The following is a 57,671-nucleotide window of genomic DNA, read 5'->3' on the forward strand; positions in this document are numbered from 1 at the left end:
TGATAGATTCTTGTGGGGACATTCCTCTTCACGATAGAAGAATGTTCGCTCTTAAGGCATTTTATTACACCATGAAATACGATGCCACAATCCATAAAGTTCTCTCGGAACTATTCGCTTCTGAAAAATATGAACACATGACATTTGAAAAATTCTCCAGTCCTCAAACTAGCTATGAAATCCTCGACGACGTGAACGAAAAATTTGTAAAGCTCAGTAAATACACAAAACAAGCCACTGCAATAACACTGGGAGCCATTGTTGTTGCAAGTGAACCAGATTTGGTTATTGGATTTAATGACTCACTTCCGCTCTCCATGGTCAACTTAAAAGCCTCTGGAGGAAGAATATGCGACCTTACAGGGTCAACGCTTGTTTTGAGAAAACTTACAAACGACATGGCGAGGAAACTCAGAGAAAGTACATTCACCACAATCGCATTTGAAGAAATCGAGGATGAAGAATACGCAAAAGATACGCTCAAAGGAAAAGAACTAATTAGATTTTCTTACACAATCGATATCACTGAAGTTGATAAAATACCGATTGCACAGATGGTTGGAAATATGATGTTGAAAAAAATTGTAAAACCGTGGAATGTCTTCCAACTACTCCTAAGCTTCATGCCAAAGAACACATTAATCGCTGAGCAAGATGATGGATTCTTCAAATTTGAAATATGTACAAACAATGCATTGGAAATCCTTGAAAGACTTCTAATTATGACCGAAAAGATGGGAACCAAGATACTAAATATCTATACGAACGCGGAAATTGATAGTTTGTTCACAAAAATTTGTGGTGAAAGGGCTATTAACATTTTCACTTTCTGAAATTAAAAGCCATTAGTTCAATGAGACGGTTTTCAAAATAACCCCCTTAGTCAGGCTTGCGAGCACGCTCGCAAGCTTTTTTGTTAATTCATACAACCTACCTAATTCTCCTTTTTCTTCCGCTCTTTTGAAATCTTCCATGGATGCTTTTCTTTCGTATAGTATCTGTCCAAAAACCCTTTTAACTTCCGCATGAATATCAAAAAACATCGAGTAGGAATACATTATCGCTTCATATATCAGTTGTTCATCTGAAACCGGCAGTATCAAAGGCTTTGCATCCCTTATCATCTGTCGGAACTCCTCTTTATATTTTGAACTATTTAGCAAGAAAGTCATATAACGATCGTACGTGCTATGCGCATTTCTAAGAAATTTTCTGATTTTCGGATCGAAGATATATTGGATAAGTTCTGGAACCGTTCCAGGTCTGACATGGTATGGTTGCATTAAATCTTCGAGATAATGAAGAGCGTACGCAAGAAACCTGTAGCCCCAATACTCATCTCCCTTTTTAAAAGCTTCACGTGACATCCTGACAAAGTGCAAGAAAGATTTATCACCCTCAAAGTATTCAAAGAATGAAACCTTCAGATATGCATGCCTATTCGCTTGTGTATCTCCGATTAAGTTTCTTAAAATCTCTGATTGTTCAACAAAATCCATACCGTTATCTGGGAAGCAAGCATATACAAGAAATACAGCCCATACAGGAAGTCTACCATCTTGAACAAGTTGATTTGGCGAAAAGCTTATTCCACTTTTTCTTACCAAATCTTCGTCAATATTTATCCTTGCCTTATCCGTCAGGATAAGATCTTCTGTCACATACCTTTGTCCATTGTAAGCTCGTTTCTCCAAATAAGTGTATTGCCTTATCTCAACAAGCCTTTGATAATCAAATTCCGGAATAGATGTAACAACCAAAAACGTGAAAACATCGTGACCTCCCCATGCTAAAATTATGCAAGAGGATACCAGGAGCACCATTACAATCGTAATCAATATTATATAACTCTTCATCAAAAACACCTTCCTTAACTTCTTGTATCATGATTATACCATCAGAAATGTCAGAAAATGCCAACCTGGGTGTTATAATACATGTGTATACTTAAAAACAATCATTAAAATACACCGAGGTGATTGCCGTGAAAATTCTTCATACATCCGATTTGCATCTAAGAACGGACACACCTGAAAGATGGGAAGCACTTGAACTCATAGTGAACAAAGCAAAGGAGAATTCAGTTGATGTTTTGGTAATCTGCGGAGACTTATTTGATAGCAAGGAAGACGCCATGAAAAGTTACGAAAAGCTAAGAAAAATATTCTCGCAAGCATCTTTTCAAACTTTAATTCTTCCCGGCAACCATGATGAAAAATTCTACGAAGACGGGCTTTATCTTGGAAACAACGTCACTATTATCTCGAGTGAAAACAATGTCTTTGAATTTGGTGATGTGAAAATAATCGCCATTCCATTTAAGAAGGAATACTCATCTTCTAAGGAAACAATTAAGATAATTCACGAAGCTAACACATATACATCTCACACCAAGCCAAACATCCTACTTTTCCATGGAGAGCTGATAGCACCATTCTATGAACCTGACGACTTTGGTGAAAGAGGTCGTTACATGCCTATAGATTTGAATATCTTCAAATCACTTAATTTTCAGTATATTCTGGCAGGGCATTTTCACACAAAACTCAGCATATTGAAAGCCTCTGATAAATTCTTTGTTTATTCCGGTTCACCCGTATCTATCACAAAAAAAGAAAGGGGCAAAAGAAAAGTTAATCTACTGGAAGTAGGCAAAGAGCCAAAAGAATTAGAGATCGAATCATTCTATTACGAAGAATTCGAAATCAGACTAAGCATATTTGATGACCACAATCCCATCAACAAATTCACAGAAGAACTAAAAAGCTTCAACATCCCACCAAACTGCTCACCCATCTTTAAAATAACCGGTCACTTCGATGGTGCGAAACACGCTCTTAGCGAATCAGAATTAAACTACAAACTACAAACGCTTGCGAAAAACTTCAACACAAAATCTGAAGTCGAATTTTTAGCAAAGGACCTGGGAAGACTTAGCAACAACCCGATATTCGAAAAAATACTCGAGAAGGTTCGAAAAATAAACGATGAAGAACTCAACGAAGAAGACAAAAGACAACTCATCGAGATATTCATTAACGCTATGATATGAAAATAAACTCCTACCGGGAGGGGAACTATTGTGAGAATAAAAGAATTCCACATTAGGAAATACGGGCCTATAATGCTTTCAAAATCATTCCAGCTGGGTAATTTCACAATATTCTACGGAAAAAACGAAAGTGGAAAGACGTTAACAATAGAGGCCATTCTGAAAATACTTGTCGGTAAAAAAGAGGCAAAGGAAAAATATTACGAAAACATTGACCGAGTAAAAGAATTTCCCGCTGGTTATCTCATCTTGGAAGATGGTGAGAGGTCAGTTCGTGTAGAAAATGGAGAATTTTTAAGACAGTTCAATTTATCCCACGAAGAACTGAAGAACACAATCATCATTCGAAACAGCGATTTGAGTATCGAAACCCCTCAAAAAAGCAAAGAATCAGACATATACAGCATAGTCACTGAGAAACTGGTAGGTTCAAGGATATCAGAAATTCAGTCCATTAGAGCAAGAATTTTGGAAAACAGTATCATCACAGAAAGCGGAATATTTAAAGACCAAAAAGACGCAAGGTACAAACAGCGCTACGAAAAAGCAAGGGCTGTAATCCAAGAAATAAATGCACTATTACCTTCTCTTGAAAGTGCCGATTACTTCGAAATAGAAGAAAAAATAACAAAAATACAATCGGAAATCGAACTATTGAAGAAAAAACTAAACACTTTGGAAATTGTGAAACAAGAAAACCTTTGCAACGAACTACTAGAAGATATCCATAAACTCGAGTCGGTGGTAGAAAAGCTAAAAGAATACGAACCTTACACAAGCGAAAAATTGCAAAAACTAATCGAACTCGAAAACGAAATCAAAAACCATGAGGCAAGGGTAGAAGAACTAACAAAAAGAGCGGAACAAACAAAAGAATCTCTCACAAAAATTACAAGCGAGCTATCGGATATACAAAAGAACATTCCAAGGATACGAGAACAATCCGAAATTGCAGCAAAAATAAAGGAAAAAATTTTGATTTACGAATCACAAGATTCAAGGTTTGAACAGTTAAAACGCAACAAAACTCTCTGGCTCATTTTAACTATCTTTATGCTCATCGCTGGAACATTTTCTCTTGTCTTCGCACCAGGGGCTGTCCTCAAAAGCGCGCTTTCTTCCCTTTTCTATGGAATTTCTATCTTCATGCTGTTAAAAACTTTCGAAGCAGTTAAATTAATCAACAACGTGGAACAAACTCTGAGAGAAATTCTAAAAGATGCAACCGAACTTTTCAGAATGCCATTCAATGATGTTACTGAAGTTAAAGCCAGATGCCTGGAAGCTGAATCACAGTACAAAGAAATCCTCCAAAGAGAAAGCCAACTCAGAACAAGTCAAATCGAAATTGAAAATAGCAAAAGTAGTTTACACACCGAACTCGAAAGTCAGCAAAACGCACTTTCAAAAGCTCAAAGAGAGAGGGAGGAACTATTAAATCTATTATCTGTAAAATCACCTGATGAATTAAGACAAAAACTTGACGAAAAATCAAAACTCGAAGGACAGTACCAAGCACTAAAATCCCAAATCCTCACGAAATTGAAAACCTTCGCTGTTAAGTTTAACGAACTTCCAAACGACTTACCAGAACTGTTCGATACGGACGCAATTCGAAACTTAGAAAACCTAAAAGATATTATACACAATTATCTGAAGGAGCTCAGTATCAGCAAATCAAAAGAAACCAAAGAAACAAGAGAACCTGTCGAATTAGTCGAATCAGAGGAAGCGATAAAAAGTAAAATTGACCAACTCCAAAAAGAACTGGAAATCCTAAAAAACAATCAAAGACAACAGCAAGAGAATATGAAATTTATCCTCATTAAAGTCCAAGAATCAAAGCTAATAGACAGTCTATTCGACGAAATACCAGACGTTGTATACAAATCACACCTTGAAAAACTTAAATCACAACTTGAGAAGTTAATTACCTGCATGGATAAACGAAAGAAAATCGAACTAACCGCTCTTAAGATACTCCAAGAAACCGAGGAGGAAGAAAAGAAAAACATATCCGACATCTTCAAACAAAGCAACCTAATAAAGCTCTTCACAGAGATTACTGATGGACGTTACGTAGATGTCGCATACGAAAGTAACCAAGGTAGCGGCAAAATAAAAGTCAAAGATATATCCGGAATCGAATTTACACCCGAACAACTCTCAGCAGGCACTTACGACCAACTTTACTTTTCTATTAGACTCGCACTTGCAGAACATCTCTTTGGAAAAAACAGCGGTGAAAAAGCCTTCTTTATCCTCGATGACCCGTTCGTAAAATACGACAGAAACCGTCTTGAAAAACAAATCAAAAAGCTTGTGGACTTATCAAATCAAGGCTGGCAGTTTCTGTATTTCACGGCAAAAGACGAAGTTATTGAAATAGGTGAAAAAATCGGTATCGATATTATCAAACTTGAGGAATTTATATAGGAAAGGTGACACCAAAAAAAGTAAATGATAGAATTTAAAACGGCGAGCTCGAAATATACAAAAACACGGGAGTCAACTATGTAAAATTAAATTTTGAGTAGAAGACGAAAATGTATGATCGATGTTGAATTTCTCGCGCTTTTTCATCATAGCAAATATCGTCCTTAGCAATTTGTGCGCTACACTCATCATCGCTTTTTTGTATACTAACCCTTGCGCTCGTTTTCTTTGAAAATATGCTTTAAAATATTCGTTGTGTCTCACTACATTCACACTCATCAGCCAAATTATTCGTCTCAGGTGTGCATTGCCCCTTTTGGATATACGGCTTTCTCCTTTGTGTTTGCCTGATTCATCTACGCTTGGGTCAAGCCCACAATAGGCAATTAGTTTTTTGTAAGTGCTAAATCTTGAAATATCGCCAACTTCGGCAAGAAAATACAGTGCGCTATTTTCACCAATTCCGTCAATGGACGTGAGTATTTCAACATCTTGATTAAGCGAAGCACATTTGCAATATTCTTTGAGCATCTCATCAAACTCATTAAGTTGCTGTTGTAAAAATCGAAGTTCCTTGATAGTTTGAATAAGAATCTTCTCTTTCACTGGCCAATACTGAGCGATGGAGTTGTTAGCAAGCTCTTTAAGAGTTTCTGGGGTAAGTTTTAACTTTCTACCGATTGTTTTTGAAAAGAAAACACGTAGAGAATCAATGGAGGCTTTTTGGATAGCTTTAGCAGAAGGGAAAGAAGAAAGCAAATCCAAGATAGCATCATTGTAGATGTTGGTCACTTTTTCAAGTTCAGGGAAGAGGAGAGAAAGAAGCTTTTCGATGTCGTTTTTGACTCTTGAGATTTGATGAGTGATGCTTTCCTTTTTCCTTGCAATATCCCGAAAATCTGAGTTGAGGAAAGAAGAAGTAGGAAGAATGTGATGGGTATAGAAGATGGTAAGAGCAATAGAGCGAGCATCGATTTTGTCAGTTTTAGTTTTCCTAAGCCCAACGGGAAGAGATTTGTTAACAAGCAAAGGATTAAGAACGACACAAGAGAAATCATTGAGAGAGAGGAAAGAAAGAAGGTTAAGATGGTAACAGCCAGTAGACTCCATAGCGATAAGGACAGAAGACTTAGGGAAAACGGAGAGCTTTTGAACAAAGGAGGAAAACCCTTGTTTGGACATATCGAAAGCAGATTCGAAGATGATAGAATTAGGATTTTGGATAGCACAGGCGTTGAACTTATGCTTGGAGATGTCAATACCGACAAAGATGGAGAAGTTTTGAGACATACTAAAACCTCCTTTCGATTGAATAGGTTAAAAGGCGAGGGCAGGGGCCTGCTGAACCAAACCTCCAGTGTGACGAGGGTTAAAAACCCAACCAACTTATCATGGTTAAAGGCAGGCGACAGACTCCCGTAATGGCTTGAAAGCCAAGGGACACTAAGTCGTCCTGCCCTGCCTATTTTTTGACTAAAATATTTATACCATACTTTTACGTAGGAGGAGATATCGTGGCAATTTTAGTAGCCGGAGGCGCAGGATACATAGGTTCACATGTCTGCAAAATGCTAAAAGAGAAGGGATACGATGTAATCATACTGGACAACCTTTCTCATGGACATCGTAGCTTTGCAAAATATGGCGAATTCATACTAGGTGACATCGCAGATGAAAGTTTGCTTGATTTGGTATTCACTAACTACAACATAGAAGCTGTAATGCACTTTTGCGCTTACATCGAGGTAGGAGAATCAGTCAAAGACCCGAACAAATATTATAAAAACAACGTTTCAAACACTATTACATTACTGAACGCTATGCTCAAACACAACGTAAAATACTTTGTATTCTCATCAACTGCTGCAGTATATGGCATGCCAGAGCGTATCCCCATAAAAGAAGACGACCCAAAAGCACCAATTAACCCCTACGGTAGAAGCAAGTACATGGTTGAACAAATACTCGAAGACTACGACCAAGCATACGGTTTGAAAAGCATTCGCTTCAGATATTTCAACGCAGCGGGCGCTGATGAGTCTTTGGAAATTGGAGAAGCGCACGAACCAGAAACACATCTAATCCCTTTAATACTCGATGCTGCTTGCGGAGTGAGAGAAAGCATCAAGATATTCGGAACAGATTACGAGACAAAAGATGGCACTTGCATAAGAGATTTCATCCACGTTAACGACTTAGCAGACGCGCATATAAAGGGTTTAGAATACCTTATGAGCGAAAACAAAACCGATTACTTCAACCTTGGCAATGGCTCAGGATACTCCGTTAGGGAAGTCATAGAAAAAGTCAAAGAAATCACAAAGATTGATTTTAAAGTCGAAGAAACTGGCAGAAGGCCAGGTGACCCAGCATATTTAATCGCCGATAACGAAAAAGCAAGAAAAATACTCAATTGGGAACCAAAATACGACCTCGAGGCTATTATAAAAACCGCTTGGAACTGGCATAGAAAATTGAGAAAAGATTTTTGCAAAAACAAGTAACATAACAAAAAGGCTTCGGTTTTTACCGAAGCCTTTTTTCTTCCTGTCTTTTGTTGGATTATCTTCTGTATCCTCTTGCCCGTGCTGGTCTTTTGGCTGTCCTAAATGCTTGCCCTTTTGGTCCTTTCAAACTTGCCGTATCGATAACTTTTCCATCTACCGTAACCTTTTCAGCCACTATGAACTTCCCTGTCTGCGTTGTTGCTAACTTTCCAACTATTTCTATCGACTGTCCTGCTTTAAGTTCTACTGATTTGAATATTGGTCCTGCGTGGACATCGTACACCACATCTCCAACTTGCACTTTGAGGGTAAAGCCGTTGTTTACATCCCATGTGTACTCCTTGACCGTCCCTTTGAATGTTTGCGTCTCACCGAGTGTTGTTCCTTCTGGTAAGTTTCTGTAGAGCCTTGTTTGCACGCTTTGCTGAACCTGCGTTTGTTGAGTAGTTGCTGACTGATATCTAGCTGGACCAAATGCAAAAATACTACCTACCAAAAGCACACCTGCCGTTAAAACTACCAAGAACTTTTTCATACCTATCAACCTCCTTTTAAGTTTGTAGTTTTCTTTTTCGTTTTTCGTCCTTTCTTACAAAGGACAATGCAATTGTACTCAGCAAACCTTAGAATGTCCTTGTAGTTTCCTGAAAGTTTGCTTAGAAAATAAAAAAAGCAAGCCGATTCTCTCGGCTTGCTTTGGATGGTCTATTTTATCTTGGCGCTTAAAATACTAAACACTATCTTTGATTAGCCTTAAGCATATCCTCAAACTTTTGTTTCAAACCTTTAGGTTCCCATCGTTGTTGAGTTGGAACCTAAGCCCCACGTTTGGATTATCCGGGTCTATACTCAAAACAATGAACGGAAGGTTGTTGATTATCAAACTTACATCCTCGTTTGTTAATTGCCCATCTTTAAGTCTTTGCATAAAGCTCGTATAAGCCTATTTAAAAAATGACTTCACAAGGACCGATCTTCATTCTATTGTACCTTTACAGTTACCCAACAAGCAGAACGATAAGGTCATTCACATTTGTCCCTGTTGGTCCTGTGAGCAGTAAATCTCCTGCGATTTTGAGCGCGTTATATGAATCGTTGTTTTCCAAAAAGTTTTCTGGAGAAAGACCTACTTTCCTTATTTTTTGAGCTGTTTGTCCATCAACAATCCCACCTGCAGCATCAGTTGGTCCATCTGTTCCATCCGTTCCGAAACTGCAAAGTACGACGTTTTCAAGCCCTTCTACTGCAAGTGCAAAAGATAAAGCCAGTTCTTGATTTCTCCCGCCTTTTCCATTTCCTCTTACTTTCACAACAGTTTCTCCACCGAGTATTATCGCTGCTGGTTTTTTCACCGGTCTGTCGTAGTTTTTTATCTCCTTTGCTATGGAAGCCAGAAATCTTCCTGCTTCTTTTGCCTCGCAATCGAGTGTAGTTGTAAGAATAAGGGGGGTATATCCAAGTTCACTTGCAACTTTTTCAGCGCTTTCACAGGCAACCTTTACACTGCCGATTACGAACGTTTCAACATTTGATAATTCTTTTGGAGTTTCCTGCTCCAACGCTTTTAGGATTTTATCACTCACCGTTATGTTATACTTTCTCAGCACCTCAATCGCTTGCTGAGATGTTGTTGCATCCGGATACGCAGGACCAGACGCAATGCTATCAAGCCTGTCACCCAAAACATCAGATAGCACAAGAGAAATGATTTTTGCTGGGTAGACATGCTGAGCAAACCTTCCACCTTTTACTTTCGACAGATGCTTTCTAACAGTGTTTATCTCCACTATATTTGCACCACTTTTTAAAAGTTGTTCGTTCAGCTGCTGGATTTCTTCAAGGGTAATTCCTTCCATCGGCAGTTCGAATAAAGCAGACCCCCCACCAGAAATAAGGAAGAGAACCATATCACTTTCCTTGAGGTTGTTCGTCAATTCAAAAACTCTTTTGGTTGCTATCAATGTGTTTTCATCCGGAATGGGATGCCCTGCCTCGTAAATTTCAAAATTCTCAATACTTCCCTCGGAATGGTTGTATTTTGTTACAACTACTCCATGAATAACCTTGTCGCTAATTCTTTCTCTAAGCATTTCATTAGTTGCCTTTGCCATACGCCATGCAGCTTTTCCAATGGCGACATCGTACAAGTTACCTTTTAAATCTTGAAATTTGGAAATGTTTTTCTCCAACCAAAACTTGACTGTGCTGTCTGGAAGAATTTCTTGTTTAACTTTCTCAATTATTCTCTTTATATCCTCTCTTAAGTTTCTGTCTCCCAAATATAGCACTCCCCTAACTTTAAATTACGAAAAGGCTTATAACCCAGACAGTAACTGCCGCTGTAAAACCTTCGAGTAAGGTACCCAACGTCTGCAATTTGTACCCAGTTTTGACATCCATTTTTGAGAATTGCGTCACTACCCAGAAGTAACTATCGTTAGCATGGGATACAACCATAGAACCTGCTCCGATTGCTACTACCGTTAGTGCCTTTGCCAAAGGTGAAACAAATCCGAGAGAATCCATGAGTGGTGCAAGAAGTGATGATGTAGTGATTATCGCAACAGTTGACGAACCTTGCGCTGTCTTAATTGCAGCGGCAATTATGAACGGCAACCACATTCCCAAATTTGCAGCTGCCAGAGATTGACCAATCACGTTCGCTATGCCAGAGTTTTGTAAAACCTTGCCAAATGCACCTCCAGCGGCAGTGATAAGGATTATAACACCTGATTGTGTAACAGCTTGTCCTACCCATCCACTCATAGAGAGCATATCCTTAACCAGCTTTTTGGGCAAACTGAGCGCTATCAGTACACCAATGATTAAAGCCGTAACCGGGTGCCCGATAAAGCCTATGAATTCTTTTAAAGCTCCTTCACCAAAAGGTTTTGTTGGAAAATCCGAAACCGATTTCAAAAGTATGAGAACTATTGGAACGACAATAGGTAAGAATGCTTTGGAAGAGCTCGGGGCTTCTTTCATTTTCTGCTCAATTTCTTCTTCAGTAAGTTCAGGCTCAGGATCTATATGAACCCTGGCAGCAAACTTTACTGCAAACAACCAACCAACGATTATGGCTGGAATCGAGACAATTAGCCCCATGAGAATCGTTAATCCAAGGTCTGCCCCTAACGCACCCGCCGCCGCAACTGGTCCGGGTGTGGGTGGAACCATAGTATGTGTCGCATATAATCCTAAACTAAGAGCAATTGCCGTTGCAGCTAAGCTAAGATTGGCTCTTTTTGTTAATGCTTTGTTGAGCGGGCTGATTATAACAAATCCCGAATCACAAAACACAGGTATTGAGACGATGTATCCGATAATACTCATAGCAAGTGGGACGTTTTTCTTTCCAGTTACTCTTAAGACGGACTCCGCCATGGTGAAAGCTCCTCCAGACTTTTCAAGAAAAACGCCGATAATAGTTCCAGCAACAATAACAATACCTATGGAACTAACAGTCCCTCCAAAACCATCGGTTATCGACTTTACCACATCAGCAAGTCTCATCTTGGAAAGTAGGCCATATAAAAACGCAGCAAATATAAGTGCCAAAAAAGGATGGAGTTTCCACCTAACCGTGGAGTAAACGATAAAAACTATCGAAAGCAACAACAGGACAACCAGCCACACTCCCATACTACTTCCCCCCTTGCAAAGAGTTCAAGTTTATTATACCACCGCTGTGCGAAGGAATGAAAAAATTGACATTTAGAAATAGATTTTGCTCACCAACTGTGATAAAATAATGTGTAAGACAACATAAAAAGCTACGGAAGACAAGGAGGAATGACGTTGAAGGTTTTCTCGATCGATACATCTACACCACGGGTTGTTGCCTGTTATTTTGATGAAGAAAAAAAGATAATGATTGAGCTCGATACAAAAGCCAAGCATGGTATTCAAGTGTCTCAGGTAGTTGAAAAGATGAAAGAAGTGGATTTTGCCAATTTAGATGTTATTGGAATAGGAATTGGACCTGGAGGGTTAACAGGGCTCCGGGTTGGTATATCTTTTTGCCTTGGTTTGGGAATTAAAAAAAAGTTCGTTCAGATAAGCTCGCTGAAGCTTATCGCAATGAATGCCTTAATGTTCAACGGATACATCGGAGTTGTCAGAAAAGCAAGGGAAGGTTATCTTTACGCCGGGTTATATCATTCCGAAAATGGCAAATTGCAAACAATTGTTGAACCATTTATAGAATCTATAGATGTGGTAAGAGAAAAGTTCAAAGAAGTTGTATCAAATAAACCAGCACTGATACTTGGAGATGGGGCTGAGAATTTTAAGGATATCGGCATCGTGCTTGAAGAACCAAAGTACTCGGAATTCAATTTACCAAGTGCAAGAAACCTATATCTCTTGACTATTGAAGAAATAAACTCAAACAATTTTGTCGATGCCCTGCACATAGAGCCGCTTTATTTGCAAAAAAGTATTGCTGAGTTGAATTTTGAGAAAAAGCAAAGGCAACTACAACAAATGCAGGAAAAATGAGAGGTGGTTCAATGGCTCATCGTCCAGAAACAAATTCAACCGATGCTCTCTTCCCTAATCTTAAGGATATGAAATTAACCCCCATGATGAAGCAATATCTTGATATAAAAAAGAAATACCAAGATTCGATTTTGCTCTTCCGCCTTGGGGATTTTTATGAAGCATTCTTCGATGATGCACTTGTTGTGTCAAAGGTGCTGAACATTGTGCTTACAAAACGTCAGGAAGCCCCTATGGCAGGTATACCCTACCATGCACTGGATAATTATCTGAAAAAGCTCGTAGATGGTGGCTACAAGGTAGCAATTTGCGAGCAGATGGAAGACCCTGCAACTGCAAAGGGTATCGTTAAGCGGGAAGTGACAAGAGTAATAACCCCGGGAACGCTTATCGAAGACGAACTTTTGACAACGAGTAATAATTACATGGCATCTGTTTACGAAACAAAAGCAGGAGAATTGTACACTGTTCTCACCGATACTTCGACAGGAGATGTGATAGTAAAGAAATTTGATAACCTTGAAGAATTTTATGATTTTGTTGAAACACATGAAATCTCCCAAATCATCTGCCCTGAAAGTTTGTATCCCAAACTGAAAGATAGAATCAAAATCTTCATTGACAGGCTGGATGATTGGTATTACACAGGAACAATCGATGCTATCAAAGAAGCGTACGGATTGGCAACAATAGAACATTTCGAACTTGGTGAAGCACATTACCCACTGGGGGCAACAATCAAATACCTCAACTACACACTTAACAAACAAGCAAAGCTGAAAGCACCAAGAGTGCTTGATGAATCAATTTACATGGTGCTTGACTCTTCTACCATCGAGAACCTGTCACTCATTCCAGGTGAACGTGGAAAAAACCTCTTCGATGTTTTGAATAAAACTAAAACCCCCATGGGAGCAAGACTCCTAAAGTGGATAATTCTCCATCCGCTCAAAGATAGAAAAGCTATAGAGAAAAGACACGATATGGTAAGTGCATTCTTTGAAGATACTTTGCTTACAAACGAAATCAGAGAATACCTCGATGGCGTGTATGACTTGGAGAGAATAATCAACAGACTCCAGTACGATAGTGCAAAGCCAAAGGATTTAATCAGTTTGAAGAACACACTAGAAGTTATCGAGCCTTTGCGGGAAGCTTTGGAAAGTAATGAAAACCTGATAAGCCTCGTTGAAGAACTACCAGATTTAAGCGTGGTTAAAGAAAAAATTCAAAACACGTTAAATGATGAAATAGAGGGAGACTTAGGAGAAGGGAAAATCATCCGAGAAGGTGTATCCAAAGAACTTGATGAATACAGAGAACTTCTTTATCATTCGAACGAAAAACTCAAAGAATTCGAAGAAACAGAGCGAATAAGAACGGGTATTCAAAAGTTGAAGGTAGGGTTTAACAACGTCTTTGGGTATTACATCGAAATTCCGAAGGGTCAAACGAAAAATGCTCCGGAAGATTACACACGACTTCAAACACTCGTCAACGCAGAACGTTACACAAACCCAAAACTAAAAGAGTTTGAACAAAAGATATTGGCAGCGAAAGAACGTGTGGAAGAACTTGAAAAGTTGATATTTGCAAACCTCTGCGACGAACTAAAAACATACACGGAGGCATTGAGAAAAACATCTGAAACACTCGCTTGGATTGATATATACACATCGTTCGCCTACATAGCCAGACTCTATGGATACATCCGGCCTGTTCTTTCAAACGGAGAGTTTGAAATACTACAAGGTAGACATCCTGTCGTTGAAAGGTTCGTTAACGAATTCGTTCCAAACGATACTTACATGGATGAAAACTTGAGAATGTACATACTCACTGGTCCAAACATGAGTGGTAAGAGTACGTATATAAGGCAAATTGGACTAATTGCGTTGATGTCGCAGATTGGCTCGTTTGTTCCCGCAAATTTTGCAAAGATTCCAGTATTTGACAGGATATTCACTCGTATGGGAGCAAGAGACGATATATCCACTGGAAAGAGCACGTTTTTAACTGAGATGAGTGAAGTTGCGCTTATCCTCAACAAAGCAACTGAAAATAGCCTTGTTTTGCTTGACGAGGTTGGAAGGGGAACGAGCACATTTGATGGAATAAGCATTGCGTGGGCTATAAGCGAGTATATATATAATGAAGTGAAATGCAAAACAGTGTTTGCCACACACTTCACAGAACTGACTGAGTTGGCCGATATGTACCCAGGAATTAAAAATTTAACTATCGAGGTCAGAGAAACTCCAGATGGTGTTATCTTCCTTCACAAAGTTGTGGAAGGAGTTGCTGATAGAAGTTACGGAATAGAAGTCGCTGCTATTGCCGGCTTACCACAGAGCATTGTTGAAAGGGCTAAAGAAATTCTGAATATAATCGTTGAAAAGAGCGATATAGAAAAGAAAGTGGGCATTTTGAAGGAAGGACAGATGAAGAAAATAAAATCGACGAAAAAAACTGTCCCAGAGGGACAGTTGAGAATGTTTTGATTAAATTAGCAGAGCAAAGGGGGATGGGGATAGTGCTTTATGCTTTGTAGAATACCCGCTTTGGGTATTCTTCTTTTTTTCTTATGCTGTTAAACGAACTAACTGGCACCAAATAACCAACTATTCTCATGTATTCGTCTGATTTGTTTTTCCCACACGTTGGGCATTTGGAACCATAGAACGCATGCCCTTCTTCACATACGCTTATCTTTTGATTAAACGCGAAATAAACCACTCCCATCTTTGCAACCAAATTCACCATACGCCATGCTTCTTCTTCACTTCTGAACGGTGAGTCGATGTTTATATGCAATATAGCCCCACCTGAGACTTTTTTATCGAGTATTCCTGAATATTTTATCCTGTTGAGCATGTCTGTATCAGTTGTAAGAGGTAACCATTGGTTTGAGTAGAGAACATAGTCTGTATCGTAAATAAGTCTGTCTTTTCGTGCCAAAGTAACTGCTGCCTTTTCGGCTGGAACCTGTTCTATATTGAACGTAAATCCATACTTTTCAAACGCTTTATCGTTGAGCTCTCTGATTTCGTCGAGCAACTGAATTGCGAACTCTTCCCCTTCTTTAGTGTATTTCACTCCATCTATATCGACTGTGGTTAAACCCATTATCTCCAAAGCTTCATACAATCCGTTTATACCAACCGTTCCGTACTGTCTGTTCAAATCCATCAAACCCAAATTGTAAAGTGGGAGAACACCTTGCTGAATTCTTTCCTGGATAATATTTCTTATCGTTGCAAGCACTTTTTGAACTAATATAACTTTCTCTTGAAGTTTTCGCATAAACTCCTCTTTCGATTTGGTTTCCAATGCAATTCTTGGCAGGTTAATTGTAACCACCTTGAACGAACCTATGTTCAAATCAGAGCCACCAATAGAATTGACCATTCCCGCTAATTTATCAGGTCCCATCTTGAACTTTAACTCCCTTGTCGAACTTGTTAGCCTACAGCACGAGGCAACTGCATCGATACTATCAGAGACGTACCAGTTCGTATCTTGCCATTTCATATTGACTTTGTTTATGAACCGTGCGCTATCCTCATCGACAAACTTTCCATCTTTGTAGAGCAAAGACGCTGTTAATACAGGGAAGGTAAACATCTGCTTTTCCCTTTCTTTAGATATCCACAACCAGTATTCTTTTTGCAGGGAGATTATATCTTCCACATATTCCGTAATAGCCGAACCATCAGGGTATGTCTCACCTTCGAATATCGTTCTGATGTAATTCCTATCAAGGTATGTGAAGTTTGTATAAGGTGATTGGGTGCCTCTAATAGGTTGGTTAATGGAGTATGTGAATATCTGGAAGTGCTGGTGCAGATATTCCTGAGCCTTATCTTTTGGTATTACTCCGCTTTCTAAATCTTTTCTGTAAAAGTAAGCAAGCCAGACAAAGAAGTCAGGCAAACCAACCGCACCTGATTGCTGGTTGGAAGCAAACATGACAAACTGAATCACATGCTGGATGTATGAAGAAAGGTGCTTCGCAGGGACTGATTTTATACTGTCAATGAAGAACAATCCCTTTTCCACAATTGGTCTTAGTGAGTAAGCATAACAATATGGTTCGAATGCAGCATGGTGAGCATCATGCAGGTATATGTCTCCATACATTTGGTATTTGAGGAATTTTTTTGCGTCCTCTTGCCCAAAGAGTGATTTCATACGTTCATAGATGTAGTAAATGGAATACAATTTTGACCATGGCTTCACAACCTCGTTGAAGTATGTGTACACATTCGTGCTCCTTACATTCGCGTTCGCATCTATTGTGGAATTCAAAATCCCATTATTGAAGAAATGTTCAGTAAACTTCACCACATCCAGTTGCCAGCTGAGACCTTCCAATTCCAAAAACTCTTCAGGCACATTTGAAATTTCATCAACAAAGTCATCTGAAAAGCTGAAAGCTTTTAGCATGTCTTTCAAAAGTTGCATAACTCTTCCCCCTTCTTCTCTTGTTTGTTGATTTTCAAAGTCTCAAAAATTTGCTTAAGCTCCTCTTTGGTTAAGTAAAGTTGATTTGCTGAGGCAGGAAATCCGTCGCGATGATATTTTTGTAGATAACGTCCAAGAACATACTCGTCAAAGTAGTCCAAAGGCACATCAAGTTCTAATAAATCTTTAGGAGTCCTCCAAGAGAAAATAAGCACAACTACTTTTTCTTGGAAAAATTCCTTGACAATTTTTGCAAGCATGTAGGCATACTTTCTGTTCCTCGGAGAAAGGGGCTCTCCACCAAGCAAAACGAGAGCAACTTTGTCATACACATTCAAAAGGGTATCAAGCTTAGCTACCACGTGCTTCACCAAATGAGAAAAATCAACAGCAAATTTTTCATCAAAGTCCCACGTCTCTGGATTGTGACATCCAAAACACTTTGGATATGCGTCGCATCCTTGGAAGTAAACACTCACGGAAGGCAGGCTCGGATGGTCTCCTTGCATCATACGAACAACACGCAAAAGCGGTTTCCCTAATACAGATGATTGCAAAGGTTCTAAAACAACACTCTCGGATTGCATAATCTCCATACACATCCCCCAAAGTCTAAGTTGGCGTTAGATAGAAGTAATAAAAAGCCGAAAGGAAGTCGATAAAACGAAGATAAAATACACTATGTTGTATTATTTTTACCACACCACACAATATATAGTATCATACCCCACCACTTGCTGTCAAGAAAAAAGGGTGGGAATTTCCAAAATCCCACCCAAGATATTGTATTTATTGGCTTTTGACAACTATTCATTGGTGTTGATGTGACGTTTCACAATCCGAGGTAGGCTTTCTTTACTTGTTCGTTCTTTAGAAGTTCCTTTGCAGGTCCTTCGAGAACGATGTTCCCTGTTTCCAAGACGTATCCGTAGTGCGATATGTTCAATGCACCAACGGCATTTTGTTCCACAAGTAGAATAGTCATACCTTCGGAATTGAGTTTTTTGATAATCTCAAAAACCTCTTCAACGAGTATTGGAGCAAGACCAAGCGATGGTTCGTCCATCATGAGAACTTTGGGTCTACTCATGAGAGCTCTGGAAATTGCAAGCATTTGTTGCTCGCCACCGGAAAGTGTTCCACCAAGCTGATTTTTCCTTTCAGCTAATCTTGGAAAGAGTGTAAATATCCATTCAAGATCTTGTTTGATTCCATCCTTGTCTTTTCTATTGAAAGCACCCATCATCAAGTTTTCCATAACCGTTAAATTAGGGAATATCCTTCTTCCTTCCGGGACAAGACAAACCCCCATCCTGTTGATTTGGTGTGGAGGCAGGTTTTGAATATCCTTTCCATTGAACACTATTCTTCCCCTTTTTGGTTTTACCAAGCCAGCTATTGTGGAAAGTGTAGTTGTCTTTCCTGCACCGTTGGCACCAATAAGAGTAACTATCTGACCTTGCTCTACTTTAAAAGAAATCCCCTTAATTGCGTGTATTGCGCCGTAAAAAACGTGGAGTCCTTCAACTTCAAGCACCGGCATTTTCCCACTCCTTACCTAAGTAAGCTTCTATAACCTTTGGGTTTTTGCTAATCTGTTCAGGTGTGCCTTCTGCGATAATCTTTCCAGAATCCATAACTATTATCCTTTCACACACGCCCATGACAACTTTCATATCGTGCTCAATGAGTATCACTGTAAGCTTAAACTCATCCCTGATGTATTTGATGAATTCCATCAATTCTTCTGATTCCTTTGGGTTCATACCTGCTGCTGGCTCATCCAAAAGTAACAACTTCGGTTCTGTAGCCAATGCCCTTGCAATTTCAAGTTTTCTTTGTTGACCATACGGAAGTGATGAAGCAAGTTCGTATGCTAGATGATCGAGTCCAACCTTTTTTAAAAGTTCCATACCTTTTTCTCGCATCTCCATCTCTTTCTTCCTGTATCCTACTTTTGTCACAGCGCGCCAGAACCAAAGACTTCCCTTTATTTTAGGCTGTTTGCCGTGTTTTTTGAGAATCTCATCTGCATCCCTTGTAGAAAGTAGGTGGTGCATCGCTACAAGCACGTTATCAAGAACAGTCAGTGTTCCAAAGAGCCTGATATTTTGGAATGTTCTTGCTATTCCAAGGTGCGTAATTTGATGCGGTTTGTACGGTGTAATGTCTATATCGTCGAAGATTATCCTACCCTTTGTTGGATAGTAAATTCCTGTGATAACATTGAATGCTGTTGTCTTACCAGCACCGTTTGGACCTATGATTCCCAGAATCTCACCTTCGTAAGCAACGTTATCGAAATCATCTACGGCCGTTAGACCTCCGAATTGCATCGTGACATGGTCCATTTTGAGAATTACTCGCCGACTATTGATATTATTTGCTTTATCTTGAACTACATTGCTCATCTTTCACCACTCCTTCTTAAGCTCATTCGCTTGAAGAAGTTGATTATTCCATCCCATGTAAGTTCGCTTCTTCCAAAAATACCCCTTTTCCACACAATCATCGTAACAACAAATAGTACCGAAAGAACAAGCATTCTCATACCTTGAATTGCTGGGAATTCTTTACCAAATAAAGTAAACGGCTGCTCAAAAACTCTCAACCATTCCATCAAAAATGCAAAGATTATCGCACCAACAACTGAACCACTTATGCTTCCAAGTCCACCAAGAACAACCATTATAAGTACATAGTAAGTAAGTAACGGTCCAAAGGTTGTTATCCTTGGGTCGATTGTTGTAAGCCAGTGTGCATAAAGTGCACCACTGACACCAGCAAAAAATCCACTTATCACAAACGACAAAAGTGTATGTTTAAAAACATTTATACCCATAGCTTCTGCAGCAATGGAGTTGTCTCTTATCGCCAAAAGTGCCCTACCATAGGAGCTTTTTACAAGACTAACGATGAAAACTATTGTGACAAATAGCCAGCCCCAACTCCACCAGATGTTTGTGTAGTTCGGTAATCCTTTCAACCCGAGTGAACCGTTCGTAATGGATTGTAAGTTAAGTGCAAAAATTCTAAGCACTTCAGAAAAACCAAGTGAGGCTATCGCAAGATAATCACCTGAAAGTCTCAAAACCGGAAACCCTATGATGAACGCACCGAATGCCGCGACCAAACCTGCGATTATCGTTGCCGTTAAAAAGTCCGTGTGTAAATTTGCAATCAAAGGGCTTGGCGGGGTTATAATAAATATCATCGCTTTCTGCTCTGGTGGTATCGTCAAGAGTGCCGATGTATAAGCTCCAAGCAATATGAAACCTGCATGCCCAAGTGAGAATACACCTGTAATTCCGTTGACAAGATTCAAACTCACCGCCATTATCCCGTATATTGCCATCAAAGAAAGGACCTGCTTTTTGTACGAATCAAACTTCGCATCGGCAATTGCCAGCAGAATAATGACAATTATTAAGAATAGAATTGTTAATCCCAAGTCTCTTTTTGCTTTGCTCTTCATCGCTCTCACCTCAACTCCGGCTTAAACTTTCTCCACAGCGCGTTTGCCAAGAAGACCTGCTGGCCTTACTAAAAGAATCAATATAAGTATAATAAAAGCGAATGCATCTTTGTATTGCATTAATGTTGGGAAGAACGTTATTATCATCATCTCTATAACGCCCAGTAAAATACCACCCAATACAGCTCCACCAATAGAGCCAATTCCACCAAGAACAGCTGCAATAAACGCTTTCAACCCAGGCACAAAACCTGTGTAAGGATAAAAGCTCGGATACCTCAGTGCCCACATAACTCCTGCAAGAGCTGCGAGTGCAGAAGAAATGGCAAACGTGAAACCTATTACGTTATCCACGTTCACACCCATCAAAGATGTCGTAGGTATGTCAGCCGCTATTGCTCTCATAGCCATTCCCATCTTTGTTTTGTAAACGATTAAAAAGAGCACAAAAAGTGCAATCGCTGTTATCCCAAGTATTATGAAAATAATCTTCGGCAAATACACATTACCAATAACAAACGATTCAAACGCTATTGTTTTATTCTGCAAAGCCTCCAAGAATGCCTTGTAATTAGGGCCAAAGAACACCACTGCAAAGCTCTCAATAAAGAATGAAACACCTATTGCCGTTATCAGGGCGGAAATCCTAGGCGAATTTCTCAGCGGTTTGTAAGCCAGCCTGTCGATTAGAACACCTAAAATCGCGGTAGCTCCAAGTGAGATAATCACAGCTAACGGGAAGCTCAGCCTTATCAAAGTAGCACCGTAGAAGGCAAAGTAAATGCCCATAACCATGATGTCACCAAAGGCAAAGTTAATCAACCTCAATATGCCATAGACCATAGTATAACCGACAGCTATCAGGGCGTACAGACCACCAACCATGAGTCCATTGAATAAGTTCTGAACAAAAATCGTCAGGTTTATAGTCAATACAGACACCTCCCCATTTCAAACCTAAACACAAATCAAGCCCCTACCTCACATCACGCGAGGTAGGGGCTTTCAATTATTATTATTGCAAATCCTTAGGTTCTATCCTTGCTGCATATCTGAATTGCCCGTTTTGAACCTTGACTATTATCACATCTTTTATTGGGTTTCCGTTAGCATCTATAGTGATAGTACCGCTAACACCCTGGAAACCTTTTGTAGACCTGATAGCTTCGTTTATCTTCACTGGGTCCTTTGATTTCGCACGTTCAATTGCATCAACAATAAGCATATATGCATCATATCCAAGTGCGGCATTCATAGCTGGTAACATTCCGTACTTCTTTTTGAATGCTTCAACAAAATCTTTTGATATCTTTGTATTCGCAGCTTCTGGAACGTAGTGTGTTGTGAAATAGAGCCCTTCAACCGCTTTTCCACCTATCTTAACTAGTTCGGGTGCATCCGCACCATCGCCAGCCAAGATGTAACCTTTGAATCCCATAGAGCGTGCTTGCTGTGCAATCAAGGCTATTTCATTGTAAAAACCAGGAATCATTATCGCATCGCTACCAAATGCGATTGCTTGTGCGATTTGAGCACTAAATTCCTGGTCTCCCGATTTATATTGAACCTTCTGAACCTGACCTTTATATTTTTTCTCAAAACGTTCAACAAAATAATTCGTCATAGATACGCTGTAGTCCTGTTCGATATCAATAAATATCGTTACCTTTTTAACCTTAAGGTTCTTTCCTGCGAATTCTGCCAATGCAGTTCCTTGGAACGGATCGATAAAGCAAACCCTTGAAACGAACTTCTTACCCTGAGTGACAAGTGGACTTGTTGATGTAACTGCAACTTGCGGAACTTTCCTCGCTTCTGCTATTTCTGCAGCAGCCATTGAATTACTGCTGGAGATTTCACCTATAACTGCGACAACTTTTTCTTTATCTATAAGCCGTGCCATAGCGTTTGCCGCTTCTGTTTTTTCGCTTCTTGTATCAACATAAACAAGCACTATCTTTTCACCTAGCACTGTCTTTTTCTGTTCATAAGCAAGGTCAATACCTTTCTTTGTCCAATCACCAAAAGCAGAAAGCCCACCTGTCATAGGTAGGAGCACACCAATCTTAATATCAGCAAAGAGACTGAGGGTAATCAGGAGAATCAAGATACCGAGAGCTTTCCTCATGCTACAGCACCTCCTGTTTAGTTTTTTGTCTGGATGTTTCATCTAAAATTGGGGGGATATTTCATCCCCCCTTTACTGAGCGTATTTATTTCAAATCGCTTGCTGAAATCTTTGCCGCAAATGCAGATTGCTGGTTCTTAATTGTTAGAATTACTACATCTTTTGTTGGATTACCCGTGTTCGGGTCTATCGAAATAATACCAGTGGCGCCTTGGAAGTTTTTAATTGACCTGATAGCAGTAGCTATAAGCTCTGGTTTTGTCGTCTTTGCTCTTTCAATTGCCTCAACAATAAGCATGTATGCATCGTACCCAAGAGCCGAAAGTGTTGATGGTTTGACGCCATATTTCTTTACAAATGCCTCAGCGAATTTCTTTGAAACCTGTGTTACTGGTGCGTCTGGGTGGTAGTGGGCTGAGAAGTATATACCTTCAACAGCTTGACCACCGATTTTAATAAGCTCAGGTGCGTCAGCACCGTCCCCAGCCAGGATGTAACCTTTGAAACCAAGTGACTTTGCTTGCTGTGCCACAAGAGCTATCTCGTTGTAATAACCTGTAACGACTATTGCTTCACTACCAAATGCAAGTGCTTGTGAAAGTTGTGCACTGAACTCTTGGTCACCAGATTTGTATTGAACTTGAAGCACTTGTCCACCGTATTTTTTAAACCTTTCAATAAAGTAGTTCGAAAGTCCAACACTATAATCTTGTTCCACATCAGTAAATACTGTTGCTTTCTTAATCTTTAGTGTCTTAACAGCAAATTCAGCAAGTGCAGTTCCCTGAAGTGGGTCGATAAAACAAACCCTTGAAACGAACTTCTTACCTTGAGTAACGAGTGGATTTGTTGATGACGGACTTACCATAGGAACTTTTTTCTTTTCTGCTATCTCACCAGCTGCAATGGAATTACCACTGATAACTTCACCAATTACTGCTATAACTCCTTCTTTATCAATCAACCTCGCAATACCGTTCGCAGCTTCCGTTTTCTCACTGCGCGTGTCCATATACACAACTTCTATCTTTTGACCAAGAACCGTTCCTTTCTCTTCGTGTGCAAGTTCGATACCTTTTTTCACCAAATCACCAAACGCGGAAACACCACCAGTAAGCGGCAAAAGTGCACCTATCTTGATAGCGGCAAACATGCTAAGCGAACTAAGTAAAAGTGTGACCACCAAAAGTTTTCCAAGCTTTCTCATACCTACTCCCTCCCACCCTTGAAAAGATTAAAAAACCTTTCCCATCATGGAACGTATGGAAATGTAACATCCTTAATTTTTTTGTTTGTATTTTAACACAATTCTCGGTTTTAAGTCAAGCTAAAATTATCAAAATCACGCAAAATACTAAGAAACAAGTTAGAATAATGATTTGGACAACTTTTTTTGGCTGTAAAACGAGTTTTTTACAAAAAACTCGTTTTCAATACCTGAACTTAGTTAACCTCTGCATAAAAAATCTGCTCTCGAAACAGGATTTTTCAATAAGCTGTTCAGCGACAATAATATGTGAAACTACGGATATGGTGGTATAATTAGAGTGCGAAAGAGCACACTAAGTTTGAAGAATTACTTGCGGGGTGAGAATAATGAACATTCTGCTGGGTGTATCCTCAGGTATCGCTATTTACAAAGCAGTTGACTTGGCTAGTAAGATACGCAAAGAAGGATGGAATCTGAAAGTAATAATGACAGAAAACGCAACAAAGCTTATTAGTCCTATTGTCTTTTCTTCCGTTGGAAATTGCGAAGTGTTCACCGACACTTACGAAATAGAGCGTGGGTGGATTATCCACACAGAAGTTTCGAAATGGGCTGATGTGTTACTTATCGCACCTGCAACGGCAAACACTATTGCAAAACTTGCACACGGCTTTGCCGATAATTTGCTGACAACAACGGCACTCGCTTTTAACAAACCCAACAAAGTTATCGTTCCAACCATGAATTCTAGGATGTACGAAAACGATATGACAGTAGAAAATATCGAAAAATTAAAACAGCACGGATGGAAGATTGTGGAGCCAGAAGCAGGTCACCTTGCCTGCGGTGAGGTTGGGAAAGGGAGATATCCAGAAAATGAAAAAATAATCGAATTCATAAGGATTCTTACGGAAGAAAAGCCTTTGCTTGGAAAGAAAGTGTTAATCACAGCTGGTCCTACAAGAGAGGCTATTGACCCCGTAAGATACATTTCTAACCATTCAAGCGGTAAAATGGGATATGCTATAGCAAAGATAGCAAAGAGATTAGGAGCACAAGTATGCCTTGTATCTGGTCCAACTTGCCTGCAAATTCCTTATTACACAGATTCGTATGTTTCTGTAGAAAGTGCAAAAGAGATGTTCGAAGCTGTTTTGGAAAAATACAAGGAGTATGATATACTTATTATGTGTGCCGCTGTAGCAGACTATTCACCTACTCAAAGTGCGCAGGAAAAAATCAAAAAGACCCAGGACAAACTGATATTGGAACTTTCAAAAAATCCTGACATACTTGAGTTTGTGGGTAAAAACAAGCTACCTGGACAAGTAGTTGTAGGGTTCGCGGCAGAAACTCAAAATATCGTCGAAAACGCCTATGAAAAGCTTATGAAAAAGAACGCAGATGTAATCGTAGCTAACGATGCAAGGAAGGCTATGGGAAGCGATGAGAATCAGGTATACTTGGTTTTTAGAGACAAACCAACAATAATGGTTGAAGGCAAAAAGGAAGAAGTAGCAAAGGAGTTGTTGAAAAGAGTATGCGAGCTATTGTAAAAAAACTAACTGAAAAAGCCAAACTGAGTACTTATAAGACTTCTAAAACTCATTTTGCTATTTTCACTCTTTTGGTTCTACTAATTTTCTACAACACACTATTCGGTGTAGTTATCGAAAAAGTTTACGTGGGTATCAAGTACTCATTTAGAAACTACCGCACCAATGGCGATGTCATCTTCATCGACCCATTCGGCAAAAAAATGGCACTTTATGAACTTTCAAGTAAACAAATTCTCGACTTTTATAACTACATTGGAAACTTTGTTATTGCAGTATACGATTTGAAGGATAGCTACATTATTGTAGATCGTACAGGTCCATATTTATCAAAAATGGCTCTCAGTGGTGAGCTGCTCTCTACTGTAAAATTCGACAGAAGGATACAAGCCAGTATCTTTGATGGTGAGAAAATTTATATACTACTTGAAAGTGGAGCAGCATACACTTTCGATAAAAATTTGAAACAACTCTCTGTAGCTAATTTTACTGGTTCTCCGGCTTATATGTTCTTGTGGAAAGGAAGGCTTTTGGGAACTTACCTTTGGAACGATAATTACGATGTGGAATTTTTGGGTGAGAAACCTCTCAAAATCGGATTAACAACTCCTTCCATTCTTGTAAATGATTTACTTGTTGACACACGAGGTGGTAAAGTCTACAATCTAGCAACTGGAAAAATAACAAAGCTGGCTTCATACATTTCGAGTGCATACTACGACAAAGATTCAGGAAATTATTATATTTGTTCGATGTCGAATTCAACTGTATATGTAATAAAAGATGATACTGTAGTGAATTCATTCCAAGTGCCTTTCACACCAACCCAAGTTTCAAAAATTGGTAATTTCATCGTGGTATTAAGTGCTCCTTACAACAAGGTCATGGTTACAACAAATGGCAAAGACTTTACCGTCCTTGACACAGGTGACTATCCACTTGAGATATTCAAAATCGGCAATTCAAATACATCGTTTGCCGTTTACTGTTCTGATAGCGGTGAGGTTTATTATTACTATTTCTAAAAAACCAAAAATTCACAGCAGATAAGACTGCAAAGGAGGTATAAAAAAAATGAAAGCAGTAAGATGGGTTAACACATTCTTTCCAAAAGTAAAGAACACGCAAACCATAACAGAAGCACTCCACGAAATGAGAAAACATTCTTGCGATTATTGTATAGTTATCGACGAAGATGGAAAATTCGACGGTTTGCTTCACAAGTCAGTAATCAAAGAAGTGGAAATGGACGAAAAGGTAGGGCCATATGTTGTATTCCCAGACTTTTACATCGTCGAAGATTCAACTATCGAAGAAGCCGCGATGATGCTTATTGAAAACAAAGAAACGATACTACCCGTTGTGAACTCTAACAGCGAAGTGATTGGTGTATTAACCATTCAAGAAGTTCTTGAGGCAATGACCGAAATGGCAGCTATGGATGAGCACGGTGTTAGAATTAACCTTACCTTACCGGACAAACCCGGGGAACTAAAGAAGATTATCGACGTGCTTGCAAACAACAAAATCAACATCCTCTCGATTTTGACCATCAAAGACGGTGATTCAAGACTTGTTTCAATAAAGGTTGACAGCAAGGATGCTGAGAGTGTCGCGAGCATTTTAGAGATATACGAAATTCCTTACGAATCCATAGTGGAGGAAGAAGGTTTCTTCTGATAAGAGATTATGGAGCTATTATTTAAACTTGAGCAACTTGAATTCGAAGGTCCCCTTGACTTACTTCTGTACTTAGTGCAAAAGAAGAAGATAGACATCCGTCAGTTGTCAATATCACAACTGGCGGATGAGTTTTTGTATTACGTTAACCAAATGGAGGAACTGAACCTTAACGTCACATCCGAATTTATCGCAACTGCCGCCTATCTCTTAGAGCTCAAATCAAAAAGCTTACTACCGATGAGTGAAAAGGAAAAGAAGGAATACGAATACAAAAGAGAATTGCTCATAAGGCGTATCGAAGAATACGCAAGGCTCAAGGAGTTAACCGAACAGATTATGAACAAAAGCTCTGCTGATCAATATCCTGTCAAAGTGCCATATACCTTCCCTAAGGTGGATGAGAAGAGACTGGTCAAAATCGTCAAAGCGGCATTGCAAGAGGTTGAGGTTAAACAGAAGGTCTACATAATAAAGAAAGAAAATTATTCTCTGGAGAGAATTATGGAGGAAATCGAGGAAAAATACGATGTGGTCAACCTTTTCGACCTACTTAGAAATAGTTCTTCTAAATACGAAATCATCGTAAAGTTTTTAGCTGTACTGGAATTAATCAGATTTGAAAAATACACAATAGACAATGATTTTGTTTTAAGAAAAGTGGTGAGACAAGATGTCGCAAATGTTCAAGAATGATATAAACAAACCAATTCAAAGCTTGGACCCAACAAAGATATCCCTTGTCGAAGCCATTATCTTCGCTTCAAGGGGTGTATCTAAAACTACACTTGCTGAGCTAACTAAAATTCCAGAAGATGAACTTGACGAGATACTTAAATATCTAAGAGAAAAATATGATTCCGAGGAACATGGGATTGAGCTAAAGCAAATAGAAGATTATTACCGCTTCTACACAAAACCACAGTTTGCCGATGCGGTTTCAAAAGTAGCCAGGCGCAGAAATCTTGGTAGCCTTTCGCCTGCTCAACTTGAAATTGCTGTATTTTTGGCAGTTCGAAGACAAGCTACCAAACTCGAAATAGATAGCATGCGCGGAAAGGATTCTTCTAACCTTATAAAACAACTTCTCGTTGCCGGAGTCATCAAAAGAAGGAAACTCGGAAGAACATTTGTCTACAGCTTAACAGATACATTCAAAGATGAAAGTATGATTGAAGAATTGGTAAGACAAGCTGGTGGCGCTTCGTTTGAAAACATAGGTAAAATGCTCTTTGAAACTCCTGAACAATCAGAAATTCGTGAAAATCAAGAAAATCAAGAAAATCAAGAAAATCAAGAACACCAACAACAAGGTCTTTCACAATCAGTCGAATCAAGGAACTTACAAAATGAGGCTTTTGAAGTTGTTCGAAAAGAAGAAATTGAAATACCTCGTGAAGAATAAAAAGCAAACTAAAGAAGGTGAAAATGTTGACTGTTCGTGAAGCAAAGTATCTATCAAGAAAAATAATGGAAGCAGGTGAAATCCCTCTGCTAATCGGTCATTTTGGTGTGGGAAAAACTGATATAGCACGTGAAATCGCCCAGGAGACCGGTAGGAAACTTGTCATACTGGTTCTTTCCCAAATGGAACCAGGGGATTTAATAGGTCTGCCAGCGAGGGATGAAAATAAGACAAAATTTTTGGCTCCTGATTGGTGGCCCGAAGATGGGAATACAATTATTCTCTTGGATGAAATAAACCGAGCTCATAGAAGTATCAGAAACGCTATAATGCAGCTTCTAGTGGATAAAAGGATACATAACCACATCCTTCCAGAAGGCACGTGGATAATGGCTTCCATGAATCCACCTGATGAAAACTACGACCAAGTCGAACTCATCACCGACCCTGCGTTCCTGAGCAGGTTTTTCATCCTCGAGATTCATCCAGACCCAAACGAATGGGTAGAATGGGCAAGGAAAAATCAGATAGAAGAAGAAGTAATAGACTTTATATCTAAATATCCAGAATTTCTCTCCGTTCACGAAAGTGTTTCCCTCAAAGCTTCTATCAAACCCAGTCCAAGGAGTTGGCACAAATTAAGCAAAGTCTTGTCACTGATGTCCGAAGAGGATAAAAAAGAATACCTGTATATTCTTGCAAGTGGTATCGTTGGACCGGAAGCTGCAAAAGTGTTTATAGACAAATCGCTCGCAGGGAAAATACATAGTCCTTCCGAGATATTGTTGGAAGGGAATATCCCTGCATCCTTAGATATCCACCAAGCAAACGGTCTTCTGATTAGGTTAATCGATTACCTAACAACTGTTGACGACAAAGAACTCGAGAAACTTTCAAACCAAGCAGAAACTATCGCGCAGAACCTTTTAAAACTTTCGCATGTCGTACCAAAGGATTCTTTTGAAGCATTCATAAGAATGTTGGTCAACCTCTCAAACTTGCCCGGTCTGAAAGGTGAATTTTCAGATAAATTGCTCAGAAGGTTGATAAGTGAAGTGACTGAAGAAAATAAATGAATCTTTCATTTCCCAAAGAACACCAATCTGCATTAAGATAAACAAAACGTAATGTTAACTAAGATTTAAACCAAAAATCCCATTCTGTGGTATGATATTACTTGTATTTTTATCTTTTTAAGGAAGGAGAGATTGACATGTTTGACCACGAACACAACCATCATCACCATGATCATGACCATGAACACCATGATCACATCGATGCATTCACTCTTATGGACGAGGAAGGAAATGAGCACCACTTTGTTCTTCTCGGAGAAGTTGAGAACAAAGGAAAGACATACTGGGTATGTGAAGAAATCTTCGTAGAAAATGATGAAGTTTCCGAATTTGGAGATACATACCTTTTCGTCAAGACAGAAGATGAAGACGGTAACGTCTTCCTCGACTCAATTGAGAGTGAAGAAGAATTCAACGAGGTAGCAAAAATTTGGGAAGAAATGATGGGTGGCGAAGACTTCTTCGTAGACTTAGACGAAGAAGACGAAGATGAAGACGAAGAAGAGTAATATTTTCAAAATCGTATTGCGCAGTCTTGACCATTTTAGGAGTATTTGGTAAAATAAACATCGGTTAAACGCCCAAATCTTACCTGGTGCAGGCGTAGCTTCAAGCGGTGGAGCGCCTCCTTGGTAAGGAGGAGGGTGTGGGTTCGAGTCCCACCGCCTGCTCCAAAATAATGAAAAGTTGTGAAAGAGGGTACAAAGATGAACTGTACCCTCTTTTGTTTTTATAACTTTCAAAAAAAACATGTTTAATCGTGTTCTTTCATTTTCAACTATCGTTCAAACTGGGAGAAATATGTAGTATAATATTTTGCTACCGTACTTCATATTCTTCAACATCGGAACAATATTTTCACAAACAATATAACTCGTTTTGATAGGGGGAGGCGCTTGTAAGCAGTGCACATATTTGATATTTTAGTTTTCCTACCTTCGATATTTCTTGGCATAATAATGGGTGGAAATGACGCAGGAAACACGTTAGGTGTTACAGTTGGAAATGGAATTTTCAAAGTAAAAAAAATGATAACTATTGCTGCTTTGGTAGTTATAATTGGTGCTTTACTTGGTGGTAAGCCTGGTCTTAAAGTATCTTCGGGCATAGTAAAAGTTGATTTGCCCGGGATGGTTATAATCAACATCTCAGCAGCAATAGTGACGCTATTTTTTCTAAGGAAGGGCTTACCTATTTCCATGACACAAGCAATAGTAGGCGCAAATGTTGGAGTTGGTATTTTACTCAAGAATATCAATACACAACTACTTTTGTACATAGTCTTAGGATGGTTCTCAACACCCGTGGTTGCATTTTTACTTGGTTTCACTCTTCAAAAAGTTTTGGCGACTGTGTTCAGAGGTATACGTAACTTGCAAGTTAGAACTTACATCTTGAGAATTTTCCTGTGGATTTTCACAATATATGGAGTATATTCTATGGGGGCAAATGACGTCGGAAAGATTACCGGAATACTTTATCAAAAAGGCTACAATGCCTATTTGCTTTTGCTAATAGGTGGTTTGTCCTTAAGCGCAGGCGTCATTTTCTTAAGCAAAAAGACAATTTACACACTTGGACGAGAGCTGATAGCTCTCGACGATTTTACAGCAATGGTTACAATAGCAACGCAAGCCCTAACTGTGGGGTTATATTCTCTTATCGGGCTTCCAGTTTCACCAGCCCATGCAATAGTTGGCAGTTTGGTTGGTGTAGGCTTTTCAAAGGGTACAAAATTACAAAACCCAAAAACATTTAACAAAATACTCTTTTCATGGTTACAAGCTCCTGTATACGGTGGAATATTATCCGCATTCATGTATTCAATCTACAAACTTTTGTGGTAGAATATATACGTAAAAAATACGAAGCACGATGGAGGTGTAAAAAGATATGGACTTGAAAGCTTTTATTAGAGACATCCCAGACTTCCCACAAAAGGGTGTTATATTCCGTGATATAACCCCTCTCATCAAGAACCCAGAAGCATTTAAATATGCTATTGATACCATCGTGGAAGAAGTCAAGAAATATGAATTCGATTTGGTTGTTTGTCCAGAAGCTCGCGGGTTTATTATCGGTGCTCCAATTGCTTACCTTCTTGGCAAAGGTTTTGTTCCTGTTAGAAAACCCGGAAAATTGCCATACAAAACTGTCAGCGATACATACGAACTAGAATATGGCAAAGCAGAACTGCATATCCACGAAGATGCAATTCAACCAGGTCAAAAAGTTTTGATAATAGATGATGTTCTTGCTACCGGTGGAACTGCACTCGCACTGAAAAGACTTGTTGAAAAAGTTGGAGGGACCGTTGTTGCTAGTGCTTTCTTAATTGAACTCACATATTTGAATCCAAGAAACCTACTCAAAGACTTACCGATAATAGCTCCAATTAAATACTAAAGGTTTTAATATACTCCATAGACACCAATAGTCGAAGTAAGCATCGCAACATTCATCAAGAAAAATGTTGAAAACACTATTGCTGTATAAGGCAGTATGGAGGTGTGACTCGTGCTAAAATTCGATTTTACGTACACACTTGCGGAAAATGTGCAGGGCGGACTTGACACTGCAGAAATTGATTCATACTCTGCGAAAGTAGAGGAATTTTTAAAAAGGCTCGATGAAAATAAGCCCGGTTTTGTCAATGCTGTGTTAACACGAAAATGGATTGACTCAGTTAACGAATTAAGTGACTTCATATTCACATTCGATAACTTAGTCGTTTTGGGAATCGGAGGTTCCGCGCTTGGTAATATTGCAATTCAAAATGCACTCAGACCTGCAAACTGGAACTCATTGAGCGTTGATGAAAGAAATGGATACCTAAGAATTTTCGTTGTGGATAACGTTGACCCGGATTATTTATCCTCTGTCCTCGATTGCGTTGACCCAAAAACCACGTTGTTCAACATTATCTCAAAATCCGGCACCACAGCCGAACCCATGGCAAATTACCTCATAGTGAGGGGGATTCTTGAGTCATATGGACTTGACCCAAAAGAACACCTTATCTTCACAACAGACCCAGAAAAAGGTGTCTTGAGAAGGCTTGGAAGAGCAGAAGGTATCAGAATGCTTGAAATACCACCAGATGTTGGAGGAAGATTTAGCGTTTTGACACCTGTCGGATTACTTTCAGCTAAAGCTGCTGGAGTCGATATCGAAGAACTGATAATTGGAGCAAAAGATGCTTACGAAAAGACCATAAACTCTTCACTTTGGGAAAACCCAGCAGCGTTAATTGCCGTTACGCACTATCTACATTATTTGAAAAAGCGCAACATATCCGTTATGATGGCTTACTCAAATAGATTGTATTACCTCGCCGACTGGTACAGACAACTATGGGCAGAAAGCCTTGGAAAAATGTATGATAACGATGGAAATAAAGTGCACGTAGGTCAAACACCTGTAAAAGCACTTGGTGCAGTCGACCAACACTCCCAAGTCCAGCTTTACAATGAAGGACCAGATGATAAGATTATCACGTTCCTCAGAACGGAGCAATTTGACAGAGAAATCATAATACCAAAGATACATGAAAGCGAACCCGAACTTGCTTACCTTGGTGGTAAGAAGCTTTCAACATTGCTTAACAGCGAACAACTCGGTACACAACTTGCGCTTGCAAAGCACGGAAGACCTTCAATAACAGTAACATTCCCAAAAATCGACGAATACCATATTGGTCAATTCATTATGTACTACGAACTTGCGACCGTTATCGCCGGTCACCTATTCAACATTAATCCGTACGACCAACCCGGTGTCGAACTCGGAAAGAAAATCACCTATGCACTTATGGGACGTGAAGGTTTTGAGGAATACAATTACTCAGACAGCGCACAGAAAAGAGTTGAGGTAGAATGATGAAAGAATACGTAGAGATTCTTAAGAGTGTTTTCGACCCAATTGCTGTCTTTATAAAGGATGAAGAATTCATAGTCGTTGTAAAAGATGAAAGGAATCTACAACAAGCCATTGCAGAACTATCAAACAAAATTAACGATGATATAAGCTTGGTAGTACTCAGCAAAGAGGAATACGAAAAAATGAGCCACGAAGACTTGGGAGAAAAAATTGTCTAAATCATATATAGCCATTGGTGAACGAACATGGTAGTCTGCATTACCGGGAAGATTGCAACTGGAAAAAGTACTGTGTCACAGTTCTTTGTTCAAAAAGGTTTTGACTATATAAACGTCGATAAACTCGGACATCTTGCCTTTGAAATGAACAAAGAGCATATAAATAAAGTTTTTGGAACTTGTGATAGGAAAGAAGTTGCAAAAATCGTCTTCTCAGATGCCGAAAAGCTTGCGTTACTCGAAAGCATTGTTCATCCCACGATGCTTAAGCTTTTGAAAAATGAATTAGATGCAAGGAAAGGTAAAGATATCGTCATAGAAGCGGCAATTAAACGAAGGTTAGGAATAAACTGTTGCGATATTACAATTACCGTTGTCTGCGATGAAAATGTGATAAAAGAAAGACTCAAGGGAAGATATGAGGAAGAATTAATCGAAAAAATATTGGAAAGACAGAAAGATATCGAACCAGAAGGAATTATAATAATTAACAACTCTTCAATAGAAGACCTACATGTCCAACTTGAGAAAATATACGAGCAGTTAACAAAGAAAGTGAAGGGGTAACCCCTTCACTTTTCTTATTTTTAATACTCACTGCTTCCATTCCCCTTTGTAAACAACAAATTAATAAAACTCCCAACAACAACTCCTATCAGCATCCACGCAATTCCAAATCCAACAGCCCCGCGCGCTAGAACTGTCAATAAGATATTGTAAGTAGCATAGCTTCTAAAATTGAAATACGAAACTACTTGAAGAAGGAAAAAAGAAACTATCGGTGAAATAACAGATACGACAAGTAAATCTCTAAGTTTGGTGTTCAAACCCAGAAGAACAAAAGCAAATATTACAAACATTATCGGATACCATCCTACTGAAAAATTTGGGAACAACAAATAGAAAGTGGCGTATGATTCTATCAATGAAACACCTAGTATGAAAAGTATCTTCTCCATAATCCCCGTATTCTCCCTTCCTTAGATTTGATATTCACGGTCGTCTCTGTATATTTTAACATGTTTTACGAAAATGTGTTAAAATATTAATATGAAGAATCTGAAAACCATCGAGGGGATACAAATGACCAACTTCAATCCTTCGGCTGAAGTTGAACGGATAGTAAACTTTATCAAAAATACAATCCAAAAATACAACTTCAAAGGTGCTGTCATTGGTGTCAGCGGTGGAATTGATTCCGCAGTTGTCTTGGCTTTGCTTGTAAGGGCTTTAGAGCTTGGTAAAGTAAGGGCACTAATTCTTCCGGAACGCGATAGCTCAAAAAACAGTATCGAAGATGCAAAGGCGGTATGCAAATATTTCAAAGTAAACTACGAAATCATCTCAATAACTGGTGTGCTTCGTGCAATGGGCGTATATAGACTATTCCCTCCTGCGCTATTTATTCCGGAAAAAATAAAAATTGATTATGCAAAAAGAAGGTGGCAAAGATACCCCGACCCATACGTTATGGACCTTAAAAACAAAGGCGATGAACTATTCTTGAAAGGCATAGCATATTACAGAGCCAAACACAGGGCAAGAATGTGCAAGTTGTATTTTGAGGCTGAAAAGCTCGGCTATTGCGTGGTGGGAACAACGAATAAGACAGAACTTACCCTCGGATTGTACGTCAAATGGGGCGATGATTCGGTCGATATAGAACCTATCAAACATCTTTACAAAACACAAGTTTACGAACTTGCAAAGTATTTGGGAGTTCCAGAAAGGATCATCCAAAAACCACCAACACCAGACCTTGTTCCTGGTGTCACAGATGAAGAAGCTTTTGGTTTGACCTATCCTGAAATTGATGAAATTTTAATGAAGCTGGATTCCGGAGAAGAAATAAACACAGAGAAAGCAAGAAGGGTCAAAGAACTAATGAAGTTAGCAAAGTATCGAGAACTCAAATCGTTGGGAATCGAAGATGAGCAAGCAACAAGATGAATTAAAGTTCCTTTGTGATTTAACCGTAGTCAAGCTCGGGAAAAAATTAAGAATTCTAGGCTTTGATACCGAGATTATCAAAACAGTAAATCAACAAGCAATTAAGGAACTTCTGAAACACACAAATCGAACATTGGTTACAAAATCAAAAGAGCTGGTTAAGGCTTGTGGCGGAATACTTATCACGAAAAATAGAACATCTGAACAGCTCGAAGAGCTTTTGATGATACTGAACAACACAAATCCACAACTGCCGAATACTCCTGCACGTTGTGCTTACTGCAACGAGGTCTTGGTAGACTGCCCAAAAGAAGAAGTAATTGGGAAGGTCCCCATATATGTTTTTGAAACAATCGAGCATTTCAAACGGTGTCCAAAATGTGGGAAAATTTACTGGCGGGGGACTCATGTAGTAAGGCATTTGGAATTCTTTTCTTCCCAAGGGAAAGAAACTGATACGCGAGGTGATAATAAATGGTAGGCAAAAAAATATGCTATGCGTTAACTGAAATATTCGAGAAAGATAAATACTCTCCAGAAGCGGAGAATGTGGCGAATATATTGGCCGAATTCGTTGGTGTTGAAAAACTCTCGGTAGCTTTTTACGAAAAATCCAGAGATGTTTACAGAATTCTTTTAAGTAACTTTCTCCCTCTCCAATTCAAAATCCCTGTTTCGGACATAGGAGATAGAAATTCACTTTCAAAGTTATCTATACAACTCAAAGATGGCACCATTGTAGAAGCACACGTTGAACAGCTGATTCACAGCTCTGTTGAAACCGGCGATGAGAAGGTTGGAATTATTTTGACGAACGAGATTCCAAAAAAGATGACAAACTTTGCCGAAGTTGTTGATTTTCTTGCATACGCTCTTTGGTTTATTCCATCATACGAAAAATCAAAGAGCTACCTTTCCAAGTATCGTTCCCTGTGGATGCTTACAAATCTATTTGAATCTGCTAAATCGAAAGAAGAACTTTTAGAAGGGTTTCTAAAGGTTATCTCCGAAATCATCGAATCGGAAATCACTGCTGTTTTGAGTCGTACAAAAGAAGTAAACGAAGAATATGATATGATGATTTACGACTCTCAAAACTCACAAATAATTTGTAAAAAGCTTAACCTTTCAGAACTTCCTACTGAAACACTCCGTTACTTCAAAGGTATGGAAAAAATAGTTTACAAACCAAACGGACTGAGTGAACTCTTTGCTACAAAGATTCTATCTGCTCTCATTGTACCCGCAGAAAATTACTGGTTTGTTTTTGCCAACAAAAGAAACACAAATATTTACCTACAAACAAAATCTTTTGATTCAATGGATTTAGATCTCGCTCGTGATTCCGTTAAACGCTTCCTGCTTGCCAAAGGACGTATCGAATTTGAGAAAAGATTGGAAGAAGAGGTTGCAAAACTAAGAGAACTCCGAAAACTCCACGAATCACTCATTGAAGACCAGAAAGAGCAAATTAAGAGGATGAACGCAGTCCATTACATAAGCCAGGCAATGCGGACAATGTACAGCGTCAAGAACGTGTACAAAACTCTTTTGCTTGGTCTAACCTCCGGAAGATTGCTTGGTTATAACCGGGCTTTGTTACTAACGTACGACGAACAGCGTGACGTACTTGTTGGTAAAATTTGGCTTGGTCCCGATACGGAAAATGTCGAAGAAGATTGGAAAAAAGCTAATCTCAGAGCGATGCGCTATGCCGATGTGGTCCAATATCTACGCGAAGAAGCAATGACATTGGAAATCAACAATAGACTTACCCAACAAATTGAAAACAAAATATTCCCATACAAAGCACACCCGATACTTGAAAAATGCGTGCTTAGAAAGAAGATATTTGTTGCAAATGAAAGAATTGTTAACACAATGGGCTTAGAAGTGGCTGATTTAGTCAATCTGTTAGGGGTCAAAGAATTCGCTGTTCTGCCACTTGTTGGACGCGAAGAAGTTTTTGGCGTAGTTATTGTCGACAACTACTACACAAAAAAGCCAATAAAAGAAAGCGATATCGATATCCTCAAGATACTGTCAGATAGCGCAGGCTTAGCAATTGAAACTGCTCAAAACTACGAAGAACTAAGAAATAAAACACTTTCTCTGGAACGTCAAAAGAGCCTTATCGAATATCTGCGCGAGTTTTCCGAATCAATTTTGCAGAATATGTCTTCTGCAATTATTGTTATCGACAAAGAAGGTAAAGTAACCGAATGGAACAAAAGAGCTGAAGTTTACTTCAACCGTCCGAAAGAACAGATGACGGGCGTTGAGCTCAGAGCACTTGGCCCTGAATTTGAAGATATCGAAGAAATGGCGTTCCAAGCAATGAGAATTAAAGAAGAAATAACCCTCAGCAATTACTTGATCCAGGTCGGTGGGCGAGAACGATACTACGATGTGAAAATCACACCTTTCTGGGATGCTGATAAACTCATGCTCAGAGGAGTCATTATTACCCTAGATGATGTTACCGAACGAGTTAATCTGGAAAAGGAGAGGAAAAAGCAGGAAAAGCTCGCAGCTCTTGGCGAAATGGCTGCAAGAGTTGCTCACGAACTAAGAAACCCAGTCTCTGTGTTGGGAGGCTTCATCAAAAGACTAGAGAAAAACGCCGACAACCCAGAGGCAAGGGAAAGGTATATAAACATTATCAAGGATGAAATACTAAGACTTGAAAATATAGTGAACGAGATCCTGGACTTCAGCCGTGAACCAAGGTCTTTGGAATTTACGTATTTCAACATAAACAAGCTCATCAACGACGTATACATTCTACTAGAAGAAAAGATCCGAGAAAAAAATATACTCTTTAACTTTGAAACAGACGCTGAAGAAATTACCGTATATGCCGAATACTCAAGAATGAAACAAGTTATTATAAATCTTCTCCAAAATGCGATTGAAGCAACTCCAAAAGATGGTAAAATATTAGTTGAAACACGTATCAAACTTGATAAAATCATTGTGTCGATATGGAATGAAGGCACACCTATTGACAAAGAAACTGCAGAAAAGCTCTTTACTCCGTTTTTTACAACTAAAGTTCATGGCACCGGTTTGGGATTAGCTATTTGTAAAAAGATAGTAGAAGATGAGCACAAAGGAAAGATCTACCACGAGTCAACAGAGGACGGTAACAAATTCGTCGTTGAGCTACCAAAACCAGAAATGCAGTCAAGTAATGTTGAATAAAATAAAAGGAGGAAATAAAATGATGGAGTTTATGTTAAAAGCCAAAATCCACATGGCTACCGTAACTGAAAAAGAAATCGAATACGAAGGAAGTATTGGCATTGATGAAGAACTATTAGAACTGGCAGGAATAAAAATTAACGAGATGGTCTTAGTATCCGATGTTAATAACGGTAACAGGCTTGTCACATACGTTATCCCTGAACCACGTGGTTCAAGAAAAATTTCATTAAATGGTGCCGCCGCAAGACTTGTTGAAAAAGGTGACAGAATTATCATCATGGCGTTCGCTCTGTACAATCCCGACGAATACAAAGGACCTAAGATAATAATTCTCAACCCTGATAACAGTGTTAAAGAGATAAGGGGATAAAATATCTATATTCCAAAAATTCCAAGGGGGATTCAGATGAATATATCAGTAACCACTTCACCCGATAAAATGGAAGCGTACATCAAAATATCAAACATACTGCCTGGTGAAGAGATTACGCTTGAAAAACTAATGGAAGCAATAAGGGATGCAAAAGTCGTTCACAACATAGACATCTCTGCGTTAAAACATCTTTGTGAGAATCCTGTTGAGGATGTCCCTGTTTTGTTTGCAAAAGGGGATGAACCAAAAAATGGTGAAGATGGGCGAATAGTATTTGAAGTTTTGCAACAAAATCCCTCATTCACCCCTTCTGGTAACCGTGTTGATTTCAGGGAATTTCCTGTCCAAAAAAGAATTATTGTGAAAAAGGGACAAAAAATAGCTACCATATATCCCCCTACCGAAGGCATCCCTGGAAAGAACGTTTATGGCGAACCTGTCCCAGCAAAACCAGGCAATGAAGCAAAAGTATCTTTGGGAAAGAACGTTGCACTCAGCGAAGATGGGCTACACGTAATTGCAACATCAGATGGTATACTCAAAGTTGACCCAGAAAAAGGCTTAATTGAAGTAAGCGAATACTTGGAAATAGAAGGAAATGTTGATTATGTAACTGGCAATATAGAATTTCCTGGGACTGTTTTGATAAAAGGAGATGTAAAACCCGGATTCATAGTTCGAGCAAAGGGTGACATAGAAATACAAGGTGTAGCAGAAGCTTCTACCGTAATCTCCTTAGAAGGCAGTATTAAACTGACAGGTGCAAAGGGAAAAGATAAAGGATTGATAAAAGCAAGAAAGGATGTTCGCCTCAAGTATGCAGAATCTGTGACTATAGAATGTGAAAATCTTTGTTTTGAATCAAACTTGCTGAATTGTACCGTTAGGGTCACAAATTCCATAATTGGTCAAGGTAGAAATAGTGCGATAATTGGTGGGGAGTACGTTGCTACATCCCGCATAGAGGCTGATGAACTTGGTTCAGATTTTGGTGTTAACACTTACCTTGAGGTTGGTGTCAATCCGTACCTCAGAGAAGAGCTCAAATTAATTAACACACAAATAGAAGTCGACAAAACCAGCCTGCAAAAACTTATCAACATCGTCAAACAGTACAAAGAATTAAAAGAACGGGGTGTTAAGCTCTCCCCTGATAAAGAAGAGCAATTTTCAAAAGCAACAAGAACACTTATCAACTTAAGAGAGCAACTCGAAAAGAACATCCAAAGAAAACAAGAACTTGAAAAAAAGATTAATGAAATAAAATATCAGTGCGAGATAATAGCACGCAAAGTACTGTACCCCGGTGTTGAAGTGCATATGCACGATGCAAAATACACAGCCGATATTCCTCTTCCAAAAGTCGTTTTGAGATATGAAGATGGGAAAATTGTCGCAGGTGGATATTCTGGAACTTAACAACTCCAAAAACTAGGAGGTTCGATATGAATTACTGCTTAGCAAAAGCCCTTCCACAATTCCGCCCCATGGTCTGGGGAAATCCTGAATTAAACAAAGAGTTCAATATACCAGAATCACAAACTAACCTTCCGATAGGAGAAATTTGGCTTCTATCCGGTCATCCATTGTATGAAACTACTTTAGAGAATGGTTTAACAATCAATCAATTTGGCCACAACCTATACAATGGTAAATACCCACGATTCCCCATTTTAATTAAACTTGTTTCCACAAATCAATGGCTCAGTGTTCAAGTCCATCCCGACGATGAATACGCGCGCAATGTTGAAGAAGAACCGTGGGGAAAAAGTGAAGCATGGTATTTTTTAACGGATGGGGAATTTGCAATATGTGAAGATGTGGAAAAAATGAAGGAATATATAAATTCTGGACGTATTAATCAACTTGATGAAATTCTCACATTTGTGAAGGTAAAAAAGGGAACATTTGTTAACATCCCAGCCGGAACAGTTCATGCACTGGGACCTAACAGCACTGTTATCGAAGTGCAACAATCATCAGATTTGACCTACCGCATATACGATTGGGGCAGACCAAGGGAGACGCACCTGGAAAAAGCATTGCAGGTAAGCAAGACTATTTCGCTAAATGATATCGTTTTTGAAAATAGCGATACTCTCAAAACGGAGTACTTTTGCATGCAAAAATCGTTATCACAAGATGACCTAAATAGAAACAACCTCATCGTTCACATACCTACACAAATTTCAAAAAACTACTGTGCCAAACTGATTATCAATGAAAATATTTGCAAAGACTACAATAGTTATAGAAAAGTTGGTAACCCAATTGAAGAACTTGGTAGTGGTATTTTTGTTACCAACTTTCTAACAATTTAAGCCATTTGCACGAACATACAAAAGGCATAAAACAAAGCGGGCTTTTCGCCCGCTTTTTTTCGTTTCTATTTCACTGAACTTATTCCCTATCTTTCAGTTTCTCCTGGAGCAAGCTAACTATATCTTTTACAGTCATCAACTTCTCAATTTCATCGTCCTCGAGTTTTATACCGAACTCATCTTCGAAGACCATAACCAAATCAAACGCATCTAGAGAATCTGCGCCAAGGTCTTCAATTAAGTGGCTATCTTCCTCAATATCCTCGATAGGAACGTTCAACTTCTCAGAAATAATCTCTGCAACTTTTTTGAAGAGTTCTTCTCTTTCCATATTTTGCACCCTCCTAACTCTCTCATATTTTTGAAATATTTCCTACTACCCCAGAGTAGAACGAACATTTCCCAGAATAGTTGCAAAGAAAGAAGCATAAATTTTCTTGCTATATTTTAATCAAAGCCATTCCCTTTGTCAATATTTAATTACTGCTTTTCCATAGCCACCAATTCTTCAACAAGCCCGTCGACAAATTTGAACGCATTCTCCCAAAATCCTTCTTTTCTTAGGTCTATACCCACCTTTTCAAGCAATTTTTCCGGAGAATACCTTCCTCCACTTTCCAAAAGTTCTAAATACTTGCCCACAAAAGCCTTTCCTTCTTCTAAATATTCTTGATAAAGCGCAATAACTAGGCATTGCGCAAAGTTGTAAGCGTAAACATAAAATGGAGTTTCGTAAATGTGCGGTATCGAAGCCCACTCGTTGTTGTACCACTCTGGAATTTCAACAACATTTCCGAAAACTCTTTCGAGTTCCTCATGGTATATATTGTTTAACTCATCCCATCCAACGTATCCATTCTTACTTGCTAAATCGTGCGCCCTTATCTCGAAGTTTGTGAACATATTCTGCCTGAACGTTGTTGCAAAAATATCCTCGATTTTAGAGGCAATAAGCGCCATTTTTTCCTCTTTCGAAAGCTTGTTCTTTAAATTATCAAACACCAAAAACTCTCCAAATACAGACGCAAGTTCTGCCAGTGTTAACGGTGTGTCGTGATTAAAGAACGTCTGTTTTCTGGACAACGAACCATGTAATCCGTGACCAAGCTCATGAGCAAGGGTCATAACATCGTACATATCATTTGTAAAATTAGTCAGTACATATGGAGGTAGTTTTGTCGTTGCGTATATACAATACGCCCCGCTTACTTTTCCTTTCCTTGGGTACAAATCTATCCGCTCTTCTTTGAAGAAAGATTCCACTACACTTCCTGCTTTCTCATCGAAGGCATAATAAGATTCCAAAATTATATCTTTCGCCTCTTCAAAACTGAACTCTTTCTTTTTATTCGAAATCGGCGCATATATATCTGCTAAAGTGAGCCTCTCGCCGAGAATTTTGGATTTCCAATCATAATACCTTCTCAAAATTTCTGTCTTCTCGTTTGTTACCTCTATAAGCCTATCAACAATTTCATCACTTACCTCATTTGCAAAATTCATCATCGAGATAGGCCTTGGAAACCTTCTGAGTCTGCTCTCCGTATCGTAATCTCTAACCACCAGGTTGTAAACTTCAGTTAGGACTATCGCATCATCTTGGAACCTTTCAAGGAACAACTTCATTGCTTGTTTGCGTAGTTCACCATTTGTAGACCTTCTCAAAGCCTTTATCTCTTCAACCGTAAGTACTTTCTTCTCTCCGTTGAGTTCCATTTCAAATGTATATGAACTCTGCAACCTGCTGTGTATCTTCGCAATCCCGTCTCTTCTTGAAACGGAAGTTAGCGCAAGCACTTGCTCGGCATCTTTTGAAAGAAGGTGTTTTCTTCTTTCAATGATGCGTTTAATCATATGCTCATAATTCCCATCCAGTTTTATAATCTCTTCAAGCACATCATCACTTAACGATGCGAGTTTAACTTCCACAATTGCATCCTGTTCTTGCAATTCTGATGATAACTGCTGGATAATACCCAAAACCTTCTGACTTTCCACACTCCCAGTATCAACAGAATACTTCATCCACGCATACTGAATAGACTTGGCGAACTCATCCATGTGCTCTTCAAAATCCCTTATTAATTTCGCCAATTGTTGAGGAGCGGTTTCACGTTCTATCTCATTAGCAATTCTTTTTACTTCTTCTAAATGTACCCTTGCATTTTCTATCGCAGCCTCATCATTTGCAAATATCCTTTCTAGTTTCCACTCCAAAGCACATCCCCCCTTGTTCGATTTGTTCGATTATCTAACCATCTGCAGTTACTGAAAATTATTCCTCTTCCTCGCCAATTCTTAACATAGCAAGGAATGCTTCCTGAGGAATTGTCACGTTGCCGATTTCTCTGAGCCTCTTCTTACCTTCCTTTTGCTTCTCTAATAGCTTCATCTTTCTTGTCACGTCTCCACCATAACACTTTGCAAGCACATCTTTCCTAAGCGCTTTGACTGTAGAGCGTGCAATGAATCTTCCACCGGCTTTTGCTTGAATTGGTATCTCAAATTGGTGTTGTGGTATAAGCTCTGCAAGCTTATCGACAAGTTTTCTTGCTATTGTATAAGCCTTTTCTCTATGCGCAATAAACGAAAGCGCATCTACTGGTTCTTTATTAACATATATCGTTATCTTAACAAGGTCGCTCTTTCGATATTCCAAAAATTCATAGTCCATCGATGCGTAACCACGACTGACAGCCTTCATCTTATCGAAAAAGTCAAAAATAATCTCTGCAAGTGGCACCTCAAAATGCATCACAACACGCTCATGACCTGCATTCTCGGTAGACACCAAAGTGCCACGTTTCTCATTCTGCACCAAATTCATCAACTTACCAATATATTCAGGAGGTGTGATTATCGAGAGTTTCACATAAGGCTCATAAATCTCCCTAACTTCGCCTTCTTCCGGGAATTTTGCCGGGTCGTTTATAAAAATCTCCTCGCCACTGTGAGTTACAACCTTGTACTCAACGTTTGGCGCAGTAAGAATAACCGCCATATCAAACTCTCGTTCGAGCCTTTCTCTAACAACATCCATGTGCAACAATCCCAAAAATCCACACCTGAAACCAAACCCAAGTGCCGGTGAATGGTCTGGCTTGAACACAAGTGCCGCATCGTTCAGCTTGTATTTCTCCAAAGCCTTTCTCAACTCTTCATAATACTCTGGCAAACCAGGATACATGCCGGCATACACCATCGGCTTGACCTCTTTGTAACCAGGTAACGGCTCAGGTGCTGGATTATCGGGCTTGGTAATAGTGTCACCTATCCTTGCTTTAGAGACATCCTTCAACCCAGCAATAACATACCCTATATCTCCAGCTTTTAGAATATCGACGGGGACCATCTCAGGTGTAAACGTTCCTACTTCACCCACCTCGTAAACCTCGCCAGAAGACATCATCATTATCTTATCTCCAGCTTTTATCTCACCATCAAAAACCCTAACGTACGCGATAGCACCACGGTATTTATCATATTTCGCATCAAAAATCAAAGCCCTCAGATGCCCATCATCTGCCGTTTTTGGCGCTGGCACTAATTTAATCACCGCTTCAAGTAACTCCTTTACACCAATTCCTTCCTTCGCACTAATTCTAAACACATCTTCGCCGGGTATACCTATCAAATCCTCAATTTCCGCAACCGTTTCCTCAATATTCGCATTCGGCATATCTATCTTGTTAACTGCAGGAATTATCTCAAGATTGTGCTCAAGTGCCTTGTATGTATTCGCCACCGTTTGCGCCTGAACACCTTGAGTCGCATCAACAAGCAAAATGGCACCTTCAACGGCTGCCATACTCCTGTCAACTTCGTAAGAAAAATCAACGTGACCTGGAGTGTCAACGATATTTATCTCATATTCATTCCCATCATCTGCTTTGTAAAACACCCTTAGCGGGTGAGACTTAATTGTTATGCCTCTCTCCCGCTCGATATCCATACTATCCAGATATTGTTCCCTCATCTTTCTCTTTTCCACAGCATTTGTCATTTCCAAAATCCTGTCAGTAAGAGTAGTCTTCCCATGATCAATGTGGGCAATAATACAAATATTCCTTACATTCTCAACCGTCCTCATCTATTCACGCCCTCCGTGTGTTTCTCCTTAGTTTTTCAAGCCAATAACTTCTACAATCGTATACGGTATCTTGATGTCCTCTTGTTCAAACACGCTTTTAATTCTTGATGCTACCGCGTTCAACGTGTCAAAATAAGTCGCACGTTCCGTCCAGAATCTGACTGTCAAAGTTACACCACTGGCATCAAACGATTTAAAAACAACAGCATTTTCAACACTTTCATCCTTAACAACCAAAGGCTCCTCCTCAAGCACACGCTTCAAAACAGAAATTGCTTTCTCCATATTTACTGTATAATCTACCGTCACATCCACATCTATCCTTCTGTAATTACCTGGCCAGAATTTTGTAACAACCCCAGACCAAACCTTCCTGTTTGGGATAAGAATAAGCTTTCCATCGAACGTCTTCAAATGCGTATGGTTCATCTTGATAACATCAACAATACCTGTTAAACCATCAATATCAACAACTTCACTCTCAAAAACTTTCCTTGTCACTAAGACCAAAATACCAGACAGAAAATTCGTTAAAGGTTCTTGGAATGCAAGACCGAGCACGATACCAGAAATTCCAAGACCTGCAAGGTATGGTGCAAGGTTTACATCCCAAATCGCTAAAATAACAGCAATTGCAAATCCATAAACCAGAAAACCTATAATCATCGAAACGGTCTTTGGAGCTTTTACTTCCTTACCAAGTGTAGACGTAAACTTATCGATTGAACGCATTATAACCTTGTGAACAACATACGCGACTGCAATGGTAATGATAGACAGGACAATGTTCTTAATCAACTCTGCAGACATTCCTCACGCCTCCTTTCACATTTTCATCGCTTTAATACATTATCTTAATAGCTTCTCGCACTTCTTCCATCGTTTTCTGAGCTACACTTCTCGCCCTTTCGTTTCCCTCTTCCATTTTTACTTTCACCTCATCATCAGAAATAGCATTATACCTATCCCATATCGGCTGAAGCTTATTGACCATATTCTTCAAAAGCAGCTTCTTACAATCCACACAACCAATCTTTGCTTGTGTGCATCCCTCGTAAACCCACTGCTTTTCTTCGGGATTATCCGCCGTTCCGAACGCTTTGTGATAACCCCAGACAGGGCAAACCTCTGGATTACCTGGATCCGTTCTCCTCTTTCTGTTAGTATCCGTAACCATCGGCATAACCATCTTAGAAAGCTCTTGTTCGGTTGTTATTAAAGGAATCGTATTTCCGTAGCTTTTACTCATCTTCCTTCCGTCCGTTCCTAGCAACTTGGGAACTTTAGAAAGCAACTCTTTTGGTTCTGGGAAAACTTCCCTTTTGAAAATGTAATTGAACCTTCTGGCAATTTCTCGAGTAAGCTCAATATGATACACCTGGTCTTCTCCAACTGGAACACCATCAGCCTTGTAAATCAAAATATCGGCAGCCTGAAGAACAGGGTACATAAGAAATCCTGCGTTCGAAAGGTCCCTGTCTGTAACTTGCTGGCGCATTTCCTTGTAAGTTGGGACTCTTTCAAGCCAAGACAATGGGGTAACCATCGCAAAGAGCAAGAAAAGCTCCGCATGCTCTTTCACAGCCGATTGGACAAAAAGAGTTGACTTCTCAAGCCCAACCGCCATCATCGTCTTTACAAGCTCAAATGTGTTGACTCTCAGTTCTGACGTATCTTCATAATGCGTTGTCAACGCATGCCAATCGGCCACAAAATAAAATGTATCATTCCCTTCATTTTGAAGCTTAACCCAATTCTCAAAGACACCAACATAATGACCAATATGAACCTTTCCAGTTGGTCTAATTCCACTGAGTATGCGCATTAATTTTTCCTCCTTGCAATACGAATTTATCGGAAGTTATTATACCATAAATATATAAAATCAAAAATCCCCAAAGCTGGGGATTGGTTTCTTTACAGCAAATAATCGCGGCTATATTTCTTTGAAACTCAATACATTTATATCAAAATCTTTTAGCAAAGCTCGAGATTATTCTTAAACATTCATCATCCGAAAATCCCTCGCAGTTAAACTTTCAGACTTTTTTGTCGTATAAGATGCTCTCAATTATCCCCTACAAATTTACCATATGTTCCTGATTTAGTGAGATTTTGGCATAATGAAAAAAAAAGCTGGGCTAATCAATCATTACCCAGCTTTTGTTTGATTTATTTTATATACCTTCTCCAATTTTTCATTTGCAAATGTGGATGGTCAGGAAAATCTTTCCAGCTTCCTCCCCACTCTATTCCCAAACTTTCAGCTATCTTTCCGCATTTGTGCCATAGTGTATAATTGTTCCATACTGCCTTTCCATCAATCAGTGGTACAAAATCAACTGCCAATCCATGGCAATGTGGTGAATCTTTGAGCATTGTCACTACTTTGTTTTCCTTCTCGCTTATCGGTGGCATCCCCGCTTTCTTTCGTGCATTGTTGACAACTTCAAGTGGTGCTCTTCCTTGAAGATACAGTGCATATTGCTCTTCTTTCCTTCTGTATGTGTTGTAAATCAACACTTCTATGCCTGCAGTTTTGCAACTTTCGATAAATCTTTCCACAAGAATTCTAAATTCAGGCCTGAGCTTTTGCAAACTTCTTTCCACATCATCACCCAAAAAGATGTATCTACTTTGTATAAGTACAAGTCCAAACATGTTCAAGGCAAAAGTATACACAACCAACGAGCTTTTCGCATTGTTCAAAGTGCCAGCAGTCCCTACATTTGTGTTGGTGAAGGATGATAACGCAATACACACATAAATTGGATATTCTCCTACGAGTGAGTATTTAAAGCTGTTGAAAACAAAAGAGTGAATTATAATCAAAAAAAGAGGGGACAAGACGTCCCCTCGTTGTTTATTTGTTCGACTGTATTTAATAGAAGAATTGCATAAATCCCGAGAAGAAACGGAATTCATTAAGTATACATCTTCTACTGACGTTGTAGAAAACTTTCCTCACATTTTCTACCCTACTAACCCAAGGAACAACCATGTTGGAATCCCGACAATTCCTTCATCTTTGAATGACGTTTCTTGTGTAACAATAATACCTTTACCAAAGCCTTTCTTCATTCCTAGATAATCTGATTTTCTGATGTTTTTCTGGTATTTGACTTCTATCGGTATCAGCTTTCCATTACGTTCGCAAACGAAGTCAATTTCATTTCCCCTTTCAGAATACCAGAAGTAAGGTCCTTCGTAAAGATTCAAGCCTGATGAAACGTCCTCATCTTTTAGAATATGCCGCAAAACCATAAGCTCAATAAGTTGCGGTAGGTCTATCATTTTTCCACTAAGTTCAGTAATGACATCGGCAATAATTTTATCGATTGGATAAACCTTCTTTTGCTTCTTCGGTTTTATACACTTCATCGATGGGTCTATGAAAAAGACGTTGAATGTTATAAAGCTATATGCAAGGTATTCCATGTACTTTTGTATTGTATCTACACTTCCAATACTGCCTGAGAAAATATCAACAAGAGAATTCCACGAAAACCTTTGACCAACTATCTCTGGGAGTTTCCTCAGAATTTCCAGCACCTTTGTTCTTGAACCTATGTACTTTTCAGCATCACCAAGCACAAAATCTTTGTAAATATTTATGCTTTCTTGCACAGTTCCTTTTTCCAAAAACTCAGCTATAACCCTCGGAAATCCGCCTGTGCTGAGGTATCTGAGGAAATGTTCCTTGATAAACCCGTATTCCAATCTAAGTTTGTTGATTTCATTTTCAGTTAATGTAAGGATATCTGCCAAAGAAAGTCTTTCAACACTTATGCCTAGGTTTTTTAAATACTCGTTGAATGTTATTGGCATGTAAGCAAGATCCTTCCCTTGCCCCTTTCTGCCTGGCAGTTTCTCACTCGAATGCTTAAGGTCGTAAGCGGACGAACCTGTAAGAATTACTACACTTCTATCAAACATCCCCAAATCAGCCAGATATTTAATCGTTAGTTGCCAGTCTTTTATAACGGTAACTTCATCTATAAGTATGTAATTCAGCTGATTCGACTTTGAACCATACGTCTGAAGATAGATTGTAAGTATCTCGCTGAATTCAAATCGGTCTTTTATCCCATCACAGGTCAAAAAAATTAAATTTGTGGGTTTTACACCACTTTCCAAAAGATTCCTAATATACATCTTCAAAAATGTTGTCTTTCCTATTTGTCTCGGTCCACGAATTGTGTAAATTCCAGGTTTATCCTTTTGAATGCTTGAGAAAAGTTTTTCAGGGTAGTGCTTGAAAACACTGTGTTGAAAAGCCACGATATACCTATCTGTATAGATTGATTTAGGATCTCTCCACCACGGATTCAAGACATATAGTTCTTCAATCCTCATATTTCCCACCTCTTGTATTTGCTGCTATGCCCGAGAATATTATATCACACACTGTCTGATTTTATCGACTACACTAGATAAAAACGCACGAATTTATCGAATATATTCGATAAAATGCGACAGTTTTTGCAAAGTAGACAAAAACCTGTGTAAGTGGTGCGATAAAAATCATCCGGTAGATGTTTTTTGCCAAGAAAGGTTAAAAGCATAGGAAGGGGGATGAAAAACTAGTGAAGATACAGAAAGGGAAGGAGGATGAAGAATACAAAGAAAAGATAAAAGATTAAAAGCGATAAAAAACATGGCTCTGGTCATTCAAAGTTATCATTCTGCTGTGGAATTAAGTTCAGCGTAACATACAAACTACCGCCAAGTTTTGCTGCAATCTCTGCAAGCTTCTTGACTGAAATATTAGCATCACCTGATTCAAGTTTAGATACCATTGCCTGTGTTACTCCTAACATTTCTGCACCTTTTTCAAAAAAAATGAAATGTGCGTGATACAAATAAGGGGACAAGACGTCCCCTCTTTGCTTATTCATTGGCTTTAAGGTATTTATCAAACCACTCAATGATTTCTTTGAGTCTTCTTAATCTGTGCAGTGGTTTTCCTGTTCTGCTTAAATCGTGGTTCTCACCTTTGAATATCACCAACTTTGACTCTACCCCGTGGTATTTCAGCGATGTGAACATTTGGATAGCCTCTACAAGCCAGCATCTGTAGTCTTCATCTGAATGAATAAAAAGTGTAGGTGTTTTCACTTTGTCTGCATATTTCATCGGTGAATGCCACCAGAGTTTTTCGTAGTTACTCCATGGAGTTGCAAAATGCTGGTCTTCGACAAAGAAATACCCAATATCTGTTGTTCCAAACTTGCTTATCCAATTCGCAATACTCCTTTGCGATACTGCCGCTTTGAATCTATCTGTGTGTCCAATTATCCAGTTGGTCATGAAACCTCCATACGAACCGCCTGTAACACCTATTTTGTTTTCGTCTATGAATTCATATCTTTTAACAGCCTCATCTACAAATTGCATTATATCCTCATAGTCAATCGTTCCATATTTGCCACGTATATCAGCAAACTCATTTCCTCTTCCATCACTACCCCGTGGGTTACAGTAAATGACCACATATCCTTCACTTGCCAATAGTTGCATTTCGTGAACAAAAACCTCCCCGTAAGCTGTCTTCGGTCCACCGTGGATTTCCAAAATCGCGGGGAATTTCTTGCCTGGTTCGAAGTTGAAAGGTTTCATAACCCAGCCCTCAAGTGTTGTGCCATCCTTCGTGTTGAATGTGAAGCGTTCTGGTCGCGAGATATACCTTTCTTTTTGTACCCATTCGTTGAATTGACTGAGTTGCTTTTCTTGCCTTTCAATAAGTTCGTAAAGTTCTTGGAGTTTCATGTTCCTTAACCCAACAAAGAATATCTTTCCATTAGACACGTCAAACCCATCAACCGAACCTGTTTCAAATGTGAGTTGTTCGACGTTCCCGGAAATGTCAAGCCTAAACAACTGAGCATCATGCCATTGGGTGCTCACAAAATACAAGTATTTTCCATCCACCTTAACAATCCTGTTTCCGCCATATCTGCAGTCGCTATTAACACTGTTGTCTATATCTAAGTCAAAATCTGGGGTTATCAATTCCACACGTTGGGTGGAAATATCGAGAACATAAAACTTCGGATTTTCGTTTATACCATATCTTTTCATATCGCTCCCGGCGAATATCACTTTTCCATCGATAAACTCAGCAAGCATATACATGAAGTGGTCGTGGTGAGTAAGTTTAACTGTTTCGTTCTTTTCTACATCGTAGAGAAATAAATCATTTGGCATTTTCATAACGTCTTTGAAGAAATTTGCAATGTATAGGACTGTTTTTCCATCTGGACTGTCGGAAATATATTCAACGTTGGAAAATTCATCTGTGATAGGTATGATGTCTTGAGTTTGAACATTGTATCTGAAAAGCCTTACCCTCTTTTTGTTAGTAAATCCTGCCCCGTTTGCCCAGAACGGGATTTCATCAAGAACTTCATAGTCTTTTTCATCTTTCAATGCTTTGAGCACTTTCTCTTTTTCTTCAGCACTCAGCTTCCAAAACTCTCCCAATTTGTGGTCATATACAGCAGTGAATAAAAACACACTATCGGCTATCTTCTTAATCCGTTCAACAAAAAAAGGCAGCTCAAAAACCCGTTTTGCTTCCCCACCTGAGGTGTCTATTTCATAAAACGGAGTCAGTGGTTCGCCATCTTCCTTTCGCTTTCTATCCTTTTCATCTCTCCATGAAACAAAGAGCAACCTTGAATCATCCAACCAGATTGGAGAGCTGTCCCGATTTGATGAAGTAAGTTGTGATAAAGACCCTGTGGTGGTGTCATAGAGCCAAATGTTAGAATTGTAACTATTGTCGTCTTTGTTCATTTCATGGACAACGAAAGCCAGTTTTCCACCGTTTGGAGAAACCACCAAGCTTGAGAGAAATTTAAATTTGAGCAAATCTTCCAGCATAATTTTTCCCACAATTACCACCTCCATTTAGTTCGTAGTACTTACTATTATTCTACCATATATTCATTAAAATCAAAAAAAGTCCCGGTTTTAACCGGGACAGTTAATTACAATTACTCAATTATCAATCTCTCTAAATGATTAAATGTTGCTACTTTTCTCCAGTTTTTCATCTGAATATGTGGTTTGTCTACAAGTCCTTTCCACATTCCACCCCATTCCATACCCAGATTGAGCGCAATATATCCACACCTTAGCCAAAGTTCATCGTTATACCACTGAGGTTTACCATCAACAACAGGCACAAAATCTGCCGCAAGGCCATAGTTATGTGCCGACACTCTCAGTTTGGTAACCACGTATCTATTCTTTCTCTCATCGATAGGCTCAAGCTTTGCTTTTTGCCTTAGCAAATTCACAACTTCCAACGGCTCACGACCTTGGGCATACAAAGCATTTTGAACTGCTCTTGACCTGTAAGTATTGTAAATCCAAACACTGATGCCTTCTTTTGAACATTCCATTACAAACTTCTCAACATACCTTCTGAACTGGTAATTCAAATTGCTTAATCCTATTTCCAACCTTATTTCCCATCGATATGACTCCAATGATACTGGCAACAGAAGAAAAAAGAAAAGGATAACGACAAAAACAATCTTTAAGACTCCGTTTGGTACTCTCATAATTATCCCTCGATATGATAAACCTATCTGTATTCACAACACTTCCTATCTTATTTTTTGGTAAACCGCTATATTTTCTCCAGCTCTGCTTTTAAACTTCTCAAAATTTGCTGGTAATCTTCTTCACCACTTTCAACTTTGTCCATTAGCACTTCCAATTCGCGCGTGAAATCTTCGCTGACAAATTTAAATTTCTCTCTATCAGAATTGAAGAAGTTGTATACCTTCTCACCAAGAGCTGTGGGTAGTAAGTATCCGTTTCTCTCTATCACATACCCCCTTTCAAGCAATCTACTCACTATTGTCGCATACGTAGATGGTCTCCCAAGTCCGCGCTTCTTCATTTCTTCAACAAGTGAGCCTTGCGTGAACGGATAGACCTTCGGAATAGCACGTATGAATTTGTTAGCTGATACTTCTATTGTCCCTTCTGGAATTCTTGCGAGCTTAACTGGAAAGACTTTGTTAAAGCCTTCTTCAATTATCTCTTCGTACACTTCCATTTCCTGGACTTTATCAACAACTTCAAATTTCACATCGTATCCTTTGAGCACAATATTTTTCATCTGAGAAGCTATGAAGCGTTTGAATATCAAATCATATATCGCAATATGGTCTTTCGTAAATCCCTCAAGCTCACCCGAGTAAATCATCGCTTTGATATCCTCTATATCCAAAGCCCTGGTTGGTCGAATACATTCGTGTGCTCCGCCTTCACCCCACGTTCGCGGTTTGAAGAACCCTTCGCCAAACGTTTCGGAAATGTATTCCTTTGCCACGTTCATTCCAAAATCAGAAACCCTTGTTGAATCCGTTCTGTGGTATGTAATAAATCCTCGCTCGAACAAATCTTGGAGCACTTCCATTGTTCTGGAAACCGAGAGCTTGTATTTCTCAGATGCATCCTTCAATATCACATCCGTCGTGTAAGGTGGTAAAGGTGATTTCTCTATTCTTTTTTCCTCGCCTTTTGTTACCTTGACCACCTTTATCTCATTGAAAAACTTTTCTGCTTCGTGTTTTTCTTCAAATTCAAACCTTAAATCCACCCCATCTTTAGAGATAGTCACAACATATTTCTTTTGCTTGCTTTCCTTTGCGCGTTCTATTACCCATCCAAGAACAGGTGTCTGAACCCTTCCAGCGGACAGGTTACTCCGTCCGAAAAGTCTTTGGATGAGCTGTGAAAGTTCAAATCCTACCCATCTATCCGAAATTCTTCTCACAACTTGCGCTTTGACAAGATTTTCATCTACTTCTCTGTACTCACGTAACGCGTTTAAAATCGCTCGCTTTGTGACCTCGTGAAATTCCATTCGCTTGATATTTTTCGCATATACACTGCACAAGTTCTTCAAATCCCAAGAAATCTTTTCACCTTCTGTATCAGGGTCAGTTGCAATAAGTATCTGTTCAAATTCTTTGCTCGCTTCTCTGATAGCGTTCACTATGCTTTCTTTTCCCTCGATAGTCTCATACACAGGAACATACTTTCTACTACCATCGTTAGAACTTTCCAAAACGCCAAAATAACCTTCCTCTTTATTTAAATCAAACACATGACCAAAAGACGCAGTGATGACCACGTATTTGTCTTCTGTAATAACCTCATACAACTCGTGACCTTCAAGACTGCGGGAGATTGGCTTTCCAAAGAAGTTTGCAATTGTTCTTGCCTTGTGAGGAGATTCAACGATTACAAGTACAGGTTTCAAGAAATCGTCTCTTCTACCTTCTTTCTTACGCACACGCTCTCTGTCGTTATCTATCTCTTTTATCAACATTCCGAAATCTATACTCTGCGCTTCTTTAAATACCACATCTGAGCTGAACCACCAGCGAAGCTTTCTAATCAAATTGTTGAAAACCTTTTTATCATCCACAAGTACATAGCTCAGTCCCTTTGTAATACCACCAACAAAGAGCCTCGAGGTACGTCCAGAAGCTTGGAGATAACCTGTCACATCAGCAACAACTAGATACCACTTTCCACCTTCTTGCCTCAGTGTAATATCATCCGCAGACTTTATTTTCTTGGTAATCTCTTCAGACAGAATAAACTTTTTTATTTCCTCTCTCAACTGCTCCACACGGTCTTTTGGAGGATTTGGAATATTTCCGAGTTTTTTTAATTCCTTCATCCATTTATCTATCGTCATGGTCCATTTTTCTAACTCTTTGTCCCTTGCTATCAGAGGTCTCAACGTCGAAATAGCCAGGAGAATGTGTTTGACATTCCCTTCTAAATCCAAACTCACAACAATCTTGGGAACGCCGTAAAATACGGCGTAGCGAATTACCTCAGGTATGTCCAACCCACGTGCCAGCGGGTTTCTATATGAGGAAATACCTATAAGAACTTGGATTTCTCTATTTTTGTACTTTTCTAAAACTTCTTCTGAAAAATTCTCATAACTTTCGCTTGTAATTCCGTGTTTACTCAGAAGTTCTTTTAATTCGTCAACCTTTTCTTTTCCATAATCGGAAGACACAAATACAAGCCCACCGTCACCGAATTGTTTTATCTTCTCCACAAGCATGTTATCCAAAATCGTTTGATTGGCCCCAACGACTTCGTACACATCCTCAACATTCCTCAGATAGAAAACAGGACGACCAACATCGAACGAAAGAAGTTCCTTGAAGAGTCTTATTCTTTCAGACTTTGGATTGCTCGTGGCAGATGAAACAACCATCACACCTTTTGCTTTTTTCGAAATTCTTTTAACTTGCTCACGTAATGAGTTAATTTCCTCTACATTCTCTTCTGTCACATTTCTCCTCATCCTTATATACTTCATCGTCAACTCAATATCCCTTGGCTCAAATCCCAACAAATACAATGCCTTGTCTATATTCTTCGCTGTTTTCAAGAACGAATCAACATCGTCAACAAAAATAAAACTAAAATCACGAGGAATTAGGTCGACATTTTTGTAAAGGAACATAGAAGTAGTCACAAGTATTTTGAACTGACCATTCGCAAGTCTTTCTTTGTTTTTGTCCTTTTCCTTTTTCGATTCCTCCATTCCTATTACCAACAAATCTTCAGCTGGGACTTTATCTTTTAGCTTTTCATAGCTTTGGAGGACCAGAAGCCTGGTTGGAAGAATAATATAAGACTTTTTGTTGTGCTTTGCAAAGTATATCGCCGAAGCGAATCCCCATGAAGTCTTTCCAATTCCTGTTGGTGCCAAAAGCGCAAATGAGCGTTTCAAAAGCAGCTTTCTTGCCCAGAACTTTTGCAATTCCCAAGGTTCAAACCCCACGTATTTTCTAAATGTTCTTTCCCACTCTTCATACTCTTCGTTCAATTTGCAAAATCCCTTAAGCCCTTTTAAATTACTAAGACGACAAAGGGCTTCCTTGCCCTCGATGTCTTCTTTCAAACAATTTTCACAAGGAAGCCCCTTAACCAACCTTATTGAAGATATATCTCCACCACAATTAGGACACAATTGCTTAAATACTGCCTCTAGTGCGGATGCTTGCTGTGCCACTACCTCCATTGGCTCAATCACTCCTCAATCGTTAGCCCTATGTTGTGTGCACCAAGAAGCGGTGTAATTGAAGCGATAATCACCTGACCAGAAAGGTTGGATATGAACCTTTCAAGAAGATGAGTATCAAGCACGTTGAATGGTTCATCAAACAAGAATACCGGTTCGTAGTGTTTCGTCTCCTCTATGAGCTTCTTAAACGCAAGCACTATTGACAGATACAACAAACGTTTTTGACCTTCTGAAGCATAATGCCTAGCAAGAAGGTCTTTGTAGTAAAGCAAATAGTCATCTTGCGAATGTGGACCTACTGTTGTTACCTTTTCAGCAATATCTTGGTCAACGTAATCCAAGAAATTCTTTCCTTTGAAATCACTTTTGTACTCTATCTTAAACGTTTTGTCCAGATACTTTGAAAGCTCATTAATCATATGCTCTCTTTTTTCCACAATCTTATCCGCCATTATCTGCAAATCTTTCGCTGTTTCTATCAAGTATTCCCTATCTATTAATTCTGGTTCTTGCTTAAGATATTCGTTCCTTTCATCTAACAATTTTTCATATGCACGCAAAGTTTCATAATAATCTAGGTCAAGCAGTGAGAATATTTCATCAAAAAACTCTCTTCTTTGAGCTGGTCCACCATCAACCATGGAGTAATCCCTAAAACTGAAAGGTATAGCAATAAATATCTCCTGAATGTCTCTAAACCTCTTGACCTTCGAACCATCAAGATACGCTACCTTTTCTTTCTTGTCGTCATCTTGTACATACACTATTTCTATCGTGTGTTTCTCTTCACCACTTACTATCCTACCCTTAATTTCAAAATGCTTTTCTCCAACTTTCAATACTTGATAATCTCTTGCGCCTCTGAAAGAACGGGGGTTTGACAAATACGCAACGGCTTCCAGAATAGATGTTTTACCAGATCCGTTCGGACCATAGATAACGTTTATACCATCACTAAACTGGACTGTGTGCTCCGAAAAGTTCCTGAAGTTTTTCACAGTCAGTTCCTTGATAACCATCCTCTTCTTTTCCATCCCATCCACCCCCTCTGAGATAATCTT

51 protein-coding genes and 1 tRNA gene (1 of these 52 only partly in view) are annotated in these 57,671 nt (G+C 39.1%); 25 read left to right on the plus strand and 27 right to left on the minus strand.

Translation table 11 applies throughout. The features are described from left to right. On the plus strand, window positions 1-833 hold the 3' portion of the coding sequence (locus FERPE_RS07255; RefSeq protein ID WP_014451986.1) for an IMP cyclohydrolase. Its footprint begins 466 nt before the window's first position; the window shows 833 of its 1,299 coding nt (coding positions 467-1,299); its start codon lies beyond the left edge, outside the window; the stop codon is at window positions 831-833. Window positions 834-845: 12 nt separating this feature from the next. Here the strand turns inward: FERPE_RS07255 and FERPE_RS07260 are convergent, their stop codons facing one another. Continuing rightward, complete coding sequence (locus tag FERPE_RS07260) at window positions 846-1,856, minus strand: phospholipase C/P1 nuclease family protein (RefSeq protein ID WP_014451987.1); 1,011 nt, start codon at window positions 1,854-1,856, stop codon at window positions 846-848. 128 nt (window positions 1,857-1,984) lie between these two features. Between FERPE_RS07260 and FERPE_RS07265 the strand changes: the two genes are divergently transcribed. Next, window positions 1,985-3,052: a metallophosphoesterase family protein gene (locus tag FERPE_RS07265; RefSeq protein ID WP_014451988.1), complete on the plus strand. Its 1,068-nt coding sequence runs from the start codon at window positions 1,985-1,987 to the stop codon at window positions 3,050-3,052. Window positions 3,053-3,082: 30 nt separating this feature from the next. Further along, the gene (locus FERPE_RS07270) at window positions 3,083-5,488 is read left to right on the plus strand and encodes an ATP-binding protein (protein WP_014451989.1); all 2,406 of its coding nucleotides are present in this window, start codon (window positions 3,083-3,085) and stop codon (window positions 5,486-5,488) included. Between the two features lie 72 nt (window positions 5,489-5,560). On the opposite strand, the gene FERPE_RS07275 is transcribed toward FERPE_RS07270, so the two are convergent. Next, window positions 5,561-6,778, minus strand: coding sequence for an IS110 family RNA-guided transposase (locus FERPE_RS07275; RefSeq protein WP_014450884.1), 1,218 nt, complete (start codon window positions 6,776-6,778; stop codon window positions 5,561-5,563). A 224-nt stretch (window positions 6,779-7,002) separates the two neighbouring features. On the opposite strand from FERPE_RS07275, the gene galE reads away from it, so the two are divergent. Beyond that, a complete protein-coding gene (gene galE, locus FERPE_RS07280) occupies window positions 7,003-7,992 on the plus strand; it encodes a UDP-glucose 4-epimerase GalE (protein ID WP_014451990.1) in 990 nt (329 codons plus the stop codon). 58 nt (window positions 7,993-8,050) lie between these two features. On the opposite strand, the gene FERPE_RS07285 is transcribed toward galE, so the two are convergent. From FERPE_RS07285 to FERPE_RS07295, 4 genes are all read right to left on the minus strand, one after another. Next, a complete protein-coding gene (locus tag FERPE_RS07285; RefSeq protein WP_014451991.1) occupies window positions 8,051-8,530 on the minus strand; it encodes a single stranded DNA-binding domain-containing protein in 480 nt (159 codons plus the stop codon). Window positions 8,531-8,773: 243 nt separating this feature from the next. Then, on the minus strand, window positions 8,774-8,923 hold the full coding sequence (locus FERPE_RS10455) for a hypothetical protein (protein WP_155804129.1): 150 nt from the start codon (window positions 8,921-8,923) through the stop codon (window positions 8,774-8,776). A gap of 70 nt (window positions 8,924-8,993) precedes the next feature. Next, on the minus strand, window positions 8,994-10,274 hold the full coding sequence (locus FERPE_RS07290) for a glycerate kinase type-2 family protein (protein ID WP_014451992.1): 1,281 nt from the start codon (window positions 10,272-10,274) through the stop codon (window positions 8,994-8,996). A gap of 19 nt (window positions 10,275-10,293) precedes the next feature. Beyond that, window positions 10,294-11,637, minus strand: coding sequence for a GntP family permease (locus FERPE_RS07295; RefSeq protein WP_014451993.1), 1,344 nt, complete (start codon window positions 11,635-11,637; stop codon window positions 10,294-10,296). 150 nt (window positions 11,638-11,787) lie between these two features. On the opposite strand from FERPE_RS07295, the gene tsaB reads away from it, so the two are divergent. Both tsaB and mutS read left to right on the plus strand, forming a co-directional pair. Beyond that, window positions 11,788-12,495 carry a tRNA (adenosine(37)-N6)-threonylcarbamoyltransferase complex dimerization subunit type 1 TsaB gene (gene tsaB / locus FERPE_RS07300; RefSeq protein ID WP_245530403.1) on the plus strand — a complete coding sequence of 236 codons (708 nt, stop codon included), beginning with the start codon at window positions 11,788-11,790 and terminating at the stop codon, window positions 12,493-12,495. 11 nt (window positions 12,496-12,506) lie between these two features. Further along, window positions 12,507-14,996 carry a DNA mismatch repair protein MutS gene (gene mutS / locus FERPE_RS07305; RefSeq protein WP_014451995.1) on the plus strand — a complete coding sequence of 830 codons (2,490 nt, stop codon included), beginning with the start codon at window positions 12,507-12,509 and terminating at the stop codon, window positions 14,994-14,996. A gap of 37 nt (window positions 14,997-15,033) precedes the next feature. Here the strand turns inward: mutS and FERPE_RS07310 are convergent, their stop codons facing one another. The 8 genes from FERPE_RS07310 to FERPE_RS07345 all read right to left on the minus strand — a co-directional run bounded on the left by FERPE_RS07310 (window position 15,034) and on the right by FERPE_RS07345 (window position 23,769). Then, entirely contained in the window at window positions 15,034-16,941 is a 1,908-nt protein-coding gene (locus tag FERPE_RS07310; RefSeq protein WP_041263445.1) for an anaerobic ribonucleoside-triphosphate reductase, read from the minus strand. A 5-nt stretch (window positions 16,942-16,946) separates the two neighbouring features. Further along, entirely contained in the window at window positions 16,947-17,555 is a 609-nt protein-coding gene (locus FERPE_RS07315) for a 4Fe-4S cluster-binding domain-containing protein (protein WP_014451997.1), read from the minus strand. A gap of 236 nt (window positions 17,556-17,791) precedes the next feature. Next, window positions 17,792-18,502 carry an ABC transporter ATP-binding protein gene (locus FERPE_RS07320; RefSeq protein WP_014451998.1) on the minus strand — a complete coding sequence of 237 codons (711 nt, stop codon included), beginning with the start codon at window positions 18,500-18,502 and terminating at the stop codon, window positions 17,792-17,794. Beyond that, the gene (locus tag FERPE_RS07325) at window positions 18,489-19,370 is read right to left on the minus strand and encodes an ABC transporter ATP-binding protein (protein ID WP_014451999.1); all 882 of its coding nucleotides are present in this window, start codon (window positions 19,368-19,370) and stop codon (window positions 18,489-18,491) included. The genes FERPE_RS07320 and FERPE_RS07325 overlap by 14 nt, the downstream gene beginning before the upstream one ends. Further along, complete coding sequence (locus tag FERPE_RS07330) at window positions 19,367-20,434, minus strand: branched-chain amino acid ABC transporter permease (protein ID WP_014452000.1); 1,068 nt, start codon at window positions 20,432-20,434, stop codon at window positions 19,367-19,369. The genes FERPE_RS07325 and FERPE_RS07330 overlap by 4 nt, the downstream gene beginning before the upstream one ends. Before the next feature lie 21 nt (window positions 20,435-20,455). Next, entirely contained in the window at window positions 20,456-21,355 is a 900-nt protein-coding gene (locus tag FERPE_RS07335) for a branched-chain amino acid ABC transporter permease (protein ID WP_041263451.1), read from the minus strand. A gap of 94 nt (window positions 21,356-21,449) precedes the next feature. Next, a complete protein-coding gene (locus tag FERPE_RS07340) occupies window positions 21,450-22,562 on the minus strand; it encodes an ABC transporter substrate-binding protein (protein WP_014452002.1) in 1,113 nt (370 codons plus the stop codon). An 85-nt stretch (window positions 22,563-22,647) separates the two neighbouring features. Beyond that, on the minus strand, window positions 22,648-23,769 hold the full coding sequence (locus FERPE_RS07345) for an ABC transporter substrate-binding protein (RefSeq protein WP_014452003.1): 1,122 nt from the start codon (window positions 23,767-23,769) through the stop codon (window positions 22,648-22,650). Between the two features lie 389 nt (window positions 23,770-24,158). Between FERPE_RS07345 and coaBC the strand changes: the two genes are divergently transcribed. From coaBC to coaE, 13 genes are all read left to right on the plus strand, one after another. After that, complete coding sequence (coaBC, locus tag FERPE_RS07350) at window positions 24,159-25,328, plus strand: bifunctional phosphopantothenoylcysteine decarboxylase/phosphopantothenate--cysteine ligase CoaBC (protein ID WP_014452004.1); 1,170 nt, start codon at window positions 24,159-24,161, stop codon at window positions 25,326-25,328. Beyond that, a complete protein-coding gene (locus FERPE_RS07355) occupies window positions 25,313-26,353 on the plus strand; it encodes a YncE family protein (RefSeq protein WP_014452005.1) in 1,041 nt (346 codons plus the stop codon). Before coaBC ends, FERPE_RS07355 begins: the two co-directional genes overlap by 16 nt. A gap of 49 nt (window positions 26,354-26,402) precedes the next feature. Continuing rightward, window positions 26,403-27,008, plus strand: a complete 606-nt coding sequence (locus FERPE_RS07360; protein ID WP_014452006.1) for a CBS domain-containing protein — start codon at window positions 26,403-26,405, stop codon at window positions 27,006-27,008. A gap of 9 nt (window positions 27,009-27,017) precedes the next feature. Then, the gene (locus FERPE_RS07365; RefSeq protein WP_014452007.1) at window positions 27,018-27,704 is read left to right on the plus strand and encodes a segregation and condensation protein A; all 687 of its coding nucleotides are present in this window, start codon (window positions 27,018-27,020) and stop codon (window positions 27,702-27,704) included. After that, window positions 27,682-28,413, plus strand: a complete 732-nt coding sequence (scpB, locus tag FERPE_RS07370; protein WP_014452008.1) for an SMC-Scp complex subunit ScpB — start codon at window positions 27,682-27,684, stop codon at window positions 28,411-28,413. Before FERPE_RS07365 ends, scpB begins: the two co-directional genes overlap by 23 nt. Window positions 28,414-28,439: 26 nt before the next feature. Beyond that, window positions 28,440-29,489: an AAA family ATPase gene (locus tag FERPE_RS07375; RefSeq protein WP_041262867.1), complete on the plus strand. Its 1,050-nt coding sequence runs from the start codon at window positions 28,440-28,442 to the stop codon at window positions 29,487-29,489. Window positions 29,490-29,626: 137 nt separating this feature from the next. Further along, window positions 29,627-29,998 carry a DUF1292 domain-containing protein gene (locus FERPE_RS07380; protein ID WP_014452010.1) on the plus strand — a complete coding sequence of 124 codons (372 nt, stop codon included), beginning with the start codon at window positions 29,627-29,629 and terminating at the stop codon, window positions 29,996-29,998. Window positions 29,999-30,086: 88 nt separating this feature from the next. Then, window positions 30,087-30,163 (plus strand) — tRNA-Thr (locus FERPE_RS07385). 231 nt (window positions 30,164-30,394) lie between these two features. Next, a complete protein-coding gene (locus tag FERPE_RS07390; RefSeq protein WP_014452011.1) occupies window positions 30,395-31,336 on the plus strand; it encodes an inorganic phosphate transporter in 942 nt (313 codons plus the stop codon). Window positions 31,337-31,382: 46 nt separating this feature from the next. Further along, complete coding sequence (locus FERPE_RS07395) at window positions 31,383-31,895, plus strand: adenine phosphoribosyltransferase (protein ID WP_014452012.1); 513 nt, start codon at window positions 31,383-31,385, stop codon at window positions 31,893-31,895. Between the two features lie 111 nt (window positions 31,896-32,006). Then, window positions 32,007-33,368: a glucose-6-phosphate isomerase gene (locus FERPE_RS07400; protein ID WP_014452013.1), complete on the plus strand. Its 1,362-nt coding sequence runs from the start codon at window positions 32,007-32,009 to the stop codon at window positions 33,366-33,368. After that, the gene (locus FERPE_RS07405; protein WP_014452014.1) at window positions 33,368-33,586 is read left to right on the plus strand and encodes a hypothetical protein; all 219 of its coding nucleotides are present in this window, start codon (window positions 33,368-33,370) and stop codon (window positions 33,584-33,586) included. The genes FERPE_RS07400 and FERPE_RS07405 overlap by 1 nt, the downstream gene beginning before the upstream one ends. Window positions 33,587-33,613: 27 nt before the next feature. Beyond that, window positions 33,614-34,153 carry a dephospho-CoA kinase gene (coaE, locus tag FERPE_RS07410; protein ID WP_014452015.1) on the plus strand — a complete coding sequence of 180 codons (540 nt, stop codon included), beginning with the start codon at window positions 33,614-33,616 and terminating at the stop codon, window positions 34,151-34,153. A gap of 20 nt (window positions 34,154-34,173) precedes the next feature. Here coaE and FERPE_RS07415 read toward each other — a convergent pair whose 3' ends face one another. Then, on the minus strand, window positions 34,174-34,545 hold the full coding sequence (locus FERPE_RS07415; RefSeq protein ID WP_014452016.1) for a hypothetical protein: 372 nt from the start codon (window positions 34,543-34,545) through the stop codon (window positions 34,174-34,176). Window positions 34,546-34,669: 124 nt separating this feature from the next. On the opposite strand from FERPE_RS07415, the gene nadE reads away from it, so the two are divergent. The 6 genes from nadE to FERPE_RS07445 are packed head-to-tail and all read left to right on the plus strand — an operon-like array spanning window position 34,670 to window position 41,437. Beyond that, on the plus strand, window positions 34,670-35,536 hold the full coding sequence (nadE, locus tag FERPE_RS07420; protein ID WP_014452017.1) for an NAD(+) synthase: 867 nt from the start codon (window positions 34,670-34,672) through the stop codon (window positions 35,534-35,536). Then, a complete protein-coding gene (locus tag FERPE_RS07425; RefSeq protein ID WP_014452018.1) occupies window positions 35,517-36,017 on the plus strand; it encodes a Mut7-C RNAse domain-containing protein in 501 nt (166 codons plus the stop codon). Before nadE ends, FERPE_RS07425 begins: the two co-directional genes overlap by 20 nt. Further along, window positions 36,011-38,740: a sensor histidine kinase gene (locus FERPE_RS07430; RefSeq protein WP_014452019.1), complete on the plus strand. Its 2,730-nt coding sequence runs from the start codon at window positions 36,011-36,013 to the stop codon at window positions 38,738-38,740. The genes FERPE_RS07425 and FERPE_RS07430 overlap by 7 nt, the downstream gene beginning before the upstream one ends. 19 nt (window positions 38,741-38,759) lie before the next feature. Then, window positions 38,760-39,113 (plus strand): aspartate 1-decarboxylase, encoded by a 354-nt coding sequence (gene panD, locus FERPE_RS07435; protein ID WP_014452020.1) that lies wholly within the window; start codon window positions 38,760-38,762, stop codon window positions 39,111-39,113. Between the two features lie 36 nt (window positions 39,114-39,149). Next, window positions 39,150-40,535 carry a flagellar assembly protein A gene (locus FERPE_RS07440; protein ID WP_014452021.1) on the plus strand — a complete coding sequence of 462 codons (1,386 nt, stop codon included), beginning with the start codon at window positions 39,150-39,152 and terminating at the stop codon, window positions 40,533-40,535. 26 nt (window positions 40,536-40,561) lie between these two features. Beyond that, window positions 40,562-41,437: a type I phosphomannose isomerase catalytic subunit gene (locus FERPE_RS07445; RefSeq protein WP_014452022.1), complete on the plus strand. Its 876-nt coding sequence runs from the start codon at window positions 40,562-40,564 to the stop codon at window positions 41,435-41,437. Window positions 41,438-41,516: 79 nt separating this feature from the next. Here the strand turns inward: FERPE_RS07445 and acpP are convergent, their stop codons facing one another. The 12 genes from acpP to recF all read right to left on the minus strand — a co-directional run bounded on the left by acpP (window position 41,517) and on the right by recF (window position 57,644). Continuing rightward, complete coding sequence (gene acpP / locus FERPE_RS07450; RefSeq protein WP_014452023.1) at window positions 41,517-41,768, minus strand: acyl carrier protein; 252 nt, start codon at window positions 41,766-41,768, stop codon at window positions 41,517-41,519. Between the two features lie 149 nt (window positions 41,769-41,917). Continuing rightward, window positions 41,918-43,654, minus strand: a complete 1,737-nt coding sequence (locus FERPE_RS07455) for a M3 family oligoendopeptidase (RefSeq protein WP_014452024.1) — start codon at window positions 43,652-43,654, stop codon at window positions 41,918-41,920. Window positions 43,655-43,712: 58 nt separating this feature from the next. Continuing rightward, window positions 43,713-45,527, minus strand: coding sequence for a translation elongation factor 4 (lepA, locus tag FERPE_RS07460; RefSeq protein ID WP_014452025.1), 1,815 nt, complete (start codon window positions 45,525-45,527; stop codon window positions 43,713-43,715). Window positions 45,528-45,554: 27 nt separating this feature from the next. Further along, window positions 45,555-46,337, minus strand: a complete 783-nt coding sequence (locus tag FERPE_RS07465; RefSeq protein WP_014452026.1) for a mechanosensitive ion channel family protein — start codon at window positions 46,335-46,337, stop codon at window positions 45,555-45,557. A gap of 31 nt (window positions 46,338-46,368) precedes the next feature. Further along, the gene (gene trpS / locus FERPE_RS07470; RefSeq protein ID WP_014452027.1) at window positions 46,369-47,352 is read right to left on the minus strand and encodes a tryptophan--tRNA ligase; all 984 of its coding nucleotides are present in this window, start codon (window positions 47,350-47,352) and stop codon (window positions 46,369-46,371) included. A gap of 347 nt (window positions 47,353-47,699) precedes the next feature. Further along, complete coding sequence (locus FERPE_RS10720; RefSeq protein WP_014452028.1) at window positions 47,700-48,374, minus strand: M15 family metallopeptidase; 675 nt, start codon at window positions 48,372-48,374, stop codon at window positions 47,700-47,702. 126 nt (window positions 48,375-48,500) lie between these two features. Further along, on the minus strand, window positions 48,501-49,883 hold the full coding sequence (locus FERPE_RS07480; protein ID WP_014452029.1) for an ATP-binding protein: 1,383 nt from the start codon (window positions 49,881-49,883) through the stop codon (window positions 48,501-48,503). 311 nt (window positions 49,884-50,194) lie between these two features. Continuing rightward, on the minus strand, window positions 50,195-50,347 hold the full coding sequence (locus FERPE_RS07485; RefSeq protein ID WP_211204746.1) for a helix-turn-helix domain-containing protein: 153 nt from the start codon (window positions 50,345-50,347) through the stop codon (window positions 50,195-50,197). A 70-nt stretch (window positions 50,348-50,417) separates the two neighbouring features. Then, the gene (locus FERPE_RS07490) at window positions 50,418-52,424 is read right to left on the minus strand and encodes a S9 family peptidase (RefSeq protein ID WP_014452031.1); all 2,007 of its coding nucleotides are present in this window, start codon (window positions 52,422-52,424) and stop codon (window positions 50,418-50,420) included. A 101-nt stretch (window positions 52,425-52,525) separates the two neighbouring features. After that, window positions 52,526-53,098, minus strand: coding sequence for a M15 family metallopeptidase (locus tag FERPE_RS07495; RefSeq protein ID WP_014452032.1), 573 nt, complete (start codon window positions 53,096-53,098; stop codon window positions 52,526-52,528). A 68-nt stretch (window positions 53,099-53,166) separates the two neighbouring features. Continuing rightward, a complete protein-coding gene (gene rgy, locus FERPE_RS07500; protein ID WP_014452033.1) occupies window positions 53,167-56,607 on the minus strand; it encodes a reverse gyrase in 3,441 nt (1,146 codons plus the stop codon). An 8-nt stretch (window positions 56,608-56,615) separates the two neighbouring features. Then, a complete protein-coding gene (recF, locus tag FERPE_RS07505; RefSeq protein WP_014452034.1) occupies window positions 56,616-57,644 on the minus strand; it encodes a DNA replication/repair protein RecF in 1,029 nt (342 codons plus the stop codon). Window positions 57,645-57,671: the final 27 nt, after the last annotated feature.

The organism is Fervidobacterium pennivorans DSM 9078 (assembly GCF_000235405.2).
GTDB lineage: Bacteria > Thermotogota > Thermotogae > Thermotogales > Fervidobacteriaceae > Fervidobacterium > Fervidobacterium pennivorans.

What these genes read in the sequence shown, in the direction of transcription:
- FERPE_RS07260 (WP_014451987.1), bottom strand. Translation starts at nt 1,856, where the DNA reads ATGAAGAGTTATATAATATTGATTACGATTGTAATGGTGCTCCTGGTA.
- FERPE_RS07425 (WP_014452018.1), top strand. Translation starts at nt 35,517, where the DNA reads ATGAGCAAGCAACAAGATGAATTAAAGTTCCTTTGTGATTTAACCGTA.
- FERPE_RS07480 (WP_014452029.1), bottom strand. Translation starts at nt 49,883, where the DNA reads ATGAGGATTGAAGAACTATATGTCTTGAATCCGTGGTGGAGAGATCCT.
- recF (WP_014452034.1), bottom strand. Translation starts at nt 57,644, where the DNA reads ATGGAAAAGAAGAGGATGGTTATCAAGGAACTGACTGTGAAAAACTTC.
- FERPE_RS07465 (WP_014452026.1), bottom strand. Translation starts at nt 46,337, where the DNA reads ATGTCTGCAGAGTTGATTAAGAACATTGTCCTGTCTATCATTACCATT.
- FERPE_RS10455 (WP_155804129.1), bottom strand. Translation starts at nt 8,923, where the DNA reads ATGCAAAGACTTAAAGATGGGCAATTAACAAACGAGGATGTAAGTTTG.
- panD (WP_014452020.1), top strand. Translation starts at nt 38,760, where the DNA reads ATGATGGAGTTTATGTTAAAAGCCAAAATCCACATGGCTACCGTAACT.
- FERPE_RS07485 (WP_211204746.1), bottom strand. Translation starts at nt 50,347, where the DNA reads ATGTTAGGAGTAACACAGGCAATGGTATCTAAACTTGAATCAGGTGAT.
- FERPE_RS07330 (WP_014452000.1), bottom strand. Translation starts at nt 20,434, where the DNA reads ATGAAGAGCAAAGCAAAAAGAGACTTGGGATTAACAATTCTATTCTTA.
- FERPE_RS07380 (WP_014452010.1), top strand. Translation starts at nt 29,627, where the DNA reads ATGTTTGACCACGAACACAACCATCATCACCATGATCATGACCATGAA.
- rgy (WP_014452033.1), bottom strand. Translation starts at nt 56,607, where the DNA reads ATGGAGGTAGTGGCACAGCAAGCATCCGCACTAGAGGCAGTATTTAAG.
- FERPE_RS07325 (WP_014451999.1), bottom strand. Translation starts at nt 19,370, where the DNA reads ATGAGCAATGTAGTTCAAGATAAAGCAAATAATATCAATAGTCGGCGA.
- nadE (WP_014452017.1), top strand. Translation starts at nt 34,670, where the DNA reads ATGACCAACTTCAATCCTTCGGCTGAAGTTGAACGGATAGTAAACTTT.
- FERPE_RS07310 (WP_041263445.1), bottom strand. Translation starts at nt 16,941, where the DNA reads ATGCTAAAAGCTTTCAGCTTTTCAGATGACTTTGTTGATGAAATTTCA.
- FERPE_RS07365 (WP_014452007.1), top strand. Translation starts at nt 27,018, where the DNA reads ATGGAGCTATTATTTAAACTTGAGCAACTTGAATTCGAAGGTCCCCTT.
- FERPE_RS07445 (WP_014452022.1), top strand. Translation starts at nt 40,562, where the DNA reads ATGAATTACTGCTTAGCAAAAGCCCTTCCACAATTCCGCCCCATGGTC.
- tsaB (WP_245530403.1), top strand. Translation starts at nt 11,788, where the DNA reads ATGACGTTGAAGGTTTTCTCGATCGATACATCTACACCACGGGTTGTT.
- coaE (WP_014452015.1), top strand. Translation starts at nt 33,614, where the DNA reads ATGGTAGTCTGCATTACCGGGAAGATTGCAACTGGAAAAAGTACTGTG.
- lepA (WP_014452025.1), bottom strand. Translation starts at nt 45,527, where the DNA reads ATGAGGACGGTTGAGAATGTAAGGAATATTTGTATTATTGCCCACATT.
- FERPE_RS07275 (WP_014450884.1), bottom strand. Translation starts at nt 6,778, where the DNA reads ATGTCTCAAAACTTCTCCATCTTTGTCGGTATTGACATCTCCAAGCAT.
- coaBC (WP_014452004.1), top strand. Translation starts at nt 24,159, where the DNA reads ATGAACATTCTGCTGGGTGTATCCTCAGGTATCGCTATTTACAAAGCA.
- FERPE_RS07320 (WP_014451998.1), bottom strand. Translation starts at nt 18,502, where the DNA reads ATGCCGGTGCTTGAAGTTGAAGGACTCCACGTTTTTTACGGCGCAATA.
- FERPE_RS07415 (WP_014452016.1), bottom strand. Translation starts at nt 34,545, where the DNA reads ATGGAGAAGATACTTTTCATACTAGGTGTTTCATTGATAGAATCATAC.
- FERPE_RS07355 (WP_014452005.1), top strand. Translation starts at nt 25,313, where the DNA reads ATGCGAGCTATTGTAAAAAAACTAACTGAAAAAGCCAAACTGAGTACT.
- FERPE_RS07495 (WP_014452032.1), bottom strand. Translation starts at nt 53,098, where the DNA reads ATGAGAGTACCAAACGGAGTCTTAAAGATTGTTTTTGTCGTTATCCTT.
- scpB (WP_014452008.1), top strand. Translation starts at nt 27,682, where the DNA reads ATGTCGCAAATGTTCAAGAATGATATAAACAAACCAATTCAAAGCTTG.
- FERPE_RS07395 (WP_014452012.1), top strand. Translation starts at nt 31,383, where the DNA reads ATGGACTTGAAAGCTTTTATTAGAGACATCCCAGACTTCCCACAAAAG.
- FERPE_RS07295 (WP_014451993.1), bottom strand. Translation starts at nt 11,637, where the DNA reads ATGGGAGTGTGGCTGGTTGTCCTGTTGTTGCTTTCGATAGTTTTTATC.
- FERPE_RS07360 (WP_014452006.1), top strand. Translation starts at nt 26,403, where the DNA reads ATGAAAGCAGTAAGATGGGTTAACACATTCTTTCCAAAAGTAAAGAAC.
- FERPE_RS07285 (WP_014451991.1), bottom strand. Translation starts at nt 8,530, where the DNA reads ATGAAAAAGTTCTTGGTAGTTTTAACGGCAGGTGTGCTTTTGGTAGGT.
- FERPE_RS07345 (WP_014452003.1), bottom strand. Translation starts at nt 23,769, where the DNA reads ATGAGAAAGCTTGGAAAACTTTTGGTGGTCACACTTTTACTTAGTTCG.
- mutS (WP_014451995.1), top strand. Translation starts at nt 12,507, where the DNA reads ATGGCTCATCGTCCAGAAACAAATTCAACCGATGCTCTCTTCCCTAAT.
- FERPE_RS07315 (WP_014451997.1), bottom strand. Translation starts at nt 17,555, where the DNA reads ATGGAGATTATGCAATCCGAGAGTGTTGTTTTAGAACCTTTGCAATCA.
- FERPE_RS07440 (WP_014452021.1), top strand. Translation starts at nt 39,150, where the DNA reads ATGAATATATCAGTAACCACTTCACCCGATAAAATGGAAGCGTACATC.
- acpP (WP_014452023.1), bottom strand. Translation starts at nt 41,768, where the DNA reads ATGGAAAGAGAAGAACTCTTCAAAAAAGTTGCAGAGATTATTTCTGAG.
- trpS (WP_014452027.1), bottom strand. Translation starts at nt 47,352, where the DNA reads ATGCGCATACTCAGTGGAATTAGACCAACTGGAAAGGTTCATATTGGT.
- FERPE_RS07405 (WP_014452014.1), top strand. Translation starts at nt 33,368, where the DNA reads ATGAAAGAATACGTAGAGATTCTTAAGAGTGTTTTCGACCCAATTGCT.
- FERPE_RS07430 (WP_014452019.1), top strand. Translation starts at nt 36,011, where the DNA reads ATGGTAGGCAAAAAAATATGCTATGCGTTAACTGAAATATTCGAGAAA.
- FERPE_RS07340 (WP_014452002.1), bottom strand. Translation starts at nt 22,562, where the DNA reads ATGAGGAAAGCTCTCGGTATCTTGATTCTCCTGATTACCCTCAGTCTC.